Source organism: Parabacteroides sp. AT13 (assembly GCF_002272965.1).
GTDB classification, from domain to species: domain Bacteria; phylum Bacteroidota; class Bacteroidia; order Bacteroidales; family Tannerellaceae; genus Parabacteroides; species Parabacteroides distasonis.
This window is the reverse complement of record NZ_NQMH01000002.1, coordinates 1,038,088-1,095,758: the sequence shown is the minus strand read 5'-3', so window position 1 is coordinate 1,095,758 and position 57,671 is coordinate 1,038,088. Positions and strand designations below refer to the sequence as shown.

Here is a 57,671-nt window from a genome sequence, read left to right as displayed (position 1 = left end):
ATCCGTTTCTTGCAGCAAAGCGGGGTGAAGGTATTTGCCGCCAGCGAGAAAGCGGCGGAGAATTATACGGCGGTGAAGTATGAAGGACCGGTAGCGATCGTGATGGGAGCGGAGGATACGGGTGTGTCTCCGGAGAACTTGCGCATCTGCGATAATATGGTAAAGATTCCGCAATTCGGAACGATCGGCTCCTTGAATGTATCTGTAGCCACTTCCATTCTGGTGTACGAGGTGGTTCGCCAACGTATGAACGAGCAACAATAATAATATGTATATAAACTAAAGAAGAAAATGAAGAAAGTTATCGCTACAAAAAACGCTCCCGCCGCTATCGGTCCGTATAGCCAAGCGGTGCAAGTAGGTAATATGCTGTTCGCTTCCGGACAACTGGGTATCGATCCTGCTACGGGACTTTTCGTTGAGGGATCCGTAAAGGAACAAACCGCCCAAGCGTTCAAGAATGTTCACGCTATCTTGGCAGAGGCAGGTTATAGCATCAATGATGTCGTAAAAACAACCGTATTTTTAGCGGATATGGGCGACTTCGCCGTTATGAACGAGGTATACGCCTCTCAGTTCGAAGGTGCGTTTCCCGCACGTTCGGCGGTAGCCGTTAAGACACTGCCGAAGAATGGTTTGGTAGAGATCGAGGTGATCGCCGTGAAAGAATAATCATAAGGAATAACGAGAGTAGTCTCATCGCTTGTCGAGACTACTCTCGTTATCCATCAAGACTACTCCCGTGATACGATGCGACTACTCTCGTAATTCATCGATACAGCTAATCTCAAAAGCCTATTATCTTCTTTTTCTGGGAGCGGGATTCATGTCACCCCTCTGTCCGAATAATTTCTCAATCAAATCCTTTCGTCCCATCTTTTGCAATACTTGCATGATCTGACGGCGTGACTCGGGTTTATACCAGAAGAAGAACTGGCGTTGTGCCAACTTTTGTTCTTTTGAGCGGGCCGTATATACTTTCTCCAACGTATAAGGATGATATCCGGTATAATACATCTCCGTAGCCAATGTCATCGGCGTAGGCGTGAAGTCTTGTACTTGCTCCAACTGGAAATGCAAGCTCTTGGTGATCACCGCCAGCTCCGCCATATCCGCCTCGGTACATCCCGGATGGCTGGAAATGAAATAGGGGATGAGTTGCTGGTTCAACCCGTATTGCCGGTTTACCTTATCGAATATCTTCTTGAACTGTCCGAATTGCGAGAAAGACGGTTTACGCATTTGTTTCAACACCTCGTCTTGCGTATGCTCCGGGGCCACTTTCAAACGGCCGGATACGTGGCGGGCGATTAATTCCTCGGTATAGGTTTGAGCTGCCTTGTTTAAAGACTCATCCGCATAACGGTGCAATAACAGGTCATAGCGTACACCGCTTCCGATAAACGACTTCTTGATCTCGGGAAGTCTATCTACCGCTTTGTAGATATCCAGTAGCGGCGTATGGTCCGCGTTCAAGTTCTTGCAAACGACGGGGGAGATACAAGACGGTTTCTTGCATTTGGCGCAAATTCGCTCATCTTTCCCCTTCATACGGTACATATTGGCGGAAGGGCCTCCCAAATCGCTTAGATATCCTTTGAAATCGGGCATTTCGGTAATCGCTTTCACTTCCTTCAAGATCGATTCCTTGCTTCGGGAGGCGATGAACTTCCCTTGATGCGCCGATATGGTACAGAACGCGCATCCTCCGAAACAACCCCGGTGGATATTCACCGAGAACTTGATCATCTCGAAAGCCGGTATCACTTTCCCTTTGTATTTGGGATGCGGCAAGCGGGTATAGGGAAGGTCGTAGGAAGCATCTATCTCCGCTTCCGTCATTGGAGGGAAGGGAGGATTCACTACGATCACCTGTTTTCCTACCTTTTGCAAGATACGTGAGGCATTGTATTTGTTGGATTCCTCTTCTATATACCGGAAATTCTTCGCTTGTTTCAATTTATCTTTTAGGCATTCCTCATGTGAGAAGAGCACGATATCGTCGTCTTTCGCATCCTCTTTGTCTGCCAGATAAACCGTTTGGCGGATGTTCTTGATCTCGTTGAAAGGAATGCCGGACTTTAGGCGGCGCACCAATTCCTTGATCGGCTTCTCGCCCATGCCGTAAATCAATAAATCGGCCGGGCTACTGGCAAGGATTCCCGGTAATAGCTTATCTTGCCAATAATCGTAATGCGTAAGCCGGCGTAATGAGGCCTCGATGCTACCCAATACGACGGGGACATCCGGATACAATTCTTTCAGTATTTTAGTATAGACGATGCTCGGATAGTCCGGACGCATTCCCGGACGTTGGTCCGGCGTATAGGCGTCGTCGCTGCGTAATCGCTTATTGGCAGTATAATGGTTGATCATTGAATCCATGGCACCGGCGGATACACCGAAGAAAAGCCGGGGAACGCCGAGCTTCTTGAAATCCCGGTAATCTCCCCGCCAATCCGGTTGCGGTACGATCGCTACCCGTAATCCTTCCGCTTCCAATACACGACCGATCACGGCCGCCCCGAAAGAGGGGTGATCCACATAGGCGTCTCCCGAGAAAAGGATCACGTCGAGGTAATCCCATCCCCGTGCCTCGACTTCTTTCTTCGTCGTGGGCAACCAATTGTCTAGTTTAAATGTTTTCATAATACAAAGGTACGTGATAATCTTGGAATAATCATAGAGACGCTATTCATAACTTTTATTTATGGGGGATTCGTTTTTATGATTAGGACAAGAGTTCTCAATCTCGTATCTTTGTGTCGAAAAGAAAAATAAACATTTAAAAACAAGGTTTCTTATGAAAACACTCACAGACGAGAAGCTGACGATTGTCGGCGCAGCAGGTATGATCGGTTCTAATATGGCACAGACCGCTATTATGATGGGACTAACTTCTAACATTTGTTTGTACGACCCTTACGCACCGGGTTTGGAGGGAGTCGCCGAGGAATTATTCCATTGTGGTTTCGAGGGTGTAAACATCACTTTTACCTCAGACATCAAGGAGGCTTTGACGGGCGCTAAATATATCGTTAACTCCGGTGGTGCCGCAAGAAAGGCAGGTATGACCCGTGAGGATCTCCTAAAAGGAAACGCCGCTATCGCCGAGGAGTTCGGCAAGAACGTAAAGGCTTATTGCCCGGACGTAAAGCATATCGTGGTTATTTTTAACCCGGCGGATATTACCGGTTTGATTACCTTATTGTATTCCGGCTTGAAACCTTCTCAGGTTACGACGTTGGCCGCATTGGATTCAACTCGTTTACGCAGTGAGTTGGCAAAACATTTCGGTATCTCTATGGATCAGGTTGAGAATTGTCGTACGTATGGCGGTCATGGCGAGCAAATGGCTGTTTTCGCCTCTACCGCTAAGGTGGATGGCAAGCCTTTGACGGAACTTATCGGTACGGATGCCTTGACGAAAGATCAATGGGCGGAGATACAAACCAAGGTTACGAAGGGTGGCGCTAACATTATCGCTTTGCGGGGCCGTTCTTCCTTCCAAAGCCCGTCATATGTATCTATCGAGATGATCGCAGCTGCGATGGGTGGTAAACCGTTCCGTTGGCCGGCTGGCGCTTATGTATCAAACGGTAAGTTCGATCATATCATGATGGCTTGGGAGACCTCAATTACGAAAGACGGCGTAGCGTTGAAAGAGGTGCACGGTACACCGGAAGAAGAGGCTGCCTTGGAGAAGAGCTACAAGCACCTTTGCGCTTTACGTGACGAGGTGATCGCTATGGGCGTGCTTCCCGCTATTTCCGAATGGCATAAATTGAATCCGAATATCAAATGATCGAATAACAAGTCATTTAGATTTTCACGGATATATGAAATCCCCGCTTAGATGGCTTCGTGCCGGAAAGCGGGGATTCTTGTTTTATTTTATCTTTAGTCCGGGGATCAGGGGCGTGCTATCTACCAGCTCCAACTCTTGCACCATCTGTAATGTTCCTTGTTTGTATTTCTGGAAATGGGGCGTTTGGATATGGCTTTTATAAGCGTCTTGATCTGCGTAAATCTCTAGGATGGTTACTTTATTTGGATGTTCTTTCTCCGATACGGCATACAGTGTAAGAACACCCGGCTCTAGACGCATGGAAGCCTCGATCTCTTCTTCCAGAAAGGCGTTATAACGCTCCAACTGGGCGGGATCGACCGTGATCTTGGATAGGCGGACTAAGTTCTTCTTTGGGGCGGGCTGAGAGGATTCCTTAATGATTTTCAACGCTTTGATAGCGGAAGGGAAGCCGATATAAGGAAGACATTGTATAACCGCCGCCGTTAAGGTCTCCTTGCTATTGCCGGCCAGTAAGTTCCCTTCGAGATGCGAGTGTAGTTGGCTTTCGGCTTCAAGGGTCGTTAGTATGCAATAAGCCAGTAACTCCCGGGTTTTCAGGTCTAGCCCGTTGCGAGTATAGATATCTCCGAAGCAGAATTCGGTGAGGAATCGCTCTACTTCCGGACCCATATTTCCCGGGACGTTCCTCATGGCCTCTTTGATTCCCTCGCCGTAAAGCCGGCTTTGTATGGCTTGTCCTTTCTCGTGGCGATCTTCTTCCGTAACGGTAGCTTGTCTCTCCAGAGGCAAAGCGATGCCTTGTTGCTTAAAGACTTCGTTGATGGTATTTAAGGCATTCAATGTCTTCGGGAAACCGATAAACGGAGCGCATAGGTATATCGCCTCCCGTAGCTCGATGGGAGTGACGCCTACGTTTAGCGCCGCTTTGGCGTGGGCGTTCAGTTGGGGCAAGGTTTGCATCGTGGCTAATACGGTGCAAGTGATAAGCTCCCGGGTCTTTTTATCAAGATCTCCTGTGCGGAATACCTCCCCGAAGATGAATTTCTGGAGAATGTCCATCATTTCCGGATCTGTTCCTTGTCCGGTCAATGCCTCGCCTCCGAATAGCTCGGTGTAATTCTTTTTACAGCGTTCGATTCTGTCCATATTTTGTTCTGTTTTAGAAGTTGGGATATCTTGTGCGAAGGCTGGTATGAAGCCTAGCAGGAAGAGTGCGATTGCTTTTGTTTTCATAAGGATATCATTATTGTTTAACATTACAAAGATATTCGGATTTATCTCAGGCGCATGTATACATATTACGGATCTTTGTATCAAAATTACCGTTCGTAAACGGAGCTGATCCGGATGACAGCCGGGGTTGGGCAAACGAATAAAGCGCCTGCGATTCCCTCGCGGGAGACACAGGCGCTTTCGTTCAAATAAATATTCTTATAAAGTACGATCCGGATATAAGGCTTTCCACCATTCCGGCTCGTCTTTCAGCCATTTGGCGAACCATGCGTAGATGGTATTTTGCCAGCCTATACGCTTCTGATAACCTACGATACCATGATTCTCGCCATCCACCTGCACGAATTCCACGGTCTTTCCTAGGATCTTCAAGGCGGCGAACATCTGGATACTTTCCCCGATGGGTACGTTCGTATCGGCGTTGCCGTGAAGCAATAGGAGCGGGGTATTGATCTTATCGGCGTTGAACAACGGGCTTTGCTTGGTAAAGAACTCCGGGGCGTTCCAAGGATAAGTCCCGGCGTTCGCTACGGAGCAATAGCCATATCCCCAATAACCTTCTCCCCAATAGCTACTCAACGCGCTGATACCGGCATGGCTGATAGCGGCGGCGAAAATGTCCGTACGGGTTTGTAGGTATTGTGTCATGAATCCGCCGTAGCTGGCACCGATGCAACCGATTTTCTTCTCGTTCACGAACGAATGCTCCTTACAGAACAGCTTGGTACCTTGGATGATCTCATCGGCGGTCTTCAGGCCCCATGCGTTCACATGGCGGGCGGCGAATTCCTGTCCGAAGCCCGTTGTTCCACTCGGATTCAAGGTGTAGACCACGTATCCGAGAGCGGCGTACATATGCATGGAATAACGCATCTCCAGCGCACGGTTCGTCGGGGAAGTACCGCCATAGTAATAAACGATCATCGGATATTTCTTATTCGGATCGAAATGAGGCGGTAGGTAATAACGACCTTGGATCGTCGTACCGTCATCCGACTTGAAGTTCCAGTCGTGTACCTCGCCTAAGGCGATATCTTTTAATTTATCTTGCGAGAGATCATACACCAAGCGGTTCTTTCCACCTTTCAGGTCGTAAGCGTAAAGGCGGTTGGCGTTGGACGCGCTCTGTCCGTAATAGAAGAGAACCGGAGCGTTGTCGGCCAACGCATACGACATGATAATATCCTCGGAGGCGGCTACTTGCTTGATCTTCCCGTTTGCTGGGTCGCACGTATAGATCCGTTGATAATCCTCATCCTCGCAGAGGATATAGATTTGCCCGTTGAAGCGGTTCCATACGGCATCGATCACGTTCGGATTGAAGTCCTTGGTGAGAGGGGAGGCTTTACGGCTTGCCAGATCGTATAGGAATAACTGCCCGTCGTACGAGTTGGAGATCTGTCCTTGCTTGATATTTCGTCCGATCCCGTCGAAAGCGTCGCCTGCCCCAGCTACCAATAACTGTTTACCGTCGGGCGAGAAGGCGGCTTGGTTTACGTACGGGGCTTTCTCCCAGATCGTATCGATCGCCATGGTCTGCAAATCCAATTTATAAAGGGAGTTGCGGGAGTGCGGCAAGGAGGTGTACACCCGGTCGCTGGTGCTGAACAATAGATAGCGGCTATCAGCGCTGATATCATTGATATAAGTGTCCGTATGCCCGAAAGTAAGTTGCTCGTACAAACCTGTTTTTAAGTCATACCGCCAGATAAAGGAGCGGTCACGGAAACCCGGGATACGGTCTGCCGGCTCTAATACACGGATCAAGTCCGTCCCTTCCTTGGGACCTTCCTCTTCTACGGTATAGAGAAGCGTGGACTCATCGGGGGTGAATACGAACCGCCCTTTCGGAAGGTTCGGGACTAATACCGTTTGTTGGTAGGTAGACGGATCTACGGTTACCAACTCCGTACCGTCCAGACCGGTGCGGGTGTAATACAATCGATTGCTTTTAGGCATCCATTTGGCGGTTGTCAAGAAACCTCCGTCTTGCAATAAGACCCGTCCCGTAGCGGCATCCATCAATTGCCCGTACGATTCGCTCTTGCTCTCCGGGAACCGGTTGACGTATTTTACCAAGGCATACTTTCCGTTCGGGGAGACACTTACGCCTTGGAAATCCTTTCCTTCTATGATATTCAGAAGGGTGTAGCGTTTCTCCGGGTTCAAGGAAGCTACGACTTTCGCTTCCGCCTCGCTCTTGAAGGTAGCCTTTAGGCTGGGAGGACAAGTGTCTGTTTCCGCTGTCAGGTATTTAACGACTACTTGATAGCGGCGGGGTTCCATCACCAACTCGGAAGAGGCTCCGACCGGTTTATCATTGACGAATACTTCGAACGCCCCGGGACTCGATATATCGAGCGTGCCTTTTACGTACCGGTCGCTGTTCAAGAAGAAAGAGAATAGATGCAGGGCATATCCTTTTTGCGGGGCAGCGAAGGTGATTGCGCCTGCCGTGTCAGCGTCGAGTACCGTGGCGTTCGCAAGCGTTTGCTCGAACGGTAAGGTCGCTTTTAATAGATTCTTCGCCTCGAAAGGCTTGCCATTTACGTTGAGGCTGTCCGCTAGGATCGGCTTGTTGACCGTGAACGGGCCTGCGTGCTGGAATTGCGTTACTTTCACGTCTTCCATGGCGTAAAGCGAAAGGGCGGAAAGAAGCAATGCCGGAATTAAGTTAGTTTTTCTGTCCATATATAATTAGTTTAGGATAAACGTTTTCCGCAAACGATGTAAAGCTGTTCGGTATCCTCTACGACGAGCGGAAGAAGATAAGGCTCCATCAATGCCGCCACCTCTCGGGCCGGGGGCAAGGGCAGCGATAATCGATCGGCGTGCCGATGGTGGTGCGTATTGATCTTTTCCTTGCTCTCGCTGTGGCAGATAACCAATTTACCGCCGGGCGCGAGCAAGCCGCTCATATGCTCGATCAACCGTTCCGGCCGCATGAAATGCGGGTAAGCGCTATATAGGATAATATAGTCGAATCCTTTCCCCTCGTAGCTCATAGCGTCCTCTTGGAGGAACTCGATGAGCGGATGATCCGGATATTTCATGCGTGCTTTCTCGATCATTTGGCCCGCTATATCGATAGCTACGATTTGGCGGGGTTCGTACGGCAGCAGGTAACTTTCCAATATCCCCGTGCCGCAACCGACATCGAGGATGCGGGCGTTCTGCCGCAGGTTGGTACGATCCAATATCGTCCGGATCTTTCCCGGATCATGTACGCAGACAGCGTCCCAGCGTTCCGCCATCGTATCAAAAAAAGTCTCTATTTGATTCATGATAATTGTCCTTCCCATAGAAAACAATCGCTGAACAGGGATTGTTCCTTGAAATGGGTTGGTTTTTCGAACAAACCGAACACGGACGATCCGGAGCCGGACATGGCGGCATATAAGGCGCCTCCCTCGTATAAGGTATCCTTGATCCGCTCGATCACGGGATGTCTCGGGAATACGCTTCGCTCGAAATCGTTCACCATCCGCTCTTTCCATTCGGATACCGGTAGCCGGATGATCTCTTTCAAGGAGGTCTCGGGCGCGGCGGGTGTTACCATCGAATAGGCTTCGGGGGTGGAGACGGCTACATCCGGTTTTACCAAGCATAGATAATAATCCTTCAAGGACAAGTCCACGGGCTCGAATTGGTTTCCCGTGCCGGTCGCGAATACCGGCGTGTTACGGATAAAGAACGGGCAATCGGCTCCGATGGTGGACGCTATCGCCTCCAACTCATCCGGGTGAATATCCAAACCGCAGAAATCATTGACCAGCTTCAACATAAAAGCGGCATCGGCGGAACCTCCTCCAAGCCCGGCGCCAAAAGGTATCGCTTTCAGCAAATGGACCTCTAGCGGGGGAATCTCGTATCTCGTCTTTAGGGCGTTCAGCGCTTTTATGACGAGGTTCTTCTCTTGGGGAGCGTCTACCGGGATTCCGGTCCCGGTGAAACTGGGCTGATCCGAGGCGACGATCTCGAGGGCATCCTTCACGGGGATCGGATAGAAGATGGTCTCTATATTATGATAACCGTCCGGACGTTTGCTTACCACGTTCAGACCTAGGTTTATCTTGGCATTCGGGAAACAGATCATAGTATTTAATGTTTGTTTTATATGATACGCGAAGATAAGAAGATATCCTTATAAACGTTCTGTTTTATCGGGTGAACTATATATGGCTTTAATAAGGGGCCCACGATGGGCATCACGCATAAAAGAGTAGGTTTGACGTTTTGACATTCTGTAATCTAAACTCCCGGAGAAGCGTTTTTTCCGGGCCAAGGTATGCCTTGCTTCCGAAAATGGCATAGAATAATAGCATCTGGTTGTCTTGTAGTATTTTATGGAAATAGGCCTTTTTATTCTAGCGAGATTAATTCATCGTATCTCATATTTTTAGGTGAAAATAGCCATTTTATACGGGTGTATCGATCAATTCTATAGGATGCGAGGGCTGTTTCTTCCGTATGTATCGCCTAATACATACGGTTGCGTTACCTAATACATACGGTCGTGTTGCCTAATACAGCCTTTTGTGTTACCTAACTCTATTACTTTTGAGTCCAAACAGGGGTATTTAGGCAAGAAAATGAGGGAAAACGTATGTTTTTATCATAGGTCTCTCCCTCTTTTTCTCTATTTGTAAAAAGGTCTTGACATCGTTATTCTGTTATTTCGATCATAATGTCAAGATTATCTCATTTTCGCTTACGGTCTCTATAATCGATACTTATTTATCCTTTATGATTTCATGGAGCATGGCAACCTTTTCTTGCTCGGCCTTTAGTAATCGTTCGTAAAGCTCGACTATTTTATCGATGGGATTGAAAGTTTGATTTTGAATGCTTCCGGCTGCAGTTGCGTTATCTTGCCATGTGCCAGAATAAATATTGATAAGCGCTCCTTCATTAAGCTCCGTGATCGCCTCTATCGGAATGTCCAAAGCTTTAGTTATCTTTTCCAATACTTCAGGTTCCAATTCGTCTTTTTTCTCGTAGCCAGATAAGGTGGCTTGTGATACCCCTATTTTGTCGGCTAGCACTTCTTGTTTGATGCCTCTCCATTCTCTCCAACGTTTTAAGTTGGCTCCATGACTATTTCTTTTGGTAAATGTTGTTTCCATGTCAGTTTTTATTGATCCTGTCACAAAAATAAGTATTAAATCTGAGTTATCTTACTATCATGTCAGATATCCGGGGTAACCGCACCCAATTTTATTCATAGCCAGAGAAACATAAATTCATCGTAATTTGTTAGGTGTCTATCATGATGATCCTGCATTACCGACAATACGTAGTCAGATATATCATTTATCCCTGTCATCTGATAATATTAGTCGTGACATTGATATTTTATCAGGGGGATTGATGGTATATCAGCAGGCGGTAAGCTTATTTTGTCTGCGAATGATAAACACAGAAATCAATGGAAACTCAAAATCAATATCCTCAAAAGGATTATTCCGAGATAATAAGCTTATCCCATCAAGTAATTGGTTTGCCGGTAAGGAAAGCGCAGATGTTATTGAAGAATCTGGATTTATGTACGATCACTTATACGTGGAATGATGTAAGCCAGATTACATTGGAAGTCGTGTTCAAAACCTCCACGCTCACTTGCCTTTTTAATCAAAACGACATTTGTGAAGCTGTATATCTATTCTTAACTGATAATAAGGATCTAATGAAATATATAAGCCACTGCGTTAAGACCTATACATATGATTTCCTTTTGGATGGCTGGACCACGGATAAATGCCACATTTCAATATGCCGTTCCGAAAATCAAGGGTGTTTTTTATTAATATTACCGCTAAAAAAGATTTTATGAATAAGGCATATTGTAGTTGTTTCGCTACTTCTCTTTTTCAAACGAACTTTTTGTGTGTTCCAATGACGATGGTTTTCAGTCATCAAAAAGAAAGACGCTGTAAACTTGGTTTACAGCGCCTTCCATTTATTTAGGGTTATGAGCTTTATTAAGGCTCCGCGATCATCTCTTTAGCGATTATCTCGGCCTCGGCTTTATCGGCGTCCTTTTGGATGTTCGGCAATTCAAGGCCGTAGCCTTTGATCCGGTCCTCACGTTTCAACATCAAGGCGATGAAGAGGGCGAGTACACCGAAGCAGGTGAAGACTGCCATCGGTATCGTATAGTCGTAAGCCGGTTTGCCCGTACCATTGTCGATCTTGCAATACGTATCCAATATCCAGCCGATTAATAAGGGAACCATACTCAGACCGATATTCTGTACCCAGAAAATCAAGGCATAAGCCGTGCCTAATTGCTTCTCCGGGATAATCTTCGGAACAGATGGCCACATCGCCGATGGGACCAAGGAGAAAGCGATACCCAATACGATCATCACGATCGTGGCGAACCACCACTGATTCAAGATCGGAAGCGTGAATAATAAATGCACGCCGATCAACATCAAGGCGCCAAAGATCATGATCGTCGCCCCTTTACCCTTGCGGTCGTATAAGTTACCGAAGAACGGAGTCAGAAGAATCGTGCCGAAAGGTAAGATAGCCGGAATGTTTCCCGCCAACTCCGGATCTACGTTATATTTATTGACCATCAAGTCCGTAGCGTATTTCAAGAAGGGGAATACGGCCGAATAGAATAATACGCAAAGCAGAGCGATCAACCAGAAACCCTTATTAGTAACGATCAATAAGATATCTTTCAAACGGAAAGGCTCTTCCTCCTCGGCTTGCTCGATAGCGTCCATCGAAGCGTCCAGCTTGCGATCCATCACGCAAAATACGAGGAAGGCGATCAAACCGATACACAACATACAAAGACAAAGCAAGATAGGAGCGGAGATGCTACCGAAGTACTTGGCGGCGGGAACCGTGATAGATAAAGCCAAGGCCGTACCCAAACGAGCCGTAGCCATCTCCAAGCCCATAGCCAACGCCATCTCTTTTCCCTTGAACCACCGTACGATAATCTTAGATACCGTGATACCGGCGGTCTCCACGCCGACACCGAAGATCGCGTATCCGAGGGCGGCCACCATCACTTGCGCTTTCCATCCGAAAAGCTCTCCTTCCATCGTAAACGCATCCGAGATGGCGTAATATTTAATGGAACAACCGATAATCATCAAGATACAGGAAGCGACACCCGTGAAACGGACACCCATCTTATCCAGAACGATACCACCAATGATCAACATGAAGAGAAATACGTTGAACCAGCCGTAAGCGCTGGTGAACCAACCATATTCCGTACTCGTCCAGCTTAGCTGTTCTTCCAACATCGGTTTAAGCGGAGCCATTACATCCGTAAGGAAGTATCCGCAAAGCATCGTGAATGCCGCCAAAGCGAGTACACTCCAGCGTGCGACTTTCGAGTCGCTTAGTTTCTGATGAATTTTTTCTATCATGATATTTGTTTTATAGAGTTATATTATTTGTATTCGTCTTCTTTCATGAACAAGGGGAGAGCGTCCGCTACGATAAACGTACTGCCTCCGATAAAGATCAGGTCGTTCTCACGAGCCCTTCTTAACGCTTTCTCGACAGCGTCTTGCACCGTATCGCAAAGGGTACCGGACAGTCCGTGACGCATGGCTTTCACGGCGAAATCCTCTACGGGCATCGCTCTCTCCACGGAGGCTTGCGTGAAGAAATAAAAAGCGTCTTGCGGCATCAAGGATAATACGCCATCGATATCCTTGTCGTTTACCATGCCGATGATCATATAGATTTGCCCGCAATATTGACGCAAGACTTTCAGATGCTCCGCTAGGTGCTCCCAGCCTCCTACATTATGCCCCGTGTCGCAAATGACGGTCGGTTTGGATCGCAAGGTTTGCCAACGTCCCATCAATCCCGTCAGTTTCGTTACGTGGGCGAAACCCTCGTGTACCGCTTCCGGGATGATATCTACACCCAATTCCGTTCGTAATATATGGATGGCGGATAATACGGTGACAGCATTTCTTACCTGTACCTCACCGCCAAGTTCTCCTTGGATTTCTCCATATTCAACGGAAGGGAAGAACCATTTGCCACCGACCGTCAGCCTGCACTCGTCTTTTACCATGTCCATTCGTTGGGCGTAGTAGAAAGGTGCGCCAACTTCTTCCGCCTTGTTTTTGAAAACGTCGTAAACCGATTGTTTCTCGGCTTCCCCAAGAAGTGCCGGTACGCCTTTCTTGATAATGCCGGCTTTCTCCGCCGCTATCTTCTCCTCCGTATCTCCCAAGAATTGCGTATGATCCAGACTGATATTCGTGATAATACTCAAGATCGGAGTGATAATGTTCGTACTGTCCAAACGACCGCCAAGCCCGACCTCGATAACCGCGTAATCTACCTGCTGGTCGCGGAAATACTCAAAAGCCATGCTGGACGTTAACTCGAAGAAAGAAGGATGGAGAGGCTCGAAGAAAGAACGATGACGCTCGACGAAATCAACCACGTAATCTTGGGAGATCTTTTTCCCGTTCACCCGGATGCGTTCCCGGAAGTCCACTAAGTGGGGAGAGGTATAAAGCCCGACCTTGAAACCGGATTGCCGGAGAATGGCCGCCAATAGATGGCTGACCGAGCCTTTGCCGTTTGTCCCGGCTACATGGATGGTCTTATAGGCTTTATGCGGATTTCCCAGATAATCATCTAGGGCGATACTTGTACCAAGACCGGGTTTGTAAGCGGAAGCTCCGCTGTGTTGGAAGACCGGGATGCTGGTATATAGATAGTGTAGCGTTTCCTCGTATGTCATGTTTTTGTAAATTAGATGCTACAAATGTAGTTAATTTTATTTATACCTTTGCGACTCGTTTATAAAAAGGAGAGAAAAAGAAAATGGAAACACGACGTATAACCTATACGCCTCAAGGAGGTGTTTGTTCTAAGTTGATGGTGATCGACGCGAAGGATGGCGTGATCGAGAATGTGCAGATTGTAGGAGGTTGCCACGGTAACGGGCAAGGCATGTGCGCCTTATTGAAAGGTATGCGCATCGAAGACGCTATCGGTCGTTTGTCTGGCATCGATTGTCATGGAAGGGGAACTTCATGCCCGGACCAGATGGCACAGGCATTGAAGCAATTCAATCAATGATCAGTTTATATCCGATTCCCCGGATATTCAAAATCTTGATAGACTCGTCTTTCGATAACTTATGACGTAGCTTGGTGATAAAGACATGCAGGCTGCGTGCGTTGAAGAAAGAATCATCCCCCCAAAGGTCTATCAAGATCCCTTTCATCGGTAATACTTGGTCCTTATTGTCGCAAAGGCGCTTCAATATCTCGGATTCCCGGTTGCTGAGGAGTTGTTTCTCTCCCCGGTAGACCAATGTCTGCGTGATGGAATCGAACGTATAAAGCCCGATACGGAAAGAGGTGGCTTCCGGTCTTTGGACGGACACCTTATGCAGTAACGCCTTGATGCGCACGATCAATTCCGCCATGCCGAAAGGCTTTTTCAAGTAATCGTTGCCGCCCAGCTCGAAGCCCTCTACCACGTCGTTGGCCGCGGAACGGGCCGATAGGAATAGGACAGGGGTATGCGTATCCGTCTTACGGATCAACTTGACCATCGTGAAACCATCCATCTTAGGCATCATGATATCCGCTACGATAATATCCGGCTTGATCTCCGCGTAACGGGAGAGGCCCTCCTCGCCATTCGCAGCTAGGGTGATATCGAACTCGTTCCCATCCAGCGTATCCTTGATGATCATGGCCAATGTAGGCTCGTCTTCTACTAGTAGTACTTTTATCTTTTCCATATTTGATACTTTATTTTCGGATTATTATTTAAAATGCAGGGTAAAGGTGGAGCCTTTGCCGGGGACGCTTTCCACACGGGCTGTTCCTCCATGTTTACCCATCATGTCTTTTACGTAATATAATCCTAGGCCATAACCTTTCACGTTGTGGATATTCCCGCTGGGAACCCGGAAGAACTTGTCGAATATCTGCCGCTGGTTGGCTTCGCTGATACCCGGGCCGTTATCGGTTATGGAGATTGTCGTTTCGTGATTGTCTTGCCGGGCTGTCGCTTCGATGCGGCAAGGTTCCTTGTCGGCGTATTTGATCGCGTTATCGATAAGGTTGCTCAACATATTATATAGGTGGGTACGATCGGCCACCAATTCTATATCCTCGGGGATGGAGCAAGTAAACTCCACGGGTTTGCTCGCTTTCAGTTTGTATTGCTCGATGAGGGAGTTCACCAACTCGTTTAATGAGATGGTTTCGGGGCGCAAGCGGAAGGTACTGCGGTTCTCTACGGCGAGTGTCAAGATTTGTTCCACCAATCCGGTAAGATGGATAAGTTGGTCTTTAACGATCGTCAGGTATTTCTTCTGTTTCTCGTTGACGGGATCGCTAAAGTTCAATAATGCGTCTACGGCGGCATAGCTGACGCTGATCGGGGTTTTCAGCTCATGCGTCATATTGTTGGTGAAATCGGTCTTCAATTCTTCCACGGTCTTTTGCTTTAAGATGGGCGGAGTAAGTATATGAAAGCGCAAATGATCAGCAAAAGTAATAGGAAGGAGGAGATCAGGATGCCTTTCATCTGGGTGAGTATCACGCTGGCCGGCGATTTGAGGAACAGGCGATATTGTAACGTGCTCTCGTTATGGAGCGGGTAATCGAAATGCACGGGGTTTTTCCACGTAGTGAATCGTTCCGGCTTGTCCAGATGCATCCAACCCTTCTCGTCCCCGTTGTTTGGTTTATAAATCGTTACCAGCTCATGTTCCGTTACGATGTTTCTTGCCTCCAGCTCCGAGGTTAATAATTTGTTGTAGGTCTTGAAATCAATTGGTTTTATAGAATCTATATTTGCGTGCATCGCTTGCTGCACCATGTCCTCCACCTCGCCGATTACATATAGGTAATCCGTTAGGGTAGAGTCTATCGAGCTAAAGTCCTCCTCATCCCCGTAATCGATATGTAGTTTCATGTGTGAGTCGGGATTTGCCGTCTTGAAGATATCTTCCCGGTTAAGGTCAGGATCTTCTTTCTGCGGATGGATCGAAGCTTTTGCGTCCATCTTCTGCTTATTAGACGGATCTAGCTCTGAGCTGAAGTACACATCTTGGGTTTGAGGTCCCAGCGCTCCCTGTTCTTTTTTGATAGATCGGATGCGCAGGAACAACTCCTTATAGTCGGCGATCTTCATCGCTTCCTCTATATTGATCTCCATCTGTTTATATAATGTATCATATAAACCTTTCAGCCAGTATCCTTGGAAAACCAAAAGCCCGGCCAGCGATAGGACGATCAACAAAGCGATTAACTTAAAACGAAGTCTGATGTTCATGAAGTCTCTTTATGCTTATAATCGAATTGATCGCTAAAAATAGACAATTTTATTACATGAACTTTTAATACGCAAGATAAACTTTATGCGGGCGCTTGTAAATATTTACTAAGGATGCCCATCAACGCCCCAATATCAATCGGTTTAGCCAAATGATAATTCATGCCCGCTTTGATAGCGTTTGTCACGTCTTCGGAAAAAGCGTTGGCGGTCATGGCTATAATTGGCATATGTGCGATATCCCTTCGTTGGAGGGAACGAATCTGCCGGGTCGCCTCATAACCGTCCATGATAGGCATCTGGATATCCATCAGTATTATCTGGTAAAATCCTTCTTCCGATTGGGCGACTTTATGTACGGCGTCGAGCCCATTTATCGCCGTATCGATAGTGATACCGGTGCTGCCGATGATCTCTACGGCGATCTCACGATTTAACTCGTTATCCTCCACCAGCAAGATGCGCTTGCCGGAATAATCGACGTTTGATAACTTGAATGGGCGGATCGGTTCCGGCTGGTCTCCTTCGTCAAGGAAAGATCTCAATACTTGGAGTAGCTTGGACTTATAGAGAGGCTTGGTGATGAATCCATTGGCCTTAACCTCCTTAGCCTCTGCCTCATATTCCTCAAGATCGTATGCGGAGAGAATGATGATCGGTACGTCCGCTCCCACGAAACGTCTGATTTGCCGGGTTGTTTCAATGCCGTTCATTTGAGGCATCTTCAAGTCAATGATCACGGCGAAATACTCTTTCTCCGCTAAATGATGCTGTCGTACTTTTTCTATAGCTTCGCTACCTGAATATACGCATTCACTGTTTATCCCGATCTCTCGCAAACAGCTAGACGTGTTTAGACAAGCGATCTTATCATCATCTACCACAAGAACCTCTAAACCTTCTACCTCTATCTTATCATCGGGCTTCTGATCCCGACAAACCAATGGCATGTCGATGGTGAAGCGGGAACCTTTGCCATATTCACTCTCCACCTTGATATCTCCTCCCATCATCTGAATGATCTTATGGCTGATCGACATCCCGAGGCCAGTGCCTTGTATCCTCTTGATCTCATCATCGCTCGCACGCTCGAAAGGCTCGAAAATCTTATCCAGAAACTCCGGTTTCATACCTCTTCCGTTATCCTCAAACACGAATTGATAATTTCCGATGCCGTTATGAGGGTCCTTCTCGTAGATTTCTATCGTGATTCGCCCATTCTCCGGCGTATACTTAATTGCGTTCGAGAGGATATTCATCAATACCTGTTTGATACGCTGCGTATCGCCTTTTACATTCTCATGCCTAAGGTTCTTGACGTGTATATTTAAAGTTTGTTGTTTGTTTTTGATCTCCGGTTGCATCATAACGACCAAGTCTTGCAAGAGCTCACCCACATTGAACTCATCCTCCGAAAGAATTAACCTGCCACTTTCGATCTTGGACATATCGAGAACCTCATTAATCAGACTCAATAATAATTTAGAGGCTCCATTGATTTTTTCCATACAATCTAATATTCTTTCACGTTCATCTACATGGGCTTTGGCTATAGTCGCCATTCCCATGATGGCGTTCATGGGTGTACGGATATCGTGGCTCATGCGGGCGAGAAAATCAGATTTGGCTTGGTTGGCTTGTTCCGCCGACTTTAGTGCTTCTTTAAGTTGCTTTGACTGTTTCTCCAGTTTCTTTTGCAACTCCCTCTGTTCGGTAATGTCGGTGATATTGATGTAAACGATAAGATAGATAGGCTCGTCACCTTCCCAGCCGATACATTCCCCGTTCAACTGTAACCAAGCGCCGTTGCCGTTTTTGTCTTTCGACTGGATAACGAAATGTACAGGTTCCCCTTTTAGCATACAGGGGATATGTGCGTTCATCGTATTACGGCTTGTTTCATCTAAACGGGAGAAAGGACTGAAAGATAAAAAAGAATTTTTATCGATACCAGAGAAGTCCATATATTTATCATTTGCCTCCAGCAATGTAAAACTGCCGTCTTTATGTACCTTATGCTTGGATATGAAGCCGGGGATATTATCATAAGTGATCGTTTGCTCGATCCGCCTTCGCATTACGTCCTCTACATCGGTCATTACCGTATAGGAGATAGGGATGCCGTCTTGTAGTTGGTCGGTAAACGTTGAGGTGATTTTAGTCCATCTTTTCCCTTTTCTCGTTGGCATCTGGATAACGGTTTCGTAACCGCTGGCTTTATTAGCTATCGTCTCGTAAACATTCTTGGATAATATATTCCAAGCTTCATCATAACCTTTAAAATACAAATCGGGTTTATTGTGGAAAAGAGCTTCATATTCTTCTTTGGGGTAACCTATCATATCGTAATAGAAGTCATTTGCCCATAAAAGTGTGAAATGCTCATCCAATAAATGTTTGCTGACGCTAGCTCCCGTAAGCCCCATCAATAAGTTGTATTCTAGATCCGTCTCTCGCCCTTCCATCGTATGTCTTTTTATATTATTTTACAAAAGTAAAAATTATAAAAGGTACCCTTGAAATTCTTCTTTTTGATAATATGTTCCGTTTTTGCTTTCGGCTAGTCGGATGTTTTCTGGTAACAAGAATAGGTATACGATTTACCCCTGTATTCTTGTGGAGTCATGCCTACATTTCGACGGAAGAACTTATTAAAGAACGATAGATTATTAAAGCCGAGGTCCATCGCTATGTTTTTGATTTCTTGGTTAGTCCCTTTTAGCTGTGTCTTAGCGTCTATGATTATTGTTTGCGTGAGGATCTCTTGGGGAGTCTCGCCGATCGCTTTTTTGATGGATGTCGAGAAATAGGAGAACGTGAGGCCCAACTTCTCGGCATAAAACGATACGTTATGCTCTTTTGTATAGTATCTTAATACCATATTTAGGAACTCTTGATAGATTTGTAACGGACGTGTAAGTTCCTGTTTCTCTAATGGGTAATTTTTACTGTATATTTCTGCGATACCTTGACTACACATCATAAAAATGGCCTTTATCATCTCTTTATTGTTCAAGATATCGGGATATACGGCATATTGATAGAGAAGCTCGTAGAAGTTCGTGATCAGGTTGGCCCTGTTTTGGGATATTTTTATAATCGGATACCTGTAAATCATAAGTAGATAACCCATCGTGCTCTTGATAAAATTTGCGTAACACATAAAATCGAAAGAGAACGCTATGAAATAGATCAAGATGTCGGGGGATATCTCATGTATTTGTATGCGACTATTGGGCAATAGCGTTACAACATTGAGTTTCGAGGTGGTCAATTCTGACATATTGATAGTTGAGCGTATTTGCCCTTCCATGCAAAGGATAAAGACCCCGGCTTTTATCTTACAAGGAATATTTATAAACTCCTTGAGTTCATCGGCGGATATGTATTTACCAACCATAAAGTCTGTAGGTGAATCAAGGCAGAGGAACTGTTTATCCATATTGTAAGATTTTTGACGTCAAATATAAATATTAATTGAAACTCAAATGTTGTAAAAGGAAATATGGAACATATTATCCCAAAAAATAGTTAGCCAAGACTAAATAAGATCCTTTACACCCATAAACTTGAATGGTTGCGCCGGCTTAAAGTCTTTTGAAGTGTTGCCATGATAGGTCTCACCGTTGGCGATGGATAGTTTAAGTACCGGCGCACCCTCCGATAAGTCCATGTCTCTCAGTCGTACCCAGAAAGTGTTCGGGGTCAGGCTCGACTCAAAGAAATAAATCAGGTTCTTGCTTTCGGATACCGTTCTCCATTGCGTGGTGGATATCTCCGGACTCTCGGGAGTCGATATGCCATAAGGGACAGAGGCGTTACGGATCACGCTGAATACACAGGCGATAGCTATCTTCTCATCGTCCGTCTTAAGTACGGCATCTATATAAAAACTAGCTCTGGCAAAACGGTCGGATGCACGGTTGGTACCCGGAAGGAAACTCAGCCCTCCGATCGATTTCCAATATTCACAAAGAGCCAACTGTTTATTATAAGTAGGGGAGTTAGTCATCACCTTGTATTCCTTACTGTGATAAACGGTCAGTTTACCTCCTATGTATTCGAAGATAGCGCAATCACCGGTTGCGTCGGAAATCGATAAATGTAAGGTCGCCAAGCGGGAACCGTCCGGCATCTTATCCGATACTACTTGAAACGTATCTTCGTTGATAAAAGAGACCGCTTCTTCCACCGTAGCGAAATTATCCAACATATATTGTACCCATATCGTTATGGCAAGGCCCGGTTTATTCTTATCTCTGGCCGGATATTGGGCTTCGGGTAACCAGAGCAAATTAGCTACCAAACCTTTCTCGTTCATTCCGTCCGTACTGGCTATCTCGAAAGCGGAGGTGATGATGCTGCCGTATTTGGATTTCCACTTTAAAGAATCCTTTCCTGTCTCCCCGTTTCTCTCCATCCCCCTAGGAAACACCCATAGGTTACTATGCATATCGGTCTTCCAGTCCATCGTGCGACCAGTCGCTACCATCCCGTTTGTTCCCGAATAAACTACTCTTGTACACATGATTTTCAACTTTTAATAGGTTATCTTCAAATATTTGATTGATATATCAACAGTTAGAACCTCTTAATGTTCAGTTTACGTTTTCGCATCAAAGAGTACGGCGGCCTCGAAACCTTTTTCCTGCAATTCCCTTAGGTGAGATTTAGCACAAAGGATACCATTCATACTACTTTTCTGAAGGTGTTTTCCAGATTATCTTGTTCCTCTTTGTTGGGTTTGATAATTGGCGATAAGACTAAATAACATTCCTGATAAGACAAGGTAAGACTTCGTAAGTGAGTGGTAACATAGTTTCTTTTAAGAATACGTTTCTTTTGTATGAACGAAAAATGATAAAAACAAACCGATATGAAACGTACTATTTACTACATGATTTTATGCTTGCTGATGAGTCTCGGTGAGATTATGGCACAAGGTATTTCCGGAAAAGTGATGGATGGCAAGGAACAACCGATAGATGGAGTGGCGGTGATTTTACAGACCCTTGACTCTGTATATGTGGATGCCGTGGTTACCGATACGCTTGGGGATTTTCGATTGAATCATCCGCTAGACCAGTCGTATCGACTTATTTTCCAGCACATCTTATATAATACGATAGGGAAAAAGATAACTACCGCCAACGTAGGTACGGTGGTGCTGGAGGAGAAAGATTATCAGTTAGCCGAGATTACCGTAAAGGGAGAACGCCCGCAAGTGAAACTGGAGGGAGGCAAGCTGACCTATGATATCCCTCAACTGATGAAGGATAAGACTGCCACGAACGCTTTTGAGATCATCAAGGACTTACCGGGGCTTATCGAGCGGAATGATAATCTGGAACTGGTAGGGGCCAGTCGTTTGAATATAATCTTGAATGGGCAGTTGACGACAATGTCGGCAGATCAATTAATCCAGTTACTGAAAACTATGCCAGCCTCAAGGGTCGAAAAGGCTGAGGTGATGTATAACGCTCCAGCTAAATATAATGTCAAGGGGGCGTTACTCAATGTCGTATTAAGTAAGAATGAGTCCGAGACTCCTTCTTGGCAAGGTGAAACGGGTGTGGATTACACCCAATATCGCCATGCGGGGGGAGATGCGCATGTGAATTTACTTTATACGAATAAGGGCTTTAGCTTAGATTTCCTGTTGAATGGTAATAAGAGACGGGATGTGATGGGGGAGGATATGTTGGCCCGCCATACATTAAATAGTGGTATGACGGAAATAAGCCAACATAATCGGGCCCTTGTCCATGTAAATAGAGGAACGGTTCGTCTGGGAATGGATTATACGTTCGCGAATGAGGATAAACTCTCTTTGGCATATTATCTGAAGGGAGATAAAGTCTTATCGGACCGTGATGCCTTTACCTCATATCTGGATCTGTCGAAGCCGGAAAATAAAAGTGAGAGTACGAGCTTGGTCCGTGACGACGGGCACTCCGCTATCCATAATATACGTTTACAGTATGACGGACATGCCGGGATATCGGCAGGAGCGGATTTTACTCGTTATCATTCGCCCTCGGTACTTGATTACCATGATACGAATACGAATGGTTCCCGGACTGATATGATAAATAATACGAGACAGGATGTATCCCGCTGGTCCGTATTCCTAAATAAGACACATAGTTTCGCTTCCGGGTGGGGATTGAATTACGGCGTGCATGGAGGTTACGCCTCGTCGAAAAACTATTCGGAGTATTTATATGAGCAAGGTGCTGGCTATGAGATGGACGAGGAAGCGTTGGAGGATAATACACAAAAGGAATACATCGCTGATATTTTCGCAGAGGTATCGAAAAGCTTCGGAGAGCGTTTCTCTGCTACGGTTGGGCTGAAAGGGGAGTATTTTAAGTCTGACTACACCTCTAGCCGGGAAAATATGAACCTATGGAATGAGGGGGCGTTGTTTCCTACCGTATCCCTGAGCTATACGTTTTCTCCCCGCCATATTTTACAGTTCGATATAAGTAGCGATAAGACCTACCCCGGTTATTGGCAAGTCTCCCCGCAAGTAACGCCTCTAAACTCTTACTCGGAGGTGGCGGGAAATCCCTTGTTGAAACCTTATCGCACGTATGAGGGGCAGATGGTCTATATCTTCCGCCAAAAGTATATGCTGGTAGCGTTCTGTGAATACACGCCGGATTATTTCGCCCAACTTCCTTATCAAAGCGATACGGAACTGAAGACCGTTTTTCGTTTCGAGAATATGGATTATAGTCTGGAAACGGGATTGGCGGTGATCATTCCTTTTAATGTGGGTCGTTTTTGGAATAGCCGCATCACACTGCGAGGTTGGAGGATGCAAGAAAAGAATGATAACTTCCACGGCATCTCATATAACCGTGAGGCTTATCTAGGATTAGCGCATATGAGTAACACATTTAACCTATGTGATAAACCGAATTTAAAAATGACGATAGACGGCCAATACGTGACTCCCGGTGCTATCCAAGGTATATACGACTTGGGTTCCATGTATGAGATATCCGCTGGATTAAAATGGACTTTCTTGAATGACCGTGCCAGCTTGACACTTAAAGGAGACGATATTTTCGCCAGCAGCATTCCACGTACCATCAAGATAAACCAAGGCAATCAATGGAGCCGGATGAGGAAATTGAATGATGAGAGATGTCTGAAATTATCTTTTGTCTGGAAGTTTGGTGGTTACAAGGAGAAGGAACATGATTCGATAGACACATCTCGTTTCGGAAAATAATAGATGCCTTGTAGTTTCATCCTAATGAACTCTTTGTTTCAATAGGATGAAACTGGATGCTCTTTTAAAGGAAATCCTATATTGCTTTCGTACTCGCTTCTATCTGTTCCATTAGCAGGGTGATATTGCTCATGAATAATTTTACGGATATCGCCAATAAAATGATACCGAAGAATTTACGGATCAAGTAAATACCGCCTTTTCCTAAAACCCTTTCCACCTTCCGTGTCATACGAACCACGAAATATACCCATAGCATATTCAATATTAACGCCACGATAATATTCACGCTGGCATATTCCGCACGGAGCGATAATAAAGTGGTGAACGATCCCGCTCCGGCTAGCAACGGGAATACCAGCGGCACCAACGTAGCCTCCTTGATTGGCCCTTGATTCTTGAAAATCTCTATGTCGAGAATCATCTCTAAAGATAGGAGGAAGATCACAAAAGCGCCGGCCACGGCAAACGACTCGATGTCCACATGGAAAAGCCTGAGCAATATATCCCCGGCGTAGAAGAACCCTAATAACAATAGAAAAGAGATTAGGGTTGCCTTCAACGCATTGACATCCTTGCCTTTATCCTTTAGGTCTATGATGATGGGAATAGCTCCGATTATATCGATAACAGCGAATAATACGATAAAGGCGCTAAGTATTTGCTGGAAATTGAAATTTGTGAACATGATGTTATCCTCCTGTGTTTTTTAATCCTCGTAAAGATACATATTTTCTTTGAATTGGTCAATATGACGAAATTATTGGTGTGTGTAACTAATTTTAGCAGGCCTGAACTATCAACGTGTCAGAATTGTTCTTATATTAGAAGCAATAATCATTAAATCGAAAGGCCATGGGAGCAAAGAAGAATTTTGTGTTGGACACGAATGTCATATTACATGACTATAAGTGCATCGAGAACTTTCAGGAAAATGATATCTATCTACCCATCGTGGTATTAGAAGAGTTGGACAAGTTCAAGAAGGGGAGTGAGCAGATCAATTATAATGCCCGTGAGTTTGTTCGGGAGCTAGACTTATTGACCAGTAATGACCTGTTCTTGAAAGGCGCCTCACTAGGACCGGGAAAAGGTACACTCTATATCGTGACCGGTGATAAGTACCAGGAGAAAATAGCGCATTCTTTTCCGGATAAAACTCCAGATCACCGTATCTTGTCTTGTGCGTTGACGATCGCCGAGAAGAATCCGAAGATCAAGACAACCTTGGTCAGCAAGGATGTGAACCTTCGTATGAAGGCTCGTTCTTTGGGTATTCCCGTTGAGGATTATATCACGGATAAGGTCGTGAATGTAGATATTTTCGAGCGTGCGCAAGAGACCTATGAGAATATAGACCCCGATTTGATCGACAAGATCTACAGCTCTCCGGAAGGCGTGGACGCAGATTCGTTGGATATCAAGTCTAAGCTCGACCCGAACGAATGCTTTATCTTGAAAAGCGTACGTAATAGTGTATTGGCTCGCTACAATCCGTTTACGGATAAGATCAAGAAGGTGGATAAAGGCACGAACTTTGGTATCCAGCCCCGTAATGCCGAGCAGAGTTTCGCTTTCGAGGTGTTGAACGATCCGAATATCAAGCTGGTGGGGTTGACCGGAAAGGCCGGTACCGGAAAGACGTTGTTGGCGTTGGCCTCTGCCTTGAAACAAGCCGGCACGTATAAACAGATACTTTTGGCCCGTCCGATCGTCGCTTTGGCGAATAAGGATCTCGGTTTCCTTCCGGGTGACGAGAAGCAAAAGGTCGCTCCTTATATGCAACCTCTATTCGATAACCTGAACGTGATCAAGACTCAGTTTGCCCCGGGTAATCCCGATGTCCGTAAGATCGACGATATGCAGAAGAACAACCAGTTGGTGATCGAGGCGTTGGCCTTTATCCGGGGGCGTAGCTTGTCCGAGACTTATTGTATCATCGATGAGGCCCAGAACCTCACGCCGCATGAGATCAAGACGATTATCACCCGTGCGGGAGAGGGAACGAAGATGGTCTTCACGGGAGATATCCAACAGATTGACTCCCCGTATCTAGACGCCCAAAGTAATGGCTTGGCCTATATGATCGACAAGATGAAAGGACAGGACTTGTTCGCCCATATCAACTTGATAAAAGGCGAGCGAAGCGAGTTATCTGAATTGGCGTCAGATCTTTTGTAATTAAATATAGGGAATTGAAGATTAAAAATCAAGCTTCACGAAGCGTTTATTTTCAATCTTCAATTCTTAACGATTAATCGTTTACACTCGGGCAGACATAAATCTTCCGGAAACTACCTTTATAGGAAGGATCTCCCATATCTTTGATCTCATTCAGATGTTGTTTAAGATGGGCGGTTTCGCCGTGCTTTTGTAATTCCCCGTCGTTTTTCCAAGTCTCGGCGATAAAGAATTCGGTGCTATCGGTGAGGGACTGGTACATGCCATAGTCGATACATCCCGGTTCTAGCAACGTGCTTTCCTTGCATTTCAAGAATGATTCCTTTAAGGCGGAGACACATTCGGGTTTTACTTTCCGTTTGATATTCAGTACGACTTCCATGGATTCTTTATTGCTTCCTCCATTCGTGCAACCGGATAGAGCGATTAATACGCAGGTCATTGAGATAAACACTTTCTTCATGATAGATTGTTTTTAAGTATTTGATACGACAAAAGTAGTAAATGCTGGGAGAATATGGAGGCTTTGTTTGTGAGAGATTGATATTATTTTGATCTAAACACAGGAATCGAACATCTGATATTAAATTATTGTTGTTAGTGGAAGTTGGAATGGATATATTTGTGATAATATTAATAGCTATTTATGTTAAATTTAAAACAAGAGTCATGAGAAAGAGTTTGTTGTATGTATTTGCCGTGATTTGCACGATGGGTTTTTTTACGGCATGTGGTGATGATGACGATTCAAGTTCTTCCGGTAACTGGCAAGATCTGTCGAAAACGTACGAGGGTAAGAGCGTAAATCTGGTAATGGGAGAAGTGACAATCCCTGTTGACGGTAAATCGGTCGTGATTGCCGCTTCTTCTGCGGAGAAGGCATCCGTAACCTTGAACAATATCATCCCCGAAAATAAGTCGGTCGTTATCGATGCCGCGTTGAAGGAAGCGGACGGCACTTATACGTTTACCGGCGAGAGTACGGTTGGCGATTGCGTGGTATCAGTAAATGGTACGGTGAAAGGGGGCGTAGCTTCTGTTGTTTATACTCGTAAATTAACTTCTTCTATCGTAGGTAATTGGAGCTTGAAAGCGGGTGCGGGAGCTATTTATGCGAATATAGTTACCGGGAATTCTACTATCGATAATCTCGTGCCTATGATAAAACCTGCTATCGGTAACTTGATTTGGGGCAAAGTAAGTGCTGTAAATGTTAACTTACCGGAAGATGGAATCTTCGATGTTTCTTGGAGACCTATAGGGGCTTCTGAGGATAAAGGAATCGGTGAGATCACAAAAATGGCAAGTATCCAATATTGTGTGGTAGACGGGAAATTTATGGTGGTTGTGGATAAAAATTATGTGACAGTCTTGACTACTTTATTACAACAGGCTGCTGGTGACAAATTGGAGGCCGCTGGTATCTCTATTGACGAGATCATGAAGCTTTTGGTTGATTTAGGAGGTTATTATGGTCTACCTCTTAACATGAAGGTGGATGGAAGTGAGGCTACTTTTTATGCGGATAAGGATTTAATTGTACCGGTTTTGACCATGATAGCTCCTATCTTGAAACCGATGGTTCCGGAGAATTATCAGCAAATGGTAGATATGGTATTGCAATTACTCCCGAACGCAAAAACGTTAGAGTTTGGACTTAATTTCACGAAATAATTGAAAATCCTAGGTTGTAAAGACGGGGCGTGCCTCGTCTCTACAACTGGATGAAATTTGGCAGGGTTATACCAACATGGGGCTAATCAATTACCTTGGTGCTTTCTGATATAAGAATATCGCTATAAATGTATAAACTATATTCGGTATCCAGGCCGCTACGGCAGGACTCACATAACCATTAATAGCGAAGGTGGAAGTAACCGTCATAAACAGGATGTAAGAAAAACTCAACGCCAATCCGATACCAATATTCATACCCATACCTCCCTTTATTTTCCGGGAAGACAACGACGCTCCGATAGAAGTCAAGATAAACGCCGCCATGATCGTGGCGAAGCGCTTATGATACTCGATCTGGAAGGTCTGTATATTCCCGATACCTCTTTTTTTCTGCCGGTTGATATACGTATTTAGCTCGGGCGTTGTCATCGTCTCGCAATCATTCACGGAAATCAGGAAGTCCGAGGGCACGATGGTCAAGGTCGTATCCTTACGGGAGCCTTGGGAAATATGTTCCCGCATGCCATCGAAATCACGGATCATATAATCGATAACGGTCCATTGATAAAGCGAGTCGTATTTGATCGACTTGGCGGTCAGACGGGAGATCAATTTTTTATCCTCGAAATGCTCCAGAGAGAAACGGTATCCCATGTTCGAGCGAGCGTCATAGCTATCGAAATAAGCGATAACACCCGGCTCGATCTCCAATTGGGCGTTCTTCACGTAATCCACCTTCTTGTTACGGATATATTTGTTCTGGAAATCGATACGAGTCTCATTCGCCGGGGGAATGATGTAAGCGTTCAGGATAAACGTCACGATAGCGATAATCGTAGCCGAGACCGCATAAGGAAGCATTAACCTACGGAAACTCATACCGCTGGCAAGCATCGCTATGATCTCCGAACGATCCGCTAGCTTCGACGTGAAAAAGATCACGGCGATAAATGTGAACAACGGACTGAACAAATTGGCGAAATAGGGGATAAAGTTCAAGTAATAATCCACGATGATCGCTTTTAAGGGGACATCCGGATTCAAGAACTTATCGATCTTCTCGTTTATATCGAAAACGACGGAGATAGAGATAATCAAGGCGATAGCGAACACGTACGTGCCCAGAAACTGCTTGATGATATACCAATCGATCCGTTTTAGTTTAAATTTCATCTGTCTCGTTTTTTATAACCGGTTCGCTAATTGACGGACCATACCACTTTTCCATGTAGTAAAATCGCCAGCGATGATATGTGCCCTCGCTTCTTTCACCAACCATAGGTAGAAGGCGAGGTTATGGATAGAAGCGATCTGTAAGCCAAGCATTTCTTTCGCCTTGATCAAGTGGTGCAGATAAGCCTTGCTATATAAGGTATCCACGTAGGAATGTCCGTCCGGATCGACCGGCGAGAAATCGTTCTCCCATTTCTTGTTACGCATATTGATAGTACCGAAACGCGTGAAAAGTTGGCCGTTGCGCCCGTTGCGGGTTGGCATGATACAGTCGAACATATCGATGCCTCGTTCGATCCCTTCCAGTAAATTGATCGGGGTACCTACGCCCATCAAGTAACGAGGTTTATCTTTCGGTAAGATATCGTTTACGACCTCGATCATCTCATACATCTTATCGGTAGGCTCGCCAACGGCCAGTCCCCCGATAGCGTTTCCATCGGCGCCTTTTCGGGCCACGTTCTCCGCCGCCCTCTGCCGCAAGTCCGTATAGACGCATCCCTGTACGATCGGGAAGAGACTTTGCCGGTAGCCGTATTTCGGCTCCGTGCTGTTGAAGCGGGCGAAACAACGATCCAGCCAACGCTCGGTCAGGCCCAGTGATTGCTTGGCGTAATTGTAGTCGGCATCTCCCGGGCAACACTCATCGAAGGCCATGATGATATCCGCACCGATAGAGCGTTCGATATCCATCACCTTCTCCGGCGTGAACATATGCTTGGAGCCGTCGAGATGCGAGCGGAACTCGGCTCCCTCTTCATGCAGCTTACGATTGCCGGAAAGAGAGAATACCTGAAACCCCCCGCTATCGGTCAATATCGGGCGATCCCATGTATTAAACTTATGCAAGCCTCCGGCCTGCTCCAAGATATGGATACCGGGACGAAGATACAGATGGTACGTATTCCCCAAAATGATTTGTGCCTTGGTATCTTCCTTTAGCTCGGTCATATGTACACCCTTTACCGTACCTTGCGTACCCACGGGCATAAAAATAGGCGTCTCGATTACCCCGTGATCGGTGGTAATCAAGCCCGCCCTAGCGTTCGATTTCGTATCGTTATACTGTAATTCAAATGTCATGTATCAAAAATTTGTGACAAAGGTAGCATTTTTCTCTTAGAATCCGAAGTCATCTATTTCTACCTTTTTCACCTCTTCCTCTTTAGGCTTCTCCACGAACTTGTGTACTTCGTTCGCCTTGATGATGATCGCTCTCATCGGGCGTACGGGACAGATCGATTCGCAGCCGCCACAACCGATGCAAAGATCGGGGTTTACTTGCGGGATGGTCAGCGTGCCCTCGTAAGGAACCATATGCACGGCTTGGGTAGGGCAGTGCTCCGAGCAGGCCCCGCAGTCCGTCCCCTCCGTCTTTACGATACAGCGGTTGATGAAGAAGGTGGCGATGCCCACTTGTGTAGTCGCTTTCTCTTCCTTGGTAAGCGGCTTTATAGCGTGCGTGGGGCAAACCTCCGAGCAGACCGTGCATTCGTAATTGCAATAACTGTCGATGTAAGCGATACGGGGTTTCAACATATAATCAAAGCCATACTCCAATCCCGTGGGACGTAGTACATGACTCGGGCATTGGGTCACGCAAATCTGGCATCCGGTACATACATCCTTGAAACGTTCTAAGCTGATTGCTCCCGGCGGTACGATAGGGGGCCATTTCTTGCCGTGCTTACCTTGCCCGTGCTGCCCTTTGCCATGCCCTTTTTCCATTCCTTGGGCAATGGAGGATACGATCGGGAGGGAGACTGCGACGGTAGCCCCTGCCGAGAGAAATGTACGGCGGCTGTTCGGAGCGGTAGCCTGTTGGATCACGTCTGTTTGTACGCGAGCTGTTTCGGCTTCTTTCTTGAAGGAAGGCTTGAAACGATATTGCAATCCTCCTTTAGCGCACGAGGACACGCAGTTGAAGCAATCTACGCAACGGGAGGTATCTACGGTGAGGTTCTTGCTGTCGATCGCCTCCGCCTTACAAGTATGCTCGCAATTACCACAATGCGTACAGGCTTCTTTGTCAAAGGAGATCCGGAAAAACGAATACCGGGAGATCAGGCTCAACAGCGTTCCTACCGGGCAAAGCGTATTGCAGAACAACCTTCCCCGGAATACGACCATGATGATGAATACGAGTAGCGCAACCAAAGCGGATATCACGCCGAATACCGTCACGTTGCTGATCGTGACGTGATAAAGCGTATAGTTATCCATCCGTGCCAATCCGTCGGCCAGCAGGTTATTGACCCACATGACGACCGGACGGGACAGGTTGCTCGCTATACGGCCGAAGTTACTGTACGGATCTAGCAACGTACATAATTCGATCATCCCGAAAACAGCCAGTACGAATGTAAGCCCGAGAATAGAGTACCGTAAGATATTCATGGGCTTATGATAGCTGAACCTGCGTACTCCTTTCTTTTTCTTCTTTCCGATACAGAAAACCCGGTTGATAATATCTTGCAATACGCCCGCCGGGCAAATAACCGAGCAATAGATCCGGCCGAGCAATAAAGCCAATACGAATTGGAAGACTACCAACCCCGCCATTCCCCCTAAAATAGCGGGCATGATCTGGAGATGCAACAACGTGTGCAGGTTGTCCGGCAATACATCGGCGAAATCAACGAAGAATAAAAGTATGGGTACGAAAATGAGGATCGCGAGTACGACCCGCAATCCTTTTAAGTAATTAGGCTTCTTCATCCTCGATTATATCTTAATACGTTTGATCGTCACATTATCCAGATTTGTCGTACCCAGCTTTAAAGCCTCGCCTTTACCGATATGACCTACGGCAGCCATATCCAGCTTCTTCACTTGGTTGAACAGGCGAAGGGCGGCCGTGTCGATAGCGACGATATTGGTGGAGGCGATCAAGGATTTCAAGGTAGCCACATCGGCCGCGCTCTTTCCTTGCGGGCCGTTTTGGTGCATGATACGATAAGCGTCCACGATGTTCAATACCGGTTTCTTTTGCCAAGTGCAAATATCGGCGATGCATTGTTGCAAATCATTTTGATGGAAGAAACGGCGATCCCATACGATTCCCATATAGTTCTTCATGGCGCAAGTCATCTTCGCCCCACCATGGTTCTTCAATACGGGGACGTTGATCCATGCGTCCGCCTCGATCAGGGCCTCATGGATCTTGGCGCTTTTCAGGTTCACGCCACCCGGGATGGATACTTCCTTGAAATATTTCTCGTCGTTGGCGGGCATGATGATACCTCCGGCCTCTTTTACGGCCTCGGCGATCCCGCTCGTCTCGTAGCATTTCTGCCAGTTATCGCAGGTGTGGTCGAATACGGTCACTTTAGAGGCGCCGGCCTCCAAGCATTTCTTGACCAAGGCTTTCACTAATTTGGGGTTCGTATTACCGGCCAATTCAGGAGAGCGGTCCCAACCGATATTCGGCTTGATCACGATCTTTTGTCCTTTCTTTACGAAGTTTCCGATACCGCCAAGGGCTTCCAAGGCTTTATCTAGCATCACCTCCGGCTCTCCACCCATAACGGCTACCATATCGGGAGCCTTCTCTACGGCTACGGTGTTCGTGGAAAGGGCCGCTTGCAGACCTTCAAAATTTAAGGATAGAGCCGCGCTAGCGATGACACTGGTCTTTAAAAAATCACGACGTTTCATAATTGTATACTATATTGGTTTATACTTGATTTACGGTACGGTCTTTTTTACTCGCTTGTTATTCCGAACAAAGATAATGATTATTTTGATATGCGAGTCAACTCCTTTTACAAAGTAGAACTGCTTTTTACTGCAACCCGGGTTGCAGTGATCTTGCGTAATAAGATAAATTCTTGTCGGAAGGCATATCGGTTCTGATAATATTTTTCTACCTTGCGAGGCAAAAAATAGATTGTATGGTTTTATATTGTAGAGTATCAATGAACGCTTTTGTCGAAAGCTTTCGGACTACCTCGGGGCCTGATTCCTTTTTCACGCTTCCGGCGAAGGGGTTGATGCATATCGTGCCGCAAGAGGAGATCGAGTATGGGCTTTCCTTGCTTAGGGAGTCTATCGGTTTGTATGAGGAATGCAAAGGGATACCTGTGGAAAAGAGCAAGAAAGCGATGCCCTTTTTCAGGCAGGACAGCCGGATGCTGGTGGGGCCGGAGATAGGCATGTACGTGATCCCTTTGTATGAGAAACCCGGTGAGCCGGCCCGGTCTGCCGAGCCTTCTCTGCTCCTTGAGCTGGACTATCAGTCGTTGGGCGAGCTTTGCCTGTTCGAGAATTATTCCCTGTTGTCTTGTAAATATGAGAGGGAGCCTATCTTGAACCATTTTACGGCACAATTGGAAAAGGAATACGATACCTTCTTTTTTGATGAGGAGCACACGGGCTTTACGCCTGATTCCCGCTTTTTCTCGATGCTGTGTAACGCCTGTCTGGAGGTGAAGCAGCCTTCCTCGGTGGGGGATAAGGAATGGCGGTTGGCCTCGCTGCAAGCTACGGATGAGGTGCTCTATCGTTATGAGCATGGAAACTTGATCCCATACGTTCCGATATCGATGCCGGTAGACTGCCTGAAACGGGTTTATCTGGAAGATTTCCGGCGACAGCCCTTATTATTCGGGACTTTGAACGGTTTCTTGAAAAGCAAGGGACTTCCCGCCGAACAATTACTAAACTTATCATAAGGAATGAAGACAGTATCAAATCAAGAACTAACGATCCGTGTCTCCGAACATGGAGCGGAGTTGAGTAGTATCGTAGCGAATGCTACGGGAAAGGAGTATCTTTGGCAAGCGGACCCCGCTTTCTGGAAACGTCATTCCCCAGTATTGTTCCCGATCGTCGGGAGCGTATGGAAGGCCGAGTATCGGAACGAGGGAACCGTGTATCCGCTGTCGCAGCACGGCTTTGCGCGGGATATGGATTTTACGTTGATCGATGAGGCGGAGAACGAGTTGCGTTTCGCGCTGGAAAGTACCCCGGACACGCTGAGAGCCTATCCGTTCCCTTTCCTTCTGGAGATCGGGTATCGTTTGGAGGGCAATAAGGTGGAGGTGCTTTGGCGTGTGAAGAATACGGGAGATAAGACGATGCATTTCCAGATCGGCGCTCATCCGGCTTTCCTGTACCCGAATTATGAGGTGGATCAACCGGATCGAGGGTATTTCGCTTTCGATGTGAAAAAAGATCTCGTATACCGTGCGCTGGTGGAGAAAGGGTGCGTAGGGGATGTGGTTCGTCCGGTACCTTTGGATGCGGACGGCTTGCTGCCGTTGAATATCCATACGTTCGATATCGATACGTTTATCTTGGAGGACAGCCAGATTAAGCGGGTGGACTTATTGGATGTGGAGAAACGCCCGTACCTTTCGCTCACCTTTACGGCTCCGGTGGTCGGTTTATGGTCTCCGCCTACGAGAAACGCTCCGTTTGTCTGTATCGAACCTTGGTATGGACGTTGCGACCGGGTGGATTATACGGGTGAGTATAAAGACCGGGATTGGGTATGGCATTTGGAACCGGGAGAGCTCTTCGATGCCTCCTATACGATAGAGATAGCGGGGGCTTGATCGCTTCGTTGATATTTGCCGTAGGCAGACGACGCTGATTATATCGTGATCGTCTGCCTATGTTTTGTTTTAGATGTTGGCTATTTTATTCAATAGCTCCATCTTCCCGAATAAGATCAGCAGATCATCCGCCTCGATCATCAATTCCTCGGTGATACGGCTGATAACCTTGTATTCTGTCTGTGTGAGCCCGATCAGGTTCTTTTTCTCGTAAGGACGTTCGATCGCTACCAGATGGATGCCGAAATTCTCCTCGAAATCGATGTTCTTGATGGTTTGCCCGACAAGAGTGGCCGGTGTCTTGATCTTATAGAGATGTTCAGTGTCGGTTACTTTATACCAATGCCGGAACAGGCCGCCTAAAGACGCTTGGGAGGTGTACATCGTAGAGAAATCCTTTTCCGGGGTAATAATCTCGCTTACCCCGATCGCACGGATCACCGTCTCATGGATCGAGGAGATCGCCCGCACGATCAGTTTGCCCGCATCCAGACTTTTCAATAAAGCGACGGTCTGAACGGAAGTCCCGAAATCCTTACCGAATGTTACGATAATGGCATCCATTTCACTCAATGGCAGGGTGCTCAATGCCTCTTTGTCCGTAGAGTCCAAGGCGACCGCCCCCGCTATGTCGTTCTTCAGCATATCGACACGATGCAGATCCATGTCTACGCCGATCACCTCATTGCCGACACGTGTCAAGTCTTTCGCTATCGCACGTCCTAAATTCCCTAATCCGATTACTAAATATTTCATGCTATCTTATTTTTACATTAATATATTTTCTTGTGGATATGTATAGTCCTTTTTCGTGTATTCCTTGCAGAAACTTACGAGGAAGGCCAATACCCCGATACGCCCGACCAGCATCGTGCTGATAATGATGATTTTCCCGATAGGGGTGAGGTGAGGGGTATAATCGATGCTCAAGCCTACGGTACTCAAGGCGGAAACAACCTCGAACAATAGGGAGAACAGCGGCGCCCCTTTTTCCGTATAGGATAATACCCACGTAGCGATCGCCACCCACATGAAATACATCATGATGATAGCGAATGCCCGGCGGATGGCGAATGGGGCGATCTCCCGTTTTCTCACTTCCACTTTATCTTTCTCGCGTGCGGCGTTCAGGGTCGTAACCAAAGCTACGAAAACGGTGGTCACTTTCAATCCGCCGCCGGTGGACATAGGGGCGGCTCCGATTACCATAAGAATCAACGTCAGCATTAAGGTCGGAGGGGCCAATGTAGCCATATCCGCTACGTTGAATCCTGCCGTTCTAGGCGTGACGGCGCCTAGGAACGCATTTGCCAGTTTCCCCCGCAGGGGAAGGTCGCCCAAGGTATTGTCATACTCGAAAAAGAGGTAGAAAGCCGTTCCGGTAATTAACAGGATCAAGGTAGATATAACAACAATGTACGTATGTACATTAATAATACGGGGCGTATGGATATAATGCTTTTGCTTACCGATCAATATCTTGATACCATTCATCAGCAAGTGATGCAAGAGTTTCAGGTAATTGAAGACGATCGGGAAGCCCAAGCCTCCGAATATAATCAGCATGGCTATCCAGAAATGGAGGTTGTACTTATCCGCCACTAACGGATCGTACATATTGCCGCTCAAGGTAGAGATCCCTGCGTTACAAAAAGCGGACACGGCATGAAACATTGCGTAGAATAATTCCTGCTGCGTACCTCCCGGCAGGCTTCCCCGTACGTCCATATAAATAAAATAGGCGCCGATCCCCTCGATAAACAAGGTCACGAAAAGAATGTTTAAGATGACCCGGAACAACCCTCCCGTCCGATCTTCGTTCAACATATCTTTCAGCATCATCTTGCTCGTAAAAGAGGATTTCCCCATGAAGGAGAGGGCGAAGAAAGAGGTAAATGTCATGACCCCGATACCGCCGATCTGTATTAAAATCATGATGATAATATGCCCGATATGCGTGAAACTAGTGGCTACGTCGACGGTGGTTAGTCCGGTTACGCATACCGAGGTCGTGGAGATAAACAAAGCGTCGATAAACGGGATCCGGTGCGTAGTGGCGTTCGGCAACGATAGCAACCCGGCCCCGACCAATATCACGAACACGAAACTGAGCAAGAAAAGCAACGAGGGCTTGATCCGTGTCTGCATCAGCGTGAACGTCTGCCGGGATAAGTGAATCGTGCTAAGCAGCAATAATAAGACATATACGAAGAGAGGTTTCGTAAGGAAAGACAAATAAGGCAAAGAGTGCGCTATGGCATCCTTGAAAAATATCTTGCTGGATAATACGGCGAATAAAAGGAAATAGATGCTGATATCGAGATACAACATTTTCTCCTGTATGATTTCTTGGAACCTCACCACGTACCGGAGTGTTATGCCCGTGAAAAAAGCTAGCAGGATGAATGGGCGGGAGCGCTCTAGGATATGGACGGAATCGGGTGTCTGTACAAAGCCGAATTGGTAGATCAATACGAAGAAAGAGGCTAAGGAGGCGAGTAGGATGATCGCTTCCGCTATCCCGTTCAGCAATCCCTTCATTTTACCCCAATAAATCAGCCAAGAGAAGTATATGTTTTTTAGATTCATGTCCGATGTTTTATAAATATAACAAATGTAGGAAATAAAAGTTAGAGGTACGTGAAAGCGCCTTCATTATTTGTTCTCGTACTAATTGTTTTACTTACATTATGTGTTGTATAGCATATTGTATGATGTACGATACTGAAATATCAGAAAAATAATCAATTAGGATGTGCAAAAAAGACCTTTTGTAATTGCTTTGTTTAGAAAAATACTTATATTTGCGCAAATCTAATTACTGATATCATGGATACACAAAACGAGAATAGAGAGATGCTTTCCCCCTATGTTTCCGTAGACTGCGTTCTTCTCGGCATCAATGATGACAAGCTCACCGTGCTGTTGGCGGAGCGAAAAAGTGAGGAAGGCGAGTTGATCGGCTATAAAATACCCGGCAGCCTGATCTATGAGAACGAGGATTTAGATGACGCCGCCTATCGGATACTGAATGATTCGACCGGCTTGAAGCGTGTCCAATTGAAACAATTCCGTTGTTTTGGTTCTCCCGCCCGTACCTCGAACCGGTTGGACGTGATGTGGCTGGAGGCGACATCCAAGGTGAAGATCGGACGGTTGATCACGGTCGCTTATCTCGCCTTGTGCAAGAACAGCAGGAAGACGTGTCCGGCCGATAAATCCGACTCGATCCGTTGGTGCCCTATCGACGAGCTTCCTCGCTTGCCATTCGATCATAAAGAGATTATCGAGGCTGCCATACAGGAGATCCGTAATTGGGTGGAGAAGGAGCCCGCTATCATTTTCGACTATATGCCGATGAAGTTCACGGCGTTCCAGCTTAGGCGCACGTACGAGGTGATCTATAACCGTGAGATGGACGTGCGCAATTTTCATAAGAAGATGAATTCCTTGGATTACGTGGTGCCCACGGAGGATATGCAAGACGGGGTCGCCCATCGTGCCGCACGGTATTATCGGTTTGATAAGGTGAAATATAATCAACAACGTTCGAAGTTTAATAAGATATAAAACCATACGATTATGTGTCTGTTAGGATGTGACATTGGAAGTTCTTCCATCAAGGTCTCTATTGTCGATGAGGAGACCGGGTTAACAATAGGTGCGGATTTTTATCCCAAAGAAGAGGCCCCGATCAAGGCGTTGCGCCCGGGGTGGGCGGAGCAAAATCCGGAGGATTGGTGGTCGTACGTGAAGATCGCTATGAAAGGTGCCATGAGCAAGGCGAAGGTGAAAGGCGAGGATATCAAGGCGATCGGTATCTCGTACCAGATGCATGGCTTGGTGGTGGTGGACAAGAAGATGGAGGTGCTTCGTCCATCTATTATCTGGTGCGATAGCCGTGCTGTTCCTTATGGCGAGCGTGCGTTTAAGAATATAGGCGAGAAGCGATGCCTTTCCCACCTATTGAACTCGCCGGGTAATTTTACCGCTTCTAAGCTGGCTTGGATCAAGGAGTACGAGCCGGATATCTACGACCGTATCCATAAGATCATGTTGCCGGGAGATTTCATCGCTATGCGTCTGACGGGGGATATCGTGACTACGGTTTCCGGTTTGTCGGAGGGGATTTTCTGGGACTTCAAGAATAATGCCTTATCGGAGGAGTTGATGAATTATTATGGATTCAGTAAGGATCTGATCGCCGATATCCGTCCGACGTTCGGTTTGCAGGGCGAGGTTACCGCCTCGGTTGCGGCCGAGTTGGGACTGAAGAAAGGTACGCCGGTTACCTATCGTGCGGGTGATCAGCCGAATAACGCTTTATCATTGAATGTATTGAATCCGGGCGAGATAGCGGCTACCGGTGGGACTTCCGGAGTGGTGTATGGCGTGAACGGCAAGGTGAATTACGATACGCTTTCCCGTGTGAATACGTTCGCCCACGTGAATCATACGATGGAGCAGACCCGCTTGGGTGTCTTGTTGTGCATCAACGGGGTCGGTATCCTTAATTCTTGGATCAAACGGAATATAGCGCCGGAAGGCATCAACTATAATGAGTTGAATGATTTGGCGGCTACGGTTCCCATCGGTTGCGACGGCCTTTCGATCTTGCCGTTCGGAAACGGGGCGGAGCGTATGTTGCAGAATAAGCAGATCGATTGCTCGGTTCATGGATTGAACTTCAACATACATACCAAGGCGCATATGGCTAGGGCGGCGCAAGAAGGTATCGTGTTCGCCTTTAAATACGGTATGGATATCATGAATGAGATGGGGATCGATATTCAGGTAATCCGTGCGGGGAACGCGAACTTGTTCTTAAGCCCGATCTTCCGGGATGCTTTGGCGGGCGTGACGGGTACGGTGATCGAACTGTATGATACGAACGGTGCGGTAGGGGCGGCCAAGGGTGCCGGTATGGGTGCCGGTATTTACAAGAATGCGGAAGAAGCGTTCGCTTCCTTGAAGAAGATCAACGTGATCGAGCCGGACGGTTTCAAGGCGAATGCTTATTGCGGGGCGTTCGAGATTTGGAAGGAACGATTGGAACAATCTATTTAACGGCTGAATTATTTACATTTTTAATATATATTATTATGAGTTACTTTAAAGGAGAGAAAGAATTTTTCCCGGGAATCGGACAGATTCAGTTTGAGGGACGTGAGTCAAAAAATCCGTTGGCATTTCATTATTATGACGCGGATAAGGTAGTAATGGGTAAGACGCTAAAGGATCATTTACGCTTCGCTATGGCTTATTGGCATACTTTATGTGCCGAGGGAGGCGATCAGTTTGGTGGTGGAACCAAGTCATTCCCTTGGAACGACGGCACGGACGCTATCACCCGTGCGAAGTACAAGATGGACGCCGCTTTCGAGTTTATGACCAAATGTAATATTCCTTACTATTGCTTCCACGACGTGGACGTGGTGGACGAGGCTCCTACGCTGGGCGAGTTCGAGAAACGTTTGCAGACGATGGTGGAACATGCCAAGGAGCATCAAGCCGCTACCGGAAAGAAACTGCTATGGTCTACCGCTAACGTGTTCGGACATAAGCGTTATATGAACGGTGCCGCTACGAACCCTTATTTCCCGACCGTGGCATGCGCCGGCACGCAGATCAAGAACGCTATTGACGCTTGTATCGCCTTAGGGGGCGAGAACTACGTGTTCTGGGGCGGCCGTGAGGGGTATATGAGCCTATTGAATACGAACATGAAACGTGAGAAGGATCATTTAGCCATGATGTTGACGATGGCCCGTGATTATGGCCGCAAGAACGGTTTCAAGGGTACGTTCCTGATCGAGCCGAAACCGATGGAACCGACGAAACATCAATATGACGTGGATTCGGAGACCGTGATCGGCTTCCTTCGCCATTATGGATTGGACAAGGATTTCGCCTTGAATATCGAGGTGAACCACGCTACCTTGGCCGGACATACATTCGAGCATGAATTGCAAGCCGCCGCCGACGCCGGCATGTTGTGCAGTATCGACGCGAACCGTGGCGATTACCAGAATGGTTGGGATACGGATCAATTCCCGATGGATATCTATGAGCTGGCACAGGCTTGGCTGGTTATCCTTGAGGGAGGTGGCTTGACTACCGGAGGTACGAACTTCGACGCCAAGACCCGCCGTAATTCTACGGACTTGGAGGATATCTTCATCGCTCATATCGGTGGTATGGACGCTTTCGCCCGTGCCTTGATGATCGCCGCCGATATCCTTGAGAACTCAGACTACCGCAAGATGCGTGCCGAGCGTTACGCTAGTTTCGATGCCGGCGAGGGCAAGGCATTCGAGGATGGCAAGCTTACGCTGGAAGATCTTCGTACGATCGCTTTGCGTGACGGCGAGCCGAAACAGATCAGCGGTAAGCAGGAATTATACGAGATGATTGTAAATCTGCATATCTAAATAATTGAAAATCGAGAATTGGGAATTGAAAATTATCGTGCGTAAGCCCTAGTTTTCAGCTCTCAATTCTCAGTTTTTAATGAATAAATCTATTCCATGAAAAATAACAACACTTATATTTTCGCTCTTACCTTGGTCGCTACCTTGGGAGGTCTGCTGTTCGGGTATGACACGGCGGTGATCTCCGGTACGGTAGAGTCTTTGCGTAAGTTCTTCATCGAGCCGCAAGGACTTCCGTTGGATCAGGCGAACGCCTTGGAGGGATTCGTGGTAAGTAGCGCGTTGATCGGATGTATCCTCGGCGCCTCGTTCGCCGGGTGGATCAGCCAGCGTTACGGCAGGAAGCCTACGTTGATACTGGCCGCTATCCTTTTCTTGCTTTCCGCTATCGGCTCGGCTTGGCCGGAGCTGTTTATCGGCATGCCCGGAAGTGGTGATCATACGTTTATGTACGCGTTCGTGGCTTATCGTATTCTGGGAGGTATCGGCGTGGGGCTGGCCTCCATGGTATCGCCGATGTATATCGCCGAGGTGGCTCCGGCCGATCGCCGGGGGAATCTGGTGGCATGGAATCAGTTTGCCATTATCTTTGGTATGCTGGTGGTCTATTTCGTGAATTATACGATCGCCCTTCAAGGAGATGCCGCTTGGCTGAATACGATCGGCTGGCGTTGGATGTTTGCTTCTGAGATTATTCCGGCGGTATTGTTCCTCTCGTTCTTGATGTTCGTGCCGGAGACGCCTCGTTACCTCGTGATGCGTGGGCGTACGGAGAAGGCGTTGGCTATCTTGAACCGTTTGACGGATTTGGAGACCGCTGGGTATGAGCTGGAGGAGATACAGGAGAGTTTCAAGACGAAAGCTCCGTCGATGAAGCCTTACTTCCGGTTTATGGGGACTTGGCTGGCGCTGTTCTTGATCGGCTACGGGTTGTTGTCGTGGGCAGGTAATACGAACGCATTGGAGATCGCCTTGTTGGCTAGTTTCTGTATCGCCTTGCTGTTCCCGATCCGGTCGTTTGGCGTGCTGATCATCTTGGTGGGCGTGTTGCTCTCCGGTTTCCAGCAATTCGTGGGGATCAACGTGGTGCTTTACTATGCCCCGGAGATCTTCAAGACGATGGGAGCGGCCACGGACGCCGCCCTTTTGCAACAGATCGTGGTAGGGGCGGTGAACCTGTCGTTTACCGTATTGGCTATTTTCACGGTGGATAAGTTCGGACGCCGTCCGTTGATGATTATCGGGGCGCTCGTCATGGCGGTATCTATGTTGATCTTGGGTACTACTTTCTATACGCGTTCGGTGGGTATGGGATCATTGGTCTGCATGCTGGTTTATACGGCGGGATTCGCTATGTCGTGGGGACCGGTCTGCTGGGTGTTACTGGCCGAGATCTTCCCGAACTCGATCCGCTCCACAGTAATGAGTATCGCCGTGGCGGGGCAGTGGATCGCCAACTTCTTGGTATCATGGACTTTCCCGATGCTGGATAAGAATCAATACTTGACCGATACGTTCAATCACGGTATGGCCTATTGGATCTATGGCGTGATGGGTATATTGGCGGCGTTGTTCATCTGGAAATTTGTCCCCGAGACGAAAGGAAAGACGCTGGAGGAGATGGAAGGTTATTGGAAACGGTAACCAAACCTGAGACAAGATAATATATGAGTAAAAAAGGACGGATCAATCTACCCGTCCTTTTTTCGTAATGAACCTTAATGCCCCAATTTAGACGCCGGATTTGCCATCGCCGCCCGATAACTCTGGAAAGTAACCGTAGATACGGTCAGTGTCATTATGATTACCAAAGCCACTAAAAATACCCATACGTAGATCGGCGTTTTATAAGCGAAGCTTCGTAACCAAATATGCACCCCATAGTAAGCAAGCGGGATCGAGATAATAAAACAGACGAGCGTGATCCGTAGGAAAGACGAGTTCAGCATCCAAAGGATTTGCCGGACCGTGGACCCATGTACTTTCCGCACGGCTATCTCCTTTTCCCGTCCCTGTAACTCAAAGATAACCAGTCCGAATACTCCCACGAGGGATAAAAAGACGGCCATCAGGCAAAGGGCGGTAATCAGCGCTCCCTGCCGCCCACTTTTACTGTAAAGCTCCTCCAGCGCCGTATCAAAGAAATGGATATCGGCCGGATAACCCGGGATCAATTCATCCGTTACCTTCCGGATATGCTCGATAGCCGTCCGGGGATTTCCGCCGGCGATCTTGACATAAGCGTATCTTTCCGGCACCGAACGGCGGTAATGATTCTTAGCCGAGGTCCAAAGTCCCATCGGGCGTAACTCTTTATACAGGGATTCATAATGGACATCCTCAAAGATACCGACAATCCGTACCGGTATATCATTATCCGTGATGCTTGTTCCTACCAAGTCCGATAGGTCGTCCGGTTTCTCGGGGGAAAGACCCGAGGCGATCTCCCTCGCTGCCGTCTCGCTAAGGAGGCAAACGGCCTGTGTGTTATCCGCCGCCTCATCCGTCGGCCGGAACTTCCTTCCGGCGATCATCTTTACATCCATTAGCTCCGGGAAATTGGCGGATACTCCCAGCCAGCTCATATAATAATGTTGGCCTTTGTAATTATACCCGATGAAAGAACGTGATTCGTCCGAGACAAATTTGAACTCACTAAAGGAAACATCACGGATAGCGGGGCTTTCCAAGAGACGTGCCTTGAACAATTCGCCCTTTTTCAAGGCCGCCCCCATGCTTAGTCTTACCTCCAGTACGTTTTCTTTGTTAAACCCCAAGTCCACGTTCCCTATATATCTGTTTTGCAAGGAGACGAACAACGCTCCGACAATCAGCGTGATCGAGATAACGAACTGGAACCCTATAAGTAACTTGCGAGTGTTCTTGGCCCGGTCGCTAAGGGTAAAAGACTTGTTCAGCGCCATGACAGGAGGAAACGAGGTGATATAGAAAGCAGGATACAAACCGGCTAGTATACCGCCGCCTGCGACAAGGAAGAATGTGTACGCCGGAATCTTCCAGTTGGCATACAGGTTCAACGGATGCCCCACCATATTCGTGACCCATTGCACGTTATTCAAAAATAACAGGAAAAGCAAGGCGAGGAAGAAGGCGACAACCGAGATTCCCAAGGACTCCAAGACCAGATACTTCCGTAGCGTGGCGTCCGAGCTTCCCAGCACTTTCTGGATGGTGATCGACTTGGTGCGTATCGGCGCCAAGGCTATCGACAGGTTGATATAATTGACCAAGGCGATACCTATGATCAGGATGGCGATAAAGAATAACATATTCGTCCGTAGCTTATTACCGATGGGAGCGGCGTCCGCTCGGACCGGCTGGCCGAAATAGAGATCTGACAAGGGCCGGAGGCGCATATCCTCGATCGTGAAACTTTTCAGGAAAGCCCGGCTATCGGCCATATAGGTCTCGGTAGTGACAGAGGCGGATTCCGGCGTCGACATCAGCAGATAACAATAGTAAAGGCCGGTATGCCAGTTTTCCATCATCTCTTTCTCCATGATCGGGATATACAGGGCATTCTTCACCCGGGTGTTTTCCGGGAAATCGCGAAAGACGCCTCCCACGATATATGCCGGCTCAAAACTAAGCCCATATATAATCGAGCCTTCGGCCCCGGCGAACTCCGACAGATAAACCGGCTTCCCGATAGGATTTTCCTCGCCGAAGAGTTTCCGGGCCATGCTCTCTGGGATCAGCGTCCCTTCCGGACGTTTCAGGCAATCCGTATCGCCGGCCACCAGTTCGAAGCCAAAGACCTTAGCATATTCCGGGGTGATCCGTTCCACCTGCTCCATATAGCTCCGTGCGTCGGGCCCTTCACTGGCTGATATCCCAAAACGTACGGAGGAGTAAACAAGGTTGTTTGTGATAGCGGCCGCTTCTATATAAGGGGAGGCGGCGATGAAACGCTCGAGTTGTGGACGTGCGAAATTAGCCTCCCATATCCCGTCATCCCGCTTGTTTTCTAACTGAAAGATCCTTTCCCTGTTCAAGAGGGAAGCGTCGAAGCTATATTCATGACCGACATGTATGCTTATCAGCATGAATAACAGGAAAGCGAAGCTAAGTCCTAAAAGATTAGTGACCGTCGCTAATTTATAATGTCTCAAGACATAAAGCAGGTTCTTGAATGTACTTTGCATGGTATAAGTTCTTTTAATTTTAAACCCTTTGATCTGGAAATACAAAGCAAAGCTATTCCTTTATTTACGTTCCTGTGTTATTTTTTTGACAAACGGTTACTTTCTGTTGATGAATTGTGATATTATCAATAATTTCCTTATTTTTGCCATCATACTTCAAAAAGAAACAAGCGCTATGTTACACAAAGGCTATCGGATGCTTTTCAACTGCCTGATGTTTTATCTCTAGCAGATACTCTCCCTATATAAACTCATGGGGGCGGGGATGCCCGTCCTGTGTAACAATAAAAAATAACCTTGATGAGGGCGGATAGATCCTACCTCTACGATAAAACATATAATTTTATGAATACGACCCATCACACACATTCATGCGTACATGATACCGTCTCTTCCGTAGGAGCGAACAATTTCGGGATGAACGACCGTATCAAACGTTTGCGCCGGCAGACCTTCGAGGCCCAACCTTCCCTATCGATCGAGCGGGCCTTGATCGAGACCCGTTTTTATCGGGAGAATTACGGAAAGTATCCGATCCCTATCCTGCGTGCCTTGAACTTCCTTGAGATCTGCAAGCGGAAGACGATCTATATCGGCGAGGACGAGTTGATCGTTGGCGAGCGGGGGCCCCGCCCCAAGGCCGTGCCTACCTTCCCGGAACTTACCTGCCATAGCGTGGAGGACCTGCATATATTGAATACCCGGGAGCTGCAACGTTACACAATCTCCCAAGAAGATATCGATACTTACGAGCGGGAGGTGATCCCGTACTGGAAAGGCCGTACCCAGCGGGAGCGCATCTTCAGCCACGTCCCCAAGGAATGGAAAGAGGCGTACGAGGTGGGTATGTTCACCGAGTTCATGGAGCAACGTGCCCCCGGGCATACCGCTTTGGACGGCAAGGTCTACCAATATGGCTTGCTGGACTTGAAGAAACGTATCGAGGGGGAACTAAGCGCTTTGGATTTCATGAACGACCCCGAGGCCACGGACAAGCAGGAGGAGCTGACGGCCATGTCTATCTCCTGCGACGCCGCTATCCTGCTTGCCGAGCGACACGCGGACTTGGCCGACGAGATGTCTCTCACCGAAAAAGATCCTCGTCGTGCCGCTGAGCTGAGGAAGATCGCCGAGGTATGCCGCTGGGTTCCCGCCCACGCTCCCCGTACCTATTGGGAAGCGATCCAGATGTACTGGTTTGTCCATCTAGGTACGATCACGGAGCTGAATGGTTGGGATGCCATGAACCCTGGCCATTTCGACCAGCATCTGGCGCCTTTTTACGAGAAAGAGATCGCCGCCGGAACCTTGACCCGTGACGAGGCGAAAGAGTTGATGTCTTGCTTCTTCATCAAGGTAAACAATCATACCGCCCCGCCGAAAGTGGGTATCACGGCGAAGGAGAGCGGGACCTATAACGATTTCACGAACCTGAACATCGGCGGCATCCGGGCGGACGGCAGCGACGGCGTAAGCGAGGTCTCCTATATCATGTTGGAGACGATCGAGGAGCTGCATATCCTCCAGCCCGGCAGCGCCATCCACGTCAGTGCCCGTACGCCGGAGCGTTTCCTCCGTGCCGGATGCAAGGTGATCCGCCAAGGCCACGGCTATCCGTCGGTATTCAACCCGGATGTGTACGTGCAGGAGTTGATGCGGCAAGGCAAGTCGCTGCGTGATGCCCGCGAGGGAGGTTGCAGCGGTTGCATCGAGGTGGGCGCTTTCGGGAAGGAGGCGTACGTGCTGACCGGTTACCTGAACGTGCCGAAGATATTGGAGGTGACGCTGCATAACGGCGTAGATCCGGTAAGCGGCCGCAAGGTCGGTCTGGAGACCGGCGATCCCCGTGGTTTCCGGACGTATGAGGAGCTTTACGCGGCGTTCATGCGCCAGATCCATTATTTCGTGGACATGAAGGTGCGGGTCAGCAACTATATCGACCGCATGTTCGCCAAGTACGCCCCCGCCACGTTCCTCTCCCTGTTTATCGATGATTGTATCGCGAAGGGTAAGGATTACTACAATTGCGGGCCTCGTTACAATACCACTTATATCCAGTGTACCGGATTAGGCACGATAACCGATAGCCTTTCCGCTTTGCGGAAACACGTCTTCGAGGATAAGACCTTCACGATGGAAGCCTTGTTGGATGCGATGGCGGATAATTTCGAGGGACATGAGCCGATGCGCCAAATGATCCTGAACCGTACGCCTTTCTTTGGCAACGATGATCCGTACGCCGACCAGATCGCCGTCCGTGTCTTCGACGATTTATATGATGCGATCGAGGGCAAGCCGAATACGAAAGGGGAGTGTTTCCATTTGAATATGTTATCCACCACTTGCCATGTCTACTTCGGCAAGGTGATGGGAGCCACCCCGAACGGCCGCTTGGCCGGGTGTGCCATCTCCGACGGTACCTCGCCCTCGCACGGAGCCGATACCCACGGGCCGTCCGCCGTTGTCAAGTCCCTCGGTAAGCTGGATCAGGTGAAGAGCGGCGGCACGCTGCTGAACCAACGCTTCCTGCCCAGCCTGCTCCGGCGGGAGGAGGATATCTCGAAACTGGCCTCCTTGATTCGTAGCTACTTCGCCTTGGGTGGCCATCATATCCAATTCAACATCGTGGATACGGAAACGCTTTACGCCGCCCAGAAGTGCCCGGAGGACTACCGGGATCTGCTGGTCCGTGTAGCGGGCTATAGCGACTATTTCAACGATATGAACGCCGATTTGCAAGCGGACGTGATCGCACGGACGGAGCAAGAGACTTTCTGAGCCATGCTGTTATTCGATATCAAACGATACGCCATAAACGACGGGCCGGGCATCCGTGTCACGATCTTCATGAAAGGATGCCCGCTTGCCTGCGTATGGTGCCATAACCCGGAAGGCATCTCGCCCCGGGCGGAGAAGCTGTATACGAGAAAGAAGTGCATAGGTTGCGGGGCCTGCGTGGATGTATGCCCCACCGGGGCGTTGACCTTGACGGAGGCGGGTATCGTCACGGATCGGTCTCTGTGCCGGACATGCGGTAGATGCGCCGAGGTTTGTCCCACCTTGGCGATGGAGATGTCCGGCCGTGAGTATTCTATCGACGAGGTCATGCGTGAGATCGAGAAAGAGACGGTCTTTATGGATCGCTCCGAGGGAGGCGTTACCTTCTGCGGGGGAGAGCCGTTGTCGCATCCGTCGGACTTGGTTGCCCTGCTGGATCGTTGCGGAGCGTTGGGAATCCATCGTGCGGTGGATACGACCTTGTTCGCCTCGCCGGATACCGTCCGTAGCGTAATGGAGCGCACGGATCTTTTTCTGGTGGATTTAAAGCATATGGATTCCGGTAGCCATTGTCGTTTCACGGGTGTCCCGAACGAGCGTATCCTCTCCAATCTTCGGATGATCGCCGAGGCCGGCATAGACTTCCTCATCCGTATCCCGTTGATCGAGGGAGTCAATGTGGACGAGGAGAATATATCCCGTTCTGCCACCTTCCTAGCCTCCTTGCCGTGGGAGCGGAAAGTCGTCAATCTCCTCCCGTACCACGACATCGGAAAAGGTAAGCACGATAAGCGAGGAACCCTCTACAATCCCGGGCACCTTCCGCTATCCACCCCTTCCGAAGCAGTCCTGCAAAGGTGTATCGATCAATTCGCCTCCTGTGGGATAACCGCGTTGATCGGAGGATAATTAGAATAGGGGTGGGAACTGCTCGCCCTCATTTTACCATTTCTTCCGATACTCCGTAGGCGATATCCCGACGTGTTGCTTGAAGTATTTACCGAAGAAGGATTGGTTGGTGAAGTTTAGCCGGTCTGATATCTCTTGGATGGAAAGGGTGGAGGAGGATAATAACGCCTTCGCCTCCAAGACAACGTAATTATCGATCCATTCCCCGGCTGTACGGTTGCTGACGTTCTTTACCAAAAGGGATAAATATTTGGGAGTCACACATAATTTCCCGGCGTAGAAAGCTACCGACCGTTCCTGCTTATGATGTAAGGCGAGCGTTTGTATGAACGCCGCGAACAACTCCTCTTGCCGGCTCTTCTTCACCTCGATCGGCATATGATTCTTAAACATGCCGTAAACCTCGTGGAATACCGCCAACAATAAGCTCTGGGCAATCTCTTTCCGGTAAGGATGCCCTTTCGCTTTCACTTTCTTCCAGAGAAAAGAATGATATTCCTTGATACAACCTATCTCCTCGGCATTCAACTCAGTGACCGGATGCTCCTTGATGTAGAAGAACGCCGGCAAGGTATTCTGTATATGAGGAATGATCTCCTCCATGAAATTCTTGGAGATGACGATGAAGATCCCGGCCACGTCCTCGCTACGTTCCACGTGTTGGATGATCTGATCGGGCAGGGACAATACGAGATGGTTTTCCCCTACGACATATTCCTCCATATTGATCCGTATACGCATGAAGCCTTTCGTGCAAAGCGCGAATACGACGGCGTCTATTCGCATCGGATGGTCGAGCGAGGGAATATCGTCGATGTTATCGAATATGGCGAAATCCTCGTCGATGAAGTCTATGCCGGGTACGTTCTCGATAAGAGAGATACAAGCTTGAGGTAGATCTGTTACGTTCATAATTTATTCTTGTTTGGGCGATAAAATTAGTGAAATAATAGAATAATCCAATTGAAATGTGTCAAATGGGACAATTTGGTTGCAAAACGGAACTTCTTTGGAGTGGATAAACTCATCATCTTCGCGGTATAATAAATCATAGGATATGAAAAGGATGAAAGGCATTGTTTATGGAGGATTATTATCCGTCGTATTCGTGCTGTCCGGATGTTCGGGCAGTCAAAAAGAGGGACGGGATAGTAAAGAGATCCCGGTGGAGATCGTGAAGGTAGCGAAGACCGTTCCGGCTGATACAAGGAATTATGTGGGAACGGTAGAGGAGGTCGTATCTTCCTCGATTAGTTTTCAGGTGATGGGTAATGTAGAGCGAGTATTGGTGGGCGAGGGGCAGAAGGTCCGTGAGGGCCAACTACTAGCGGTGTTAGACAAGGCGACGCTGGAAAACGCCTATAACGCCTCGGCAGCTTCCTTGCGACAAGCGGAGGACGCCTATGCCCGCATGAGAACCTTGCACGAGAATAAGAGCCTGCCGGATATGAAATGGGTAGAGGTGGAGAGCAAATTGGAACAGGCCCGTTCCATGGAGCGAATCTCGAGGAAAAACCTTGAGGACCGGAACCTGTATGCCCCGTTCGGCGGCGTTATCGGCAAGCGCATGGTTGAGGCGGGAGAGAACGTGCAGCCCGGGCAACCGGTTTTCTCCTTGTTAAGGATAGAGACGGTAAACGTGAAGATCGCCGTCCCGGAGAACGAGGTCGCCACGCTAGGCGATCAAGCCGCCATGATAAAGGTAGCCGCTCTGGGCGGACAATGTTTTGAGGGGAAAGTGACGGAGAAAGGCATCGTGGCCAACCCTATCTCCCATACTTACGAGGCGAAGATCCGGCTGGAGAACCCGTCTGGCGCTTTGTTGCCCGGCATGGTTTGCGATGTACGCCTGTCGGGAGAGGAATCCGTGCCGGCTATCGCCTTGCCGAACAACGCCGTGCTGATAGCGAACGACGGGGGGCGTTTCGTCTGGAAGATCGTAGACGGAGAGGCGAAAGCTACGCCCGTACGGACGGGCGACTTGACGGAGCAAGGCTTGTTTATTCTGGAAGGGTTGAACGAGGGGGATATCGTCGTGATAGGCGGTTACCAGAAAATCCGTGAGGGCATGAGAGTGCGTGCGTTATGAGAGAACGTAAAAACGGAGTGATCGAATGGACCATGCGTCATTACCAGATCACGTTGCTGGTGATTACCGTGCTGGTCGGGTTGGGTATTTTGGGTTTGGTGGACATGCCGAAACAGGAGTTTCCGGAGTTCACCATCCGCCAAGGCGTGGTAGTGGGTGTTTACCCCGGGGCGACTTCAGGAGAGGTGGAGGAGCAGTTGGCCAAGCCTTTGGAGAGATACCTGTTTACCTTCAAGGAGGTAAAGAAGAAAAAGACGTACTCCATGTCAAGGGATGGAATGGTGTACGTGATGGTGGAGCTGAACGACGACGTGAACAATAAAGACGAGGTCTGGTCGAAGATCAAGCTCGGCTTGCAGAACTTCAAGTCGCAACTGCCCTCGGGCGTACTCGCCGTCATCGCGAATGATGATTTCGGCGATACTTCCGCCTTATTGATCACCTTGGAATCGGAAGACAAGACCTACCGGGAATTGCAGCGATACATGGAGACGCTGGAAGACCGCCTGCGCCGGATCGAGTCCGTATCCAACCTGCGCCGTTACGGGGTACAAAACGAGCAGATCTCGGTCTACTTGGATCCAGACAAGCTAGCCGCTTATGGCCTAGACACCCGTATGCTGATGACAACCTTGTTCACCCAAGGCTTTACCACCGCCTCCGGCTCCTTGGAGAATGGCGGCTTGGACATTCCCATCCACCTTTCCGTGACCTATCCCTCGGAGCGGGAGGTAGGCGAGCAGATCCTGCTGGCCGATGCCGACGGGCATATGATCCGCTTGAAAGACGTGGCCCGTATCGTGCGGGAATATCCCGAGCCGGATAGCTATATAACGAACAACGGCAAGAAAGCGATCATCCTTTCCATGGAGATGCGTGAGGGCCATAATATCGTACGATACGGAAAGGAGGTAGACGAGGTATTGCACGCTTTCGAGCGGGATCTTCCCGAGAGTGTCTCGATCCGCCGGATCGCCGACCAGCCGAAGGTGGTGGGAGACTCGGTAAGTTCCTTCGTGCGGGATTTGTTTGTGTCCATCGTGGTCGTGATCTTGGTGATGATGGTACTCTTCCCTTTCCGCTCGGCATTGGTTGCGGCTACTTCCATCCCGATCAGTGTCTTTATCTCGATCGGTGTCATGTACGCTTGCGGCATCCCGCTGAATACGGTGACGCTGGCCGCCTTGATCGTGGTATTGGGCATGATCGTGGATAACTCCATCATCGTGATAGACGCCTATCTGGAATATCTGGACAAGGGCTATTCCCGTTGGTACGCCGCCGTCTATAGCGCCAAGAACTATTTCAGCTCGATTTTGTTGGCTACGCTGTGTATTTGCGTGATCTTTTTCCCGTTGCTTTTCACGATGACGGGGCAGATGTTGGATTTCGTGACCTTCTTCCCTTGGACGCTTTCCATCTCCCTCATGGTGTCGCTGGCGGTGGCGATGGTCTTTATCCCGCTGCTGGAGCGGGTCTTGATCAAGAAGGGATTGAAGTCCGGGCGGGAGAATACGGGCAAGAAGAGGTTCAATCTGCTGGATACCGTACAGGCCGTCTATACGAGGGCACTGACGTGGACTTTCCGTTTCCCGAAAACCACGATCGGTCTGGGCGTCTTGACGGTTGCCTTGGCGATCCTGATGATCACCCAACTGAGCCAGCGTATGATGCCGATAGCCGACCGGGATCAGTTCGCCGTCGAGATCTATCTCCCGCAGGGAACCTCGCTGGACCGTACCGCCGCCGTGAGCGATAGTCTCTATAAGCTGTTGTCGGAAGATGAGCGCATCCTGTCCGTCACCTCCTTTATCGGAACTTCCTCGCCCCGTTTCCAAGCTACCTACGCCCCGAACTTGGCCGGGAAGAATTACGCCCAGTTCATTGTCAACACCGCCTCGGTAGAGGCCACCCGTAGCGTGTTGGATGATTATACGGACCGCTACGCCGATTATTTCCCCGACGCTTACGTGAAGTTCAAGCAACTGGATTACCAAAACGTATCCTCTCCTTTAGAGGTCCGTTTCATGGGAGACGATATCGCCCGGTTGAAGCAGGCCGGGGATTCCTTGATGGCCGTGTTGCGTGAGATGGACGGCTTGGTCTGGGTACACACCAATTATGAGGAGGCCTTACCCGACGTACGGGTTCGATTGGACCCAGTGGAAGCCTCCCGCCTCGGGATCACGAAGGCGATGGCCTCGGCCGATCTGGCGATCCGTTACGACGGCCTCTCGGTTGGCTCCCTCTGGGAAGGCGATTACGCTTTGCCGATCCAGCTGAGATCCGATAAGAAAGGGGAGGGTGACGCGTTCGATAAGGTCGGCGACCAGTATCTTCCCACCATCGTCCCCGGCGTGAGCGTCCCGCTCCGGCAAGTCTCCACGATCGAGGGAGGCTGGAATGATGGGCAGATCGTCCGTCGCAACGGCGTGCGTACCTTGAGCGTCTTCGCCGAGGTAACCCGGGGGACCAACCAGAACGCTATGCAGAAACGGATCGAGCGAGTCATGGAAAGCCATATTATCCCGACCTTGCCCGAGGGCGTGACGTACGAGTACGGTGGAGCCAAGGAGCTGGATTTCGAGACGATGAACCCGCTGATGCAGGGCTTGGCGATCGCCGTGATCATTGTTTTCTTCTTCCTGTTGGTCAATTTCAAGAAGATCGGCTTGGCGTTGGCGGCCCTGTCCTCGTTGCTGCTCACCTTGTTCGGGGCGGCGCTGGGCTTGTGGGCGTTCCATATCGATTTCAGCTTGACGTGCGTCTTGGGCGTTATTAGCTTGATCGGTATCGTGGTGCGAAACGCTATCTTGATATTCGAGCATGCGCAAGACCTGCGGCTCCATAAGCATTATAGCCCGAGGGATGCCGCCTTCGACGCCGGCCGGCGACGCATGCTCCCGATCTTCCTGACCTCGGCTACAACGGCCGTGGGCGTGGTGCCCATGATCATCAGCGGCAGTTCCCTTTGGATGCCGATGGGTGTGGTGATCTGCTCGGGAACGGTCTTCTCGATGATCTTGGCGGTCATCATCCTGCCTGTTTTCTATTGGAAGATATTCGGGAATAAATGAATGATACGGATGTGGATTAGGATATAATATAGGAATGAATATATGCGGAAAAAAGAGATGATAAAAAGATGGATATATGGCATCGTCGGTTCCCTCGTCTTATGCGTGGGGACCGTGAGCGCCCAGCGGACATTATCGCTGGAAGAATGCCGGGAAATGGCTTTGGAGAATAACGCGAAGATGAAGAACGCCCGCTTAGACGTAGAAGAGGCGAGGGAAGGAAAAAAGGAGGCCTTTACGAAATACTTCCCGAATGTCAGCGCCGTGGGAACAGCTTTTAAGGCGAACCACGGGATGATGGATATGAGCGTGATACCGGGCCTTCTCGAGTTGTCGATGATGGATGACGGCTTGCTGGGTGGGGTGACCGCTATCCAGCCCGTGTTCGCCGGCGGACAGATCGTGAACGGCAATAAGCTGGCCGACTTGGCGCTCGAGGTGAGCCGTTACCAGATGCGCCAATCCGAGGATGAGGTAGCCCTGACGGTGGAGCGGTATTACTGGCAATGGATCTCCCTTCACGAGAAATTAAGGACGATCGAGATCGTGGAATCCTTGGTGGGGAGTCTTTATAAGGATGTGGAGGTAGCGGTCGGCGCCGGCGTGACGACTCGTAATGACCTACTGCAAGTCCAGTTGAAAAAGAACGGCGTGGCGAGCGACCGCCTGCGGGTGGAGAACGGCTTGCGCCTTTCCAAGATGGTGCTGGCTCAATATATCGGTATCGGGGAAGATGATTTCGAGATCGATTTCACGCTGCCCGCCGAGGTGCCCTCCCCGGAGCTTTACCGGGTGAGCCATGAGGAGGCGCTCCCTACGACACTCTCTTATAAATTGCTGGAGAAGAACGTGGAGGCCGCCCGTCTTCAACAAAAGCTGAAGGTTGGGCAATACTTGCCCACCGTGGGGATCGGAGCCGGGTATATGTATCACAACTTACTGGATAAGGACCGTCCGTTCGGCATGGTTTTCGCTACCGTAGCGATTCCGATCAGTGATTGGTGGGGCGGCTCGCACGCCATCCGGAAGCAAAAGCTTCAGGTGAAGGCGGCCGAGTATTCCCGCCAAAACGCCAATGAGCTTCTGTTGGTGCAAATGCGGAAGCTTTGGAACGAGCTGGAGGAGTCTTATAAGCAAGTCAAGCTCTCGGAGGAATCCATAGCGACGGCCGAGGAGAATGTCCGCCTTAATACGGACTATTATAAGGCGGGCACGGTTACGCTGAGCGATCTTCTGGACGCCCAATCGCTCCTCCAGCAAAGCCGTGACCAGTATACGGGTGATTATACGGCTTATTTGATCAAACGTACGGAATATTTACAGGCGACAGGGCGTTAATTTGTTTTTTTTCCATATATTTGCTTATTAACAAATAATAAAACGAGAAGTGATGATGAGCTACGCCAATTATCTTTACATAGCGATCCGTGCCGCGGTAGACGCAGGCAAGTCGATCATGGATATTTATAACGACCCCGAATCAGACTTCGGGATAGAGAGAAAAGCAGACAACTCGCCGTTGACAAAGGCGGATAAGGCGGCCCATCGATTGATAACAAACGCTTTGTCCGTTACCCCGTTTCCGGTCTTAAGCGAGGAAGGAAAGGAGATCCCGTTCAAGGAGCGCTCCAAATGGGAGACGCTGTGGATCGTGGACCCGCTGGACGGTACCAAGGAGTTTATCAAGAAAAACGGCGAGTTTACCGTGAATATCGCCTTGGTGGAGAAGGGTGTGCCCGTGTTGGGCGTCATTTATGTGCCCGTCCGGAAGGAGTTGTATTTCGCCTCCTCCTCTGTGGGTGCTTATAAGTTTACAGGAATCGATAGCAGCAGCCAGCCCTCGATGGACGAGATGAAGCAGCGGGCGATACATTTGCCGATGGCGCTGGCGCATCAGGGAATCGTGGTAGTGGCATCCCGGTCTCACCAAACGGAGGAGACCACCGCTTTCATCGATAATCTCCGCAAGCAGGGAAAGCCCGTTACGTTGATCAGTAGCGGCAGCAGCCTGAAGATTTGTCTGGTAGCGGAAGGCTCGGCCGATATCTATCCCCGTTTCGCCCCGACGATGGAGTGGGATACCGCCGCCGGCCACGCCATCGCCAAGTCTGCCGGTTGCGACATATATCATATCGACGGCAAGACCCCGCTTCGCTATAACAAGGAAGATTTGCATAATCCGTGGTTTATCGTGAAGTGAGGGGGATGTGTATTTTAAGTTACTGTCAGCGGTGGGAGACGGAGCATGCTCCGTCTCTTCAAGCCGTACAATGCATTCTTGTTTATTTGGTTATGAACGAAATTTAGAAGACTACCTTGTAAGAATATAAGTTGGCCCAGAATCAATCATTATTGGTCTATATCCCATATAATCCTAAAAATAGGTTAGCGAAAGGAGTGCGCACTTGAGTATTCTTATTATTTTTGCGCTCTTAAAAGTAAATACATGAATTTTGATATAGTGTTTGTGTTGCTGGCCCTGATCGGCATGATCGCAGCCTTGGTATGGGATAAGATGCGGCCGGGAATGGTTCTTCTGACAGTGGTCGTGTTTTTTCTCTGCGTAGGCATTCTTACTCCCAAGGAGATGCTGGAGGGCTTTAGCAATAAAGGGATGATAACCGTAGCCATGCTCTTCCTTGTCAGTGAGGGAGTGCGGCAGAGCGGGGCTTTAGGCCAATTGATCAAGAAACTGCTTCCCGAGGGGAAGACCACCGTCTTCAAGGCGCAGGCGAGGATGCTCCCGCCCGTAGCTTTCGTGTCGGCGTTCCTGAATAATACGCCGGTGGTGGTTATTTTCGCCCCGATCATCAAGCGATGGGCAGAGGCGGTGAAGCTTCCGGCCACGAAATTCTTGATCCCTCTCTCGTATGTCACGATATTGGGCGGTATATGTACCTTGATCGGTACTTCTACGAATCTGGTGGTGCACGGCATGATTCTGGAGGCGGGATATGAGGGCTTTACGATGTTTGAGCTGGGGAAAGTCGGTATTTTTATCGCTATCGCCGGTATTTTATATTTGTTCGCTTTCTCGAACAAGCTGCTTCCGGACTCGAGGACGGATACGGTATCCGAAGACGGGGAGGATGAGAATCCCGGGAATTTCCACCGGGTGGAGGCCGTGCTGGGCGCACGCTTCCCGGGTATCAACAAGACCTTGGGAGAGTTTAACTTTACCCGCCATTACGGGGCGATCGTGAAAGAGGTGAAAAGCGGCGGACAGCGTTTTACCCGTAATCTGGATACGGTGGTGTTGCATGAGGGCGATACCTTGGTGTTGTGGGCGGACGATTCTTTTATCCCTACATGGGGTGAGTCTAGTGTCTTCTTGATGTTGGCGAATGGTAATGAGGCAACGGAGCCGGTATCGAAGAAGAAACGTTGGCTGGCTTTAGGACTGTTGATCTTTATGATTACGGGGGCGACGGTAGGAGAGTTGCCAGTCGTGAAAGAGGCCGTTCCAAGTATGCGCTTGGATATGTTCTTCTTTGTCTGTATTACGACAATCATCATGGCGTGGACGAAGCTTTTCCCGCCTAAAAAATACACGAAATACATTTCTTGGGATATCTTGATAACGATCGCTTGCGCTTTCGCTATCAGCAAGGCCATGGAGAATTCCGGCTTTGCCTCCATGATAGCCCGCCATATAATCGGTATGGCCGACAATTTGGGGCCGTATGCGTTGCTGGCGATTCTATTTATTATTACCAATATATTTACGGAGTTGATCACGAATAACGCTGCGGCGGCATTGAGCTTCCCGATCGCTTTGTCGGTAGCTACGCAATTAGGCGTTGATCCGACCCCATTCTTTGTCGTGATCTGTATGGCGGCGTCGGCTAGTTTCAGTACGCCGATCGGCTACCAGACCAACCTGATCGTGCAAGGCGTGGGAGGCTATAAGTTCACGGATTTCGTGAAGGTGGGCTTGCCCTTGAACTTGATCACGTTCTTGATCTCCGTGTTTGTAATACCTATGAT

43 protein-coding genes and 2 pseudogenes (2 of these 45 only partly in view) are annotated in these 57,671 nt (G+C 48.4%); 21 read left to right on the top strand and 24 right to left on the bottom strand.

The window, feature by feature from the left end; translation table 11 throughout:
• Both rlmB and CI959_RS18935 read left to right on the top strand, forming a co-directional pair.
• A protein-coding gene (gene rlmB, locus CI959_RS18940; protein WP_008779732.1) for a 23S rRNA (guanosine(2251)-2'-O)-methyltransferase RlmB crosses the window boundary here: on the top strand, positions 1 to 264 show its final stretch. It extends 483 nt beyond the left edge of the window; only the last 264 of its 747 coding nucleotides appear in the window; its start codon lies beyond the left edge, outside the window; the stop codon is at positions 262 to 264.
• A gap of 27 nt (positions 265 to 291) precedes the next feature.
• Positions 292 to 672 (top strand): RidA family protein, encoded by a 381-nt coding sequence (locus tag CI959_RS18935; protein ID WP_005862903.1) that lies wholly within the window; start codon positions 292 to 294, stop codon positions 670 to 672.
• Positions 673 to 798: 126 nt separating this feature from the next.
• Here the strand turns inward: CI959_RS18935 and CI959_RS18930 are convergent, their stop codons facing one another.
• The gene (locus CI959_RS18930; RefSeq protein ID WP_057316946.1) at positions 799 to 2,649 is read right to left on the bottom strand and encodes a YgiQ family radical SAM protein; all 1,851 of its coding nucleotides are present in this window, start codon (positions 2,647 to 2,649) and stop codon (positions 799 to 801) included.
• Between the two features lie 154 nt (positions 2,650 to 2,803).
• Between CI959_RS18930 and CI959_RS18925 the strand changes: the two genes are divergently transcribed.
• Positions 2,804 to 3,805, top strand: a complete 1,002-nt coding sequence (locus CI959_RS18925) for a malate dehydrogenase (protein WP_005857595.1) — start codon at positions 2,804 to 2,806, stop codon at positions 3,803 to 3,805.
• Positions 3,806 to 3,889: 84 nt separating this feature from the next.
• Here CI959_RS18925 and CI959_RS18920 read toward each other — a convergent pair whose 3' ends face one another.
• From CI959_RS18920 to CI959_RS18900, 5 genes are all read right to left on the bottom strand, one after another.
• Positions 3,890 to 5,044: a carboxymuconolactone decarboxylase family protein gene (locus CI959_RS18920; RefSeq protein ID WP_005857592.1), complete on the bottom strand. Its 1,155-nt coding sequence runs from the start codon at positions 5,042 to 5,044 to the stop codon at positions 3,890 to 3,892.
• A 198-nt stretch (positions 5,045 to 5,242) separates the two neighbouring features.
• On the bottom strand, positions 5,243 to 7,735 hold the full coding sequence (locus CI959_RS18915) for a prolyl oligopeptidase family serine peptidase (protein ID WP_057316947.1): 2,493 nt from the start codon (positions 7,733 to 7,735) through the stop codon (positions 5,243 to 5,245).
• Positions 7,736 to 7,746: 11 nt separating this feature from the next.
• A complete protein-coding gene (locus tag CI959_RS18910) occupies positions 7,747 to 8,328 on the bottom strand; it encodes a class I SAM-dependent methyltransferase (RefSeq protein ID WP_005857587.1) in 582 nt (193 codons plus the stop codon).
• Positions 8,325 to 9,140: a 4-(cytidine 5'-diphospho)-2-C-methyl-D-erythritol kinase gene (ispE, locus tag CI959_RS18905; RefSeq protein WP_057316948.1), complete on the bottom strand. Its 816-nt coding sequence runs from the start codon at positions 9,138 to 9,140 to the stop codon at positions 8,325 to 8,327. The genes CI959_RS18910 and ispE overlap by 4 nt, the downstream gene beginning before the upstream one ends.
• Before the next feature lie 637 nt (positions 9,141 to 9,777).
• Positions 9,778 to 10,170 (bottom strand): helix-turn-helix domain-containing protein, encoded by a 393-nt coding sequence (locus CI959_RS18900; RefSeq protein ID WP_009017273.1) that lies wholly within the window; start codon positions 10,168 to 10,170, stop codon positions 9,778 to 9,780.
• 127 nt (positions 10,171 to 10,297) lie between these two features.
• Between CI959_RS18900 and CI959_RS21625 the strand changes: the two genes are divergently transcribed.
• Complete coding sequence (locus CI959_RS21625; RefSeq protein WP_172680042.1) at positions 10,298 to 10,615, top strand: hypothetical protein; 318 nt, start codon at positions 10,298 to 10,300, stop codon at positions 10,613 to 10,615.
• A gap of 410 nt (positions 10,616 to 11,025) precedes the next feature.
• Here CI959_RS21625 and CI959_RS18890 read toward each other — a convergent pair whose 3' ends face one another.
• Together CI959_RS18890 and CI959_RS18885 are read right to left on the bottom strand one after the other, a co-directional pair.
• On the bottom strand, positions 11,026 to 12,441 hold the full coding sequence (locus tag CI959_RS18890; protein ID WP_005857578.1) for an MFS transporter: 1,416 nt from the start codon (positions 12,439 to 12,441) through the stop codon (positions 11,026 to 11,028).
• A 23-nt stretch (positions 12,442 to 12,464) separates the two neighbouring features.
• The gene (locus CI959_RS18885) at positions 12,465 to 13,784 is read right to left on the bottom strand and encodes a folylpolyglutamate synthase/dihydrofolate synthase family protein (RefSeq protein WP_009275072.1); all 1,320 of its coding nucleotides are present in this window, start codon (positions 13,782 to 13,784) and stop codon (positions 12,465 to 12,467) included.
• Between the two features lie 83 nt (positions 13,785 to 13,867).
• On the opposite strand from CI959_RS18885, the gene CI959_RS18880 reads away from it, so the two are divergent.
• On the top strand, positions 13,868 to 14,125 hold the full coding sequence (locus tag CI959_RS18880; protein WP_005857574.1) for a TIGR03905 family TSCPD domain-containing protein: 258 nt from the start codon (positions 13,868 to 13,870) through the stop codon (positions 14,123 to 14,125).
• On the opposite strand, the gene CI959_RS18875 is transcribed toward CI959_RS18880, so the two are convergent.
• From CI959_RS18875 to CI959_RS22140, 6 genes and pseudogenes are all read right to left on the bottom strand, one after another.
• Positions 14,115 to 14,798, bottom strand: a complete 684-nt coding sequence (locus tag CI959_RS18875; protein WP_005857572.1) for a response regulator transcription factor — start codon at positions 14,796 to 14,798, stop codon at positions 14,115 to 14,117. The genes CI959_RS18880 and CI959_RS18875 overlap by 11 nt on opposite strands.
• A 24-nt stretch (positions 14,799 to 14,822) precedes the next feature.
• Positions 14,823 to 16,342: pseudogene (locus CI959_RS22145) on the bottom strand (sensor histidine kinase).
• A gap of 83 nt (positions 16,343 to 16,425) precedes the next feature.
• Positions 16,426 to 18,807 (bottom strand): response regulator, encoded by a 2,382-nt coding sequence (locus tag CI959_RS18865; RefSeq protein ID WP_005857568.1) that lies wholly within the window; start codon positions 18,805 to 18,807, stop codon positions 16,426 to 16,428.
• Positions 18,808 to 18,902: 95 nt separating this feature from the next.
• Positions 18,903 to 19,784, bottom strand: a complete 882-nt coding sequence (locus tag CI959_RS18860; RefSeq protein ID WP_005857566.1) for an AraC family transcriptional regulator — start codon at positions 19,782 to 19,784, stop codon at positions 18,903 to 18,905.
• A gap of 99 nt (positions 19,785 to 19,883) precedes the next feature.
• On the bottom strand, positions 19,884 to 20,870 hold the full coding sequence (locus tag CI959_RS18855; protein WP_005857563.1) for a linear amide C-N hydrolase: 987 nt from the start codon (positions 20,868 to 20,870) through the stop codon (positions 19,884 to 19,886).
• 84 nt (positions 20,871 to 20,954) lie between these two features.
• A pseudogene (locus CI959_RS22140) lies at positions 20,955 to 21,035 on the bottom strand (cysteine hydrolase); the annotation flags it as partial.
• 183 nt (positions 21,036 to 21,218) lie between these two features.
• Here CI959_RS22140 and CI959_RS18850 point away from each other — a divergent pair.
• A complete protein-coding gene (locus CI959_RS18850; RefSeq protein WP_008779743.1) occupies positions 21,219 to 23,585 on the top strand; it encodes an outer membrane beta-barrel family protein in 2,367 nt (788 codons plus the stop codon).
• Between the two features lie 76 nt (positions 23,586 to 23,661).
• On the opposite strand, the gene CI959_RS18845 is transcribed toward CI959_RS18850, so the two are convergent.
• Positions 23,662 to 24,273, bottom strand: coding sequence for a MarC family protein (locus CI959_RS18845; RefSeq protein WP_005857556.1), 612 nt, complete (start codon positions 24,271 to 24,273; stop codon positions 23,662 to 23,664).
• A gap of 167 nt (positions 24,274 to 24,440) precedes the next feature.
• Here CI959_RS18845 and CI959_RS18840 point away from each other — a divergent pair, with 167 nt between their 5' ends.
• On the top strand, positions 24,441 to 25,766 hold the full coding sequence (locus tag CI959_RS18840) for a PhoH family protein (protein ID WP_005857480.1): 1,326 nt from the start codon (positions 24,441 to 24,443) through the stop codon (positions 25,764 to 25,766).
• Positions 25,767 to 25,839: 73 nt separating this feature from the next.
• Here the strand turns inward: CI959_RS18840 and CI959_RS18835 are convergent, their stop codons facing one another.
• Positions 25,840 to 26,229, bottom strand: a complete 390-nt coding sequence (locus tag CI959_RS18835; protein WP_009275077.1) for a putative quinol monooxygenase — start codon at positions 26,227 to 26,229, stop codon at positions 25,840 to 25,842.
• Between the two features lie 206 nt (positions 26,230 to 26,435).
• On the opposite strand from CI959_RS18835, the gene CI959_RS18830 reads away from it, so the two are divergent.
• Positions 26,436 to 27,440 carry a DUF4925 domain-containing protein gene (locus CI959_RS18830; protein WP_057316949.1) on the top strand — a complete coding sequence of 335 codons (1,005 nt, stop codon included), beginning with the start codon at positions 26,436 to 26,438 and terminating at the stop codon, positions 27,438 to 27,440.
• 90 nt (positions 27,441 to 27,530) lie between these two features.
• Here the strand turns inward: CI959_RS18830 and CI959_RS18825 are convergent, their stop codons facing one another.
• The 4 genes from CI959_RS18825 to CI959_RS18810 are packed head-to-tail and all read right to left on the bottom strand — an operon-like array spanning position 27,531 to position 32,333.
• A complete protein-coding gene (locus CI959_RS18825; protein WP_005857475.1) occupies positions 27,531 to 28,616 on the bottom strand; it encodes an LptF/LptG family permease in 1,086 nt (361 codons plus the stop codon).
• A 12-nt stretch (positions 28,617 to 28,628) separates the two neighbouring features.
• Positions 28,629 to 29,759 carry a tRNA guanosine(34) transglycosylase Tgt gene (tgt, locus tag CI959_RS18820; RefSeq protein WP_057316950.1) on the bottom strand — a complete coding sequence of 377 codons (1,131 nt, stop codon included), beginning with the start codon at positions 29,757 to 29,759 and terminating at the stop codon, positions 28,629 to 28,631.
• Positions 29,760 to 29,795: 36 nt separating this feature from the next.
• The gene (locus CI959_RS18815) at positions 29,796 to 31,394 is read right to left on the bottom strand and encodes a 4Fe-4S dicluster domain-containing protein (protein ID WP_057316951.1); all 1,599 of its coding nucleotides are present in this window, start codon (positions 31,392 to 31,394) and stop codon (positions 29,796 to 29,798) included.
• A gap of 6 nt (positions 31,395 to 31,400) precedes the next feature.
• Positions 31,401 to 32,333, bottom strand: a complete 933-nt coding sequence (locus CI959_RS18810; RefSeq protein ID WP_005862822.1) for a DUF362 domain-containing protein — start codon at positions 32,331 to 32,333, stop codon at positions 31,401 to 31,403.
• Positions 32,334 to 32,569: 236 nt separating this feature from the next.
• Here CI959_RS18810 and CI959_RS18805 point away from each other — a divergent pair, with 236 nt between their 5' ends.
• On the top strand, positions 32,570 to 33,349 hold the full coding sequence (locus CI959_RS18805) for a hypothetical protein (protein ID WP_057316952.1): 780 nt from the start codon (positions 32,570 to 32,572) through the stop codon (positions 33,347 to 33,349).
• Positions 33,350 to 33,352: 3 nt separating this feature from the next.
• Positions 33,353 to 34,234, top strand: coding sequence for an aldose 1-epimerase family protein (locus tag CI959_RS18800; RefSeq protein WP_005857465.1), 882 nt, complete (start codon positions 33,353 to 33,355; stop codon positions 34,232 to 34,234).
• Positions 34,235 to 34,303: 69 nt separating this feature from the next.
• Here CI959_RS18800 and CI959_RS18795 read toward each other — a convergent pair whose 3' ends face one another.
• Positions 34,304 to 34,990 (bottom strand): TrkA family potassium uptake protein, encoded by a 687-nt coding sequence (locus CI959_RS18795; RefSeq protein WP_009275082.1) that lies wholly within the window; start codon positions 34,988 to 34,990, stop codon positions 34,304 to 34,306.
• 12 nt (positions 34,991 to 35,002) lie between these two features.
• Complete coding sequence (locus tag CI959_RS18790; protein WP_005857461.1) at positions 35,003 to 36,823, bottom strand: TrkH family potassium uptake protein; 1,821 nt, start codon at positions 36,821 to 36,823, stop codon at positions 35,003 to 35,005.
• A 240-nt stretch (positions 36,824 to 37,063) separates the two neighbouring features.
• On the opposite strand from CI959_RS18790, the gene CI959_RS18785 reads away from it, so the two are divergent.
• The 4 genes from CI959_RS18785 (at position 37,064) to xylE (ending at position 42,309) form a co-directional block, all read left to right on the top strand.
• On the top strand, positions 37,064 to 37,804 hold the full coding sequence (locus tag CI959_RS18785) for an NUDIX domain-containing protein (RefSeq protein ID WP_005857458.1): 741 nt from the start codon (positions 37,064 to 37,066) through the stop codon (positions 37,802 to 37,804).
• Positions 37,805 to 37,816: 12 nt separating this feature from the next.
• Entirely contained in the window at positions 37,817 to 39,301 is a 1,485-nt protein-coding gene (locus tag CI959_RS18780; protein WP_005857456.1) for a xylulokinase, read from the top strand.
• A 35-nt stretch (positions 39,302 to 39,336) separates the two neighbouring features.
• Entirely contained in the window at positions 39,337 to 40,665 is a 1,329-nt protein-coding gene (gene xylA, locus CI959_RS18775; protein ID WP_039848599.1) for a xylose isomerase, read from the top strand.
• A 96-nt stretch (positions 40,666 to 40,761) separates the two neighbouring features.
• Positions 40,762 to 42,309, top strand: coding sequence for a D-xylose transporter XylE (xylE, locus tag CI959_RS18770; RefSeq protein ID WP_057316953.1), 1,548 nt, complete (start codon positions 40,762 to 40,764; stop codon positions 42,307 to 42,309).
• A 74-nt stretch (positions 42,310 to 42,383) separates the two neighbouring features.
• Here the strand turns inward: xylE and CI959_RS18765 are convergent, their stop codons facing one another.
• On the bottom strand, positions 42,384 to 44,831 hold the full coding sequence (locus tag CI959_RS18765) for an ABC transporter permease (protein WP_057316954.1): 2,448 nt from the start codon (positions 44,829 to 44,831) through the stop codon (positions 42,384 to 42,386).
• Between the two features lie 345 nt (positions 44,832 to 45,176).
• Between CI959_RS18765 and hypD the strand changes: the two genes are divergently transcribed.
• Both hypD and CI959_RS18755 read left to right on the top strand, forming a co-directional pair.
• Positions 45,177 to 47,609: a trans-4-hydroxy-L-proline dehydratase gene (gene hypD / locus CI959_RS18760; RefSeq protein WP_057316955.1), complete on the top strand. Its 2,433-nt coding sequence runs from the start codon at positions 45,177 to 45,179 to the stop codon at positions 47,607 to 47,609.
• Positions 47,610 to 47,612: 3 nt separating this feature from the next.
• Positions 47,613 to 48,518, top strand: coding sequence for a glycyl-radical enzyme activating protein (locus tag CI959_RS18755; RefSeq protein ID WP_057316956.1), 906 nt, complete (start codon positions 47,613 to 47,615; stop codon positions 48,516 to 48,518).
• Between the two features lie 33 nt (positions 48,519 to 48,551).
• Here the strand turns inward: CI959_RS18755 and CI959_RS18750 are convergent, their stop codons facing one another.
• Positions 48,552 to 49,430 (bottom strand): AraC family transcriptional regulator, encoded by an 879-nt coding sequence (locus CI959_RS18750; protein ID WP_005857445.1) that lies wholly within the window; start codon positions 49,428 to 49,430, stop codon positions 48,552 to 48,554.
• Positions 49,431 to 49,575: 145 nt separating this feature from the next.
• On the opposite strand from CI959_RS18750, the gene CI959_RS18745 reads away from it, so the two are divergent.
• The 5 genes from CI959_RS18745 to CI959_RS18725 all read left to right on the top strand — a co-directional run.
• Positions 49,576 to 50,607, top strand: coding sequence for an efflux RND transporter periplasmic adaptor subunit (locus CI959_RS18745; protein ID WP_095231510.1), 1,032 nt, complete (start codon positions 49,576 to 49,578; stop codon positions 50,605 to 50,607).
• Positions 50,604 to 53,684: an efflux RND transporter permease subunit gene (locus tag CI959_RS18740; protein ID WP_057316957.1), complete on the top strand. Its 3,081-nt coding sequence runs from the start codon at positions 50,604 to 50,606 to the stop codon at positions 53,682 to 53,684. Before CI959_RS18745 ends, CI959_RS18740 begins: the two co-directional genes overlap by 4 nt.
• Before the next feature lie 42 nt (positions 53,685 to 53,726).
• A complete protein-coding gene (locus CI959_RS18735) occupies positions 53,727 to 55,022 on the top strand; it encodes a TolC family protein (RefSeq protein ID WP_008772350.1) in 1,296 nt (431 codons plus the stop codon).
• Between the two features lie 52 nt (positions 55,023 to 55,074).
• A complete protein-coding gene (gene cysQ, locus CI959_RS18730) occupies positions 55,075 to 55,884 on the top strand; it encodes a 3'(2'),5'-bisphosphate nucleotidase CysQ (protein WP_057316958.1) in 810 nt (269 codons plus the stop codon).
• 246 nt (positions 55,885 to 56,130) lie between these two features.
• Positions 56,131 to 57,671 carry the 5' portion of an SLC13 family permease gene (locus CI959_RS18725; protein WP_005857436.1) on the top strand. It continues 13 nt past the right edge of the window, so 1,541 of the gene's 1,554 nt are visible here — the first part of the coding sequence; the start codon lies at positions 56,131 to 56,133; its stop codon lies off the right edge, out of view.

Coding starts and splice junctions, on each gene's coding strand:
- CI959_RS18935 (WP_005862903.1), top strand. CDS start 292: ATGAAGAAAGTTATCGCTACAAAAAACGCTCCCGCCGCTATCGGTCCG.
- CI959_RS18930 (WP_057316946.1), bottom strand. CDS start 2,649: ATGAAAACATTTAAACTAGACAATTGGTTGCCCACGACGAAGAAAGAA.
- CI959_RS18925 (WP_005857595.1), top strand. CDS start 2,804: ATGAAAACACTCACAGACGAGAAGCTGACGATTGTCGGCGCAGCAGGT.
- CI959_RS18920 (WP_005857592.1), bottom strand. CDS start 5,044: ATGAAAACAAAAGCAATCGCACTCTTCCTGCTAGGCTTCATACCAGCC.
- CI959_RS18915 (WP_057316947.1), bottom strand. CDS start 7,735: ATGGACAGAAAAACTAACTTAATTCCGGCATTGCTTCTTTCCGCCCTT.
- CI959_RS18910 (WP_005857587.1), bottom strand. CDS start 8,328: ATGAATCAAATAGAGACTTTTTTTGATACGATGGCGGAACGCTGGGAC.
- ispE (WP_057316948.1), bottom strand. CDS start 9,140: ATGATCTGTTTCCCGAATGCCAAGATAAACCTAGGTCTGAACGTGGTA.
- CI959_RS18900 (WP_009017273.1), bottom strand. CDS start 10,170: ATGGAAACAACATTTACCAAAAGAAATAGTCATGGAGCCAACTTAAAA.
- CI959_RS18890 (WP_005857578.1), bottom strand. CDS start 12,441: ATGATAGAAAAAATTCATCAGAAACTAAGCGACTCGAAAGTCGCACGC.
- CI959_RS18885 (WP_009275072.1), bottom strand. CDS start 13,784: ATGACATACGAGGAAACGCTACACTATCTATATACCAGCATCCCGGTC.
- CI959_RS18880 (WP_005857574.1), top strand. CDS start 13,868: ATGGAAACACGACGTATAACCTATACGCCTCAAGGAGGTGTTTGTTCT.
- CI959_RS18875 (WP_005857572.1), bottom strand. CDS start 14,798: ATGGAAAAGATAAAAGTACTACTAGTAGAAGACGAGCCTACATTGGCC.
- CI959_RS18865 (WP_005857568.1), bottom strand. CDS start 18,807: ATGGAAGGGCGAGAGACGGATCTAGAATACAACTTATTGATGGGGCTT.
- CI959_RS18860 (WP_005857566.1), bottom strand. CDS start 19,784: ATGGATAAACAGTTCCTCTGCCTTGATTCACCTACAGACTTTATGGTT.
- CI959_RS18855 (WP_005857563.1), bottom strand. CDS start 20,870: ATGTGTACAAGAGTAGTTTATTCGGGAACAAACGGGATGGTAGCGACT.
- CI959_RS18850 (WP_008779743.1), top strand. CDS start 21,219: ATGAAACGTACTATTTACTACATGATTTTATGCTTGCTGATGAGTCTC.
- CI959_RS18845 (WP_005857556.1), bottom strand. CDS start 24,273: ATGTTCACAAATTTCAATTTCCAGCAAATACTTAGCGCCTTTATCGTA.
- CI959_RS18840 (WP_005857480.1), top strand. CDS start 24,441: ATGGGAGCAAAGAAGAATTTTGTGTTGGACACGAATGTCATATTACAT.
- CI959_RS18835 (WP_009275077.1), bottom strand. CDS start 26,229: ATGAAGAAAGTGTTTATCTCAATGACCTGCGTATTAATCGCTCTATCC.
- CI959_RS18830 (WP_057316949.1), top strand. CDS start 26,436: ATGAGAAAGAGTTTGTTGTATGTATTTGCCGTGATTTGCACGATGGGT.
- CI959_RS18825 (WP_005857475.1), bottom strand. CDS start 28,616: ATGAAATTTAAACTAAAACGGATCGATTGGTATATCATCAAGCAGTTT.
- tgt (WP_057316950.1), bottom strand. CDS start 29,759: ATGACATTTGAATTACAGTATAACGATACGAAATCGAACGCTAGGGCG.
- CI959_RS18815 (WP_057316951.1), bottom strand. CDS start 31,394: ATGAAGAAGCCTAATTACTTAAAAGGATTGCGGGTCGTACTCGCGATC.
- CI959_RS18810 (WP_005862822.1), bottom strand. CDS start 32,333: ATGAAACGTCGTGATTTTTTAAAGACCAGTGTCATCGCTAGCGCGGCT.
- CI959_RS18805 (WP_057316952.1), top strand. CDS start 32,570: ATGGTTTTATATTGTAGAGTATCAATGAACGCTTTTGTCGAAAGCTTT.
- CI959_RS18800 (WP_005857465.1), top strand. CDS start 33,353: ATGAAGACAGTATCAAATCAAGAACTAACGATCCGTGTCTCCGAACAT.
- CI959_RS18795 (WP_009275082.1), bottom strand. CDS start 34,990: ATGAAATATTTAGTAATCGGATTAGGGAATTTAGGACGTGCGATAGCG.
- CI959_RS18790 (WP_005857461.1), bottom strand. CDS start 36,823: ATGAATCTAAAAAACATATACTTCTCTTGGCTGATTTATTGGGGTAAA.
- CI959_RS18785 (WP_005857458.1), top strand. CDS start 37,064: ATGGATACACAAAACGAGAATAGAGAGATGCTTTCCCCCTATGTTTCC.
- CI959_RS18780 (WP_005857456.1), top strand. CDS start 37,817: ATGTGTCTGTTAGGATGTGACATTGGAAGTTCTTCCATCAAGGTCTCT.
- xylA (WP_039848599.1), top strand. CDS start 39,337: ATGAGTTACTTTAAAGGAGAGAAAGAATTTTTCCCGGGAATCGGACAG.
- xylE (WP_057316953.1), top strand. CDS start 40,762: ATGAAAAATAACAACACTTATATTTTCGCTCTTACCTTGGTCGCTACC.
- CI959_RS18765 (WP_057316954.1), bottom strand. CDS start 44,831: ATGCAAAGTACATTCAAGAACCTGCTTTATGTCTTGAGACATTATAAA.
- hypD (WP_057316955.1), top strand. CDS start 45,177: ATGAATACGACCCATCACACACATTCATGCGTACATGATACCGTCTCT.
- CI959_RS18755 (WP_057316956.1), top strand. CDS start 47,613: ATGCTGTTATTCGATATCAAACGATACGCCATAAACGACGGGCCGGGC.
- CI959_RS18750 (WP_005857445.1), bottom strand. CDS start 49,430: ATGAACGTAACAGATCTACCTCAAGCTTGTATCTCTCTTATCGAGAAC.
- CI959_RS18745 (WP_095231510.1), top strand. CDS start 49,576: ATGAAAAGGATGAAAGGCATTGTTTATGGAGGATTATTATCCGTCGTA.
- CI959_RS18740 (WP_057316957.1), top strand. CDS start 50,604: ATGAGAGAACGTAAAAACGGAGTGATCGAATGGACCATGCGTCATTAC.
- CI959_RS18735 (WP_008772350.1), top strand. CDS start 53,727: ATGCGGAAAAAAGAGATGATAAAAAGATGGATATATGGCATCGTCGGT.
- cysQ (WP_057316958.1), top strand. CDS start 55,075: ATGATGAGCTACGCCAATTATCTTTACATAGCGATCCGTGCCGCGGTA.